General features: G+C 51.8%; 54 protein-coding genes, 1 tRNA gene and 5 pseudogenes (2 of these 60 running past the window's edge). 30 read left to right on the top strand and 30 right to left on the bottom strand.

Annotated features, from left to right (window positions below; genetic code table 11):
* The 3 genes in view from dhaM to dhaK are tightly spaced (at most 10 nt apart) and all read right to left on the bottom strand, a layout consistent with a single transcriptional unit that may run on beyond the window.
* On the bottom strand, positions 1-625 hold the 5' portion of the coding sequence (dhaM, locus tag L379_RS03615) for a dihydroxyacetone kinase phosphoryl donor subunit DhaM (RefSeq protein WP_023336797.1). The gene continues 794 nt to the left of window position 1, outside the view; 625 of the gene's 1,419 nt are visible here — the first part of the coding sequence; it begins with the start codon at positions 623-625; its stop codon lies off the left edge, out of view.
* 10 nt (positions 626-635) lie between these two features.
* Positions 636-1,268: a dihydroxyacetone kinase subunit DhaL gene (gene dhaL, locus L379_RS03620; RefSeq protein ID WP_007372179.1), complete on the bottom strand. Its 633-nt coding sequence runs from the start codon at positions 1,266-1,268 to the stop codon at positions 636-638.
* Between the two features lie 10 nt (positions 1,269-1,278).
* A complete protein-coding gene (gene dhaK, locus L379_RS03625; protein ID WP_007372180.1) occupies positions 1,279-2,349 on the bottom strand; it encodes a dihydroxyacetone kinase subunit DhaK in 1,071 nt (356 codons plus the stop codon).
* Between the two features lie 555 nt (positions 2,350-2,904).
* Between dhaK and L379_RS03630 the strand changes: the two genes are divergently transcribed.
* Both L379_RS03630 and L379_RS26460 read left to right on the top strand, forming a co-directional pair.
* Complete coding sequence (locus L379_RS03630; protein WP_007372182.1) at positions 2,905-4,002, top strand: glycerol dehydrogenase; 1,098 nt, start codon at positions 2,905-2,907, stop codon at positions 4,000-4,002.
* 113 nt (positions 4,003-4,115) lie between these two features.
* Positions 4,116-4,265 (top strand): annotated as a pseudogene (locus L379_RS26460) (hypothetical protein); the annotation flags it as partial.
* Here L379_RS26460 and L379_RS25325 read toward each other — a convergent pair.
* Positions 4,255-4,470: pseudogene (locus L379_RS25325) on the bottom strand (dihydroxyacetone kinase subunit DhaK); the annotation flags it as partial. The pseudogenes L379_RS26460 and L379_RS25325 overlap by 11 nt on opposite strands.
* Positions 4,471-5,030: 560 nt before the next feature.
* Here L379_RS25325 and L379_RS03635 point away from each other — a divergent pair.
* Positions 5,031-6,128: a glycerol dehydrogenase gene (locus L379_RS03635; RefSeq protein WP_007372185.1), complete on the top strand. Its 1,098-nt coding sequence runs from the start codon at positions 5,031-5,033 to the stop codon at positions 6,126-6,128.
* Between the two features lie 89 nt (positions 6,129-6,217).
* Positions 6,218-8,143 carry a dihydroxyacetone kinase operon transcriptional regulator DhaR gene (gene dhaR / locus L379_RS03640; protein WP_009653098.1) on the top strand — a complete coding sequence of 642 codons (1,926 nt, stop codon included), beginning with the start codon at positions 6,218-6,220 and terminating at the stop codon, positions 8,141-8,143.
* On the opposite strand, the gene L379_RS03645 is transcribed toward dhaR, so the two are convergent.
* The 4 genes from L379_RS03645 to L379_RS03660 are packed head-to-tail and all read right to left on the bottom strand — an operon-like array spanning position 8,121 to position 10,636.
* On the bottom strand, positions 8,121-8,651 hold the full coding sequence (locus L379_RS03645; RefSeq protein WP_007372187.1) for a cob(I)yrinic acid a,c-diamide adenosyltransferase: 531 nt from the start codon (positions 8,649-8,651) through the stop codon (positions 8,121-8,123). The genes dhaR and L379_RS03645 overlap by 23 nt on opposite strands.
* On the bottom strand, positions 8,652-9,005 hold the full coding sequence (locus tag L379_RS03650) for a glycerol dehydratase reactivase beta/small subunit family protein (protein ID WP_007372188.1): 354 nt from the start codon (positions 9,003-9,005) through the stop codon (positions 8,652-8,654).
* Positions 9,006-9,021: 16 nt separating this feature from the next.
* Complete coding sequence (dhaT, locus tag L379_RS03655; protein WP_007372189.1) at positions 9,022-10,185, bottom strand: 1,3-propanediol dehydrogenase; 1,164 nt, start codon at positions 10,183-10,185, stop codon at positions 9,022-9,024.
* 22 nt (positions 10,186-10,207) lie between these two features.
* Positions 10,208-10,636, bottom strand: coding sequence for a GlcG/HbpS family heme-binding protein (locus L379_RS03660; RefSeq protein ID WP_007372190.1), 429 nt, complete (start codon positions 10,634-10,636; stop codon positions 10,208-10,210).
* Positions 10,637-11,028: 392 nt separating this feature from the next.
* Here L379_RS03660 and L379_RS03665 point away from each other — a divergent pair, with 392 nt between their 5' ends.
* The 5 genes from L379_RS03665 to L379_RS03685 are packed head-to-tail and all read left to right on the top strand — an operon-like array spanning position 11,029 to position 16,402.
* Entirely contained in the window at positions 11,029-12,696 is a 1,668-nt protein-coding gene (locus L379_RS03665; RefSeq protein WP_016241522.1) for a propanediol/glycerol family dehydratase large subunit, read from the top strand.
* Positions 12,697-12,707: 11 nt separating this feature from the next.
* A complete protein-coding gene (locus L379_RS03670) occupies positions 12,708-13,292 on the top strand; it encodes a propanediol/glycerol family dehydratase medium subunit (protein ID WP_009652918.1) in 585 nt (194 codons plus the stop codon).
* 2 nt (positions 13,293-13,294) lie between these two features.
* Positions 13,295-13,723, top strand: a complete 429-nt coding sequence (locus L379_RS03675; protein ID WP_007372193.1) for a diol dehydratase small subunit — start codon at positions 13,295-13,297, stop codon at positions 13,721-13,723.
* A 10-nt stretch (positions 13,724-13,733) separates the two neighbouring features.
* Entirely contained in the window at positions 13,734-15,545 is a 1,812-nt protein-coding gene (locus L379_RS03680; protein WP_007372194.1) for a diol dehydratase reactivase subunit alpha, read from the top strand.
* Between the two features lie 53 nt (positions 15,546-15,598).
* Positions 15,599-16,402: an MIP/aquaporin family protein gene (locus L379_RS03685; protein WP_032655135.1), complete on the top strand. Its 804-nt coding sequence runs from the start codon at positions 15,599-15,601 to the stop codon at positions 16,400-16,402.
* 51 nt (positions 16,403-16,453) lie between these two features.
* Here L379_RS03685 and hdeB read toward each other — a convergent pair whose 3' ends face one another.
* Complete coding sequence (gene hdeB, locus L379_RS03690) at positions 16,454-16,705, bottom strand: acid-activated periplasmic chaperone HdeB (RefSeq protein WP_007372196.1); 252 nt, start codon at positions 16,703-16,705, stop codon at positions 16,454-16,456.
* Between the two features lie 316 nt (positions 16,706-17,021).
* On the opposite strand from hdeB, the gene L379_RS03695 reads away from it, so the two are divergent.
* Together L379_RS03695 and L379_RS03700 are read left to right on the top strand one after the other, a co-directional pair.
* On the top strand, positions 17,022-18,338 hold the full coding sequence (locus L379_RS03695) for a tyrosine-type recombinase/integrase (protein ID WP_032655133.1): 1,317 nt from the start codon (positions 17,022-17,024) through the stop codon (positions 18,336-18,338).
* A gap of 4 nt (positions 18,339-18,342) precedes the next feature.
* Positions 18,343-18,957 (top strand): Fic/DOC family protein, encoded by a 615-nt coding sequence (locus L379_RS03700; protein WP_000049639.1) that lies wholly within the window; start codon positions 18,343-18,345, stop codon positions 18,955-18,957.
* On the opposite strand, the gene L379_RS25960 is transcribed toward L379_RS03700, so the two are convergent.
* On the bottom strand, positions 18,954-19,109 hold the full coding sequence (locus L379_RS25960; RefSeq protein WP_001225594.1) for a hypothetical protein: 156 nt from the start codon (positions 19,107-19,109) through the stop codon (positions 18,954-18,956). The genes L379_RS03700 and L379_RS25960 overlap by 4 nt on opposite strands.
* A gap of 128 nt (positions 19,110-19,237) precedes the next feature.
* Between L379_RS25960 and L379_RS03705 the strand changes: the two genes are divergently transcribed.
* From L379_RS03705 to L379_RS03715, 4 genes are all read left to right on the top strand, one after another.
* A complete protein-coding gene (locus tag L379_RS03705) occupies positions 19,238-19,678 on the top strand; it encodes a hypothetical protein (RefSeq protein ID WP_000459847.1) in 441 nt (146 codons plus the stop codon).
* A gap of 341 nt (positions 19,679-20,019) precedes the next feature.
* Positions 20,020-20,250, top strand: a complete 231-nt coding sequence (locus L379_RS25320; RefSeq protein WP_000982619.1) for a helix-turn-helix transcriptional regulator — start codon at positions 20,020-20,022, stop codon at positions 20,248-20,250.
* A gap of 115 nt (positions 20,251-20,365) precedes the next feature.
* The gene (locus L379_RS03710) at positions 20,366-21,790 is read left to right on the top strand and encodes a YfjI family protein (RefSeq protein ID WP_000481743.1); all 1,425 of its coding nucleotides are present in this window, start codon (positions 20,366-20,368) and stop codon (positions 21,788-21,790) included.
* 125 nt (positions 21,791-21,915) lie between these two features.
* A complete protein-coding gene (locus L379_RS03715; RefSeq protein ID WP_023294607.1) occupies positions 21,916-22,542 on the top strand; it encodes an inovirus Gp2 family protein in 627 nt (208 codons plus the stop codon).
* Between the two features lie 263 nt (positions 22,543-22,805).
* Here the strand turns inward: L379_RS03715 and L379_RS03720 are convergent, their stop codons facing one another.
* The 6 genes and pseudogenes from L379_RS03720 to L379_RS03740 all read right to left on the bottom strand — a co-directional run bounded on the left by L379_RS03720 (position 22,806) and on the right by L379_RS03740 (position 27,328).
* Complete coding sequence (locus L379_RS03720; RefSeq protein WP_223825755.1) at positions 22,806-23,972, bottom strand: GmrSD restriction endonuclease domain-containing protein; 1,167 nt, start codon at positions 23,970-23,972, stop codon at positions 22,806-22,808.
* A 118-nt stretch (positions 23,973-24,090) separates the two neighbouring features.
* Positions 24,091-24,708: pseudogene (locus tag L379_RS03725) on the bottom strand (IS5 family transposase); the annotation flags it as partial.
* Between the two features lie 31 nt (positions 24,709-24,739).
* The gene (locus L379_RS03730; RefSeq protein ID WP_032655122.1) at positions 24,740-25,804 is read right to left on the bottom strand and encodes an IS3 family transposase; all 1,065 of its coding nucleotides are present in this window, start codon (positions 25,802-25,804) and stop codon (positions 24,740-24,742) included.
* Complete coding sequence (locus L379_RS03735; protein ID WP_032655119.1) at positions 25,801-26,205, bottom strand: transposase; 405 nt, start codon at positions 26,203-26,205, stop codon at positions 25,801-25,803. The genes L379_RS03730 and L379_RS03735 overlap by 4 nt, the downstream gene beginning before the upstream one ends.
* Positions 26,177-26,638 carry an IS5 family transposase gene (locus L379_RS25315; protein ID WP_071992890.1) on the bottom strand — a complete coding sequence of 154 codons (462 nt, stop codon included), beginning with the start codon at positions 26,636-26,638 and terminating at the stop codon, positions 26,177-26,179. Before L379_RS25315 ends, L379_RS03735 begins: the two co-directional genes overlap by 29 nt.
* A gap of 21 nt (positions 26,639-26,659) precedes the next feature.
* Positions 26,660-27,328, bottom strand: a complete 669-nt coding sequence (locus L379_RS03740; RefSeq protein WP_080963220.1) for a DUF262 domain-containing protein — start codon at positions 27,326-27,328, stop codon at positions 26,660-26,662.
* A 195-nt stretch (positions 27,329-27,523) separates the two neighbouring features.
* On the opposite strand from L379_RS03740, the gene L379_RS03745 reads away from it, so the two are divergent.
* Complete coding sequence (locus L379_RS03745) at positions 27,524-28,504, top strand: IS5-like element IS5 family transposase (RefSeq protein WP_001575870.1); 981 nt, start codon at positions 27,524-27,526, stop codon at positions 28,502-28,504.
* Positions 28,505-28,612: 108 nt separating this feature from the next.
* On the opposite strand, the pseudogene L379_RS03750 reads toward L379_RS03745, so the two are convergent.
* The 6 genes and pseudogenes from L379_RS03750 to L379_RS03770 all read right to left on the bottom strand — a co-directional run.
* Positions 28,613-29,755 (bottom strand): annotated as a pseudogene (locus L379_RS03750) (DUF262 domain-containing protein); the annotation flags it as partial.
* Between the two features lie 343 nt (positions 29,756-30,098).
* A complete protein-coding gene (locus L379_RS03755; protein WP_032655116.1) occupies positions 30,099-31,946 on the bottom strand; it encodes a YaaW family protein in 1,848 nt (615 codons plus the stop codon).
* 35 nt (positions 31,947-31,981) lie between these two features.
* Positions 31,982-34,897 (bottom strand): type I restriction endonuclease subunit R, encoded by a 2,916-nt coding sequence (locus L379_RS03760; protein ID WP_032655113.1) that lies wholly within the window; start codon positions 34,895-34,897, stop codon positions 31,982-31,984.
* Between the two features lie 58 nt (positions 34,898-34,955).
* On the bottom strand, positions 34,956-36,185 hold the full coding sequence (locus tag L379_RS24605) for a restriction endonuclease subunit S (protein WP_050597048.1): 1,230 nt from the start codon (positions 36,183-36,185) through the stop codon (positions 34,956-34,958).
* Positions 36,185-37,792, bottom strand: a complete 1,608-nt coding sequence (locus tag L379_RS03765) for a type I restriction-modification system subunit M (RefSeq protein ID WP_032655110.1) — start codon at positions 37,790-37,792, stop codon at positions 36,185-36,187. The genes L379_RS24605 and L379_RS03765 overlap by 1 nt, the downstream gene beginning before the upstream one ends.
* 48 nt (positions 37,793-37,840) lie before the next feature.
* Positions 37,841-38,413 carry a restriction endonuclease subunit S domain-containing protein gene (locus L379_RS03770; protein WP_032655105.1) on the bottom strand — a complete coding sequence of 191 codons (573 nt, stop codon included), beginning with the start codon at positions 38,411-38,413 and terminating at the stop codon, positions 37,841-37,843.
* Between the two features lie 292 nt (positions 38,414-38,705).
* Between L379_RS03770 and L379_RS03775 the strand changes: the two genes are divergently transcribed.
* Both L379_RS03775 and L379_RS25305 read left to right on the top strand, forming a co-directional pair.
* Positions 38,706-41,021 (top strand): ATP-dependent nuclease, encoded by a 2,316-nt coding sequence (locus tag L379_RS03775; RefSeq protein ID WP_032655102.1) that lies wholly within the window; start codon positions 38,706-38,708, stop codon positions 41,019-41,021.
* Entirely contained in the window at positions 41,018-41,467 is a 450-nt protein-coding gene (locus tag L379_RS25305) for a UvrD-helicase domain-containing protein (protein ID WP_255360358.1), read from the top strand. The genes L379_RS03775 and L379_RS25305 overlap by 4 nt, the downstream gene beginning before the upstream one ends.
* 15 nt (positions 41,468-41,482) lie before the next feature.
* On the opposite strand, the gene L379_RS0124315 is transcribed toward L379_RS25305, so the two are convergent.
* A protein-coding gene (locus L379_RS0124315; RefSeq protein ID WP_085949497.1) for an IS3 family transposase occupies positions 41,483-42,630 on the bottom strand; the annotation gives its coding sequence in 2 pieces (ribosomal slippage) (positions 41,483-42,393 and positions 42,393-42,630; 1,149 coding nt in all).
* A gap of 37 nt (positions 42,631-42,667) precedes the next feature.
* Between L379_RS0124315 and L379_RS25295 the strand changes: the two genes are divergently transcribed.
* From L379_RS25295 to L379_RS03825, 10 genes and pseudogenes are all read left to right on the top strand, one after another.
* On the top strand, positions 42,668-43,084 hold the full coding sequence (locus tag L379_RS25295; protein WP_255360357.1) for a hypothetical protein: 417 nt from the start codon (positions 42,668-42,670) through the stop codon (positions 43,082-43,084).
* Positions 43,085-43,272: 188 nt separating this feature from the next.
* Positions 43,273-44,136 (top strand): GTPase family protein, encoded by an 864-nt coding sequence (locus L379_RS03785; protein WP_032655099.1) that lies wholly within the window; start codon positions 43,273-43,275, stop codon positions 44,134-44,136.
* A gap of 91 nt (positions 44,137-44,227) precedes the next feature.
* Positions 44,228-45,055 (top strand): DUF932 domain-containing protein, encoded by an 828-nt coding sequence (locus L379_RS03790; protein WP_000197390.1) that lies wholly within the window; start codon positions 44,228-44,230, stop codon positions 45,053-45,055.
* Between the two features lie 298 nt (positions 45,056-45,353).
* Positions 45,354-47,129, top strand: a pseudogene (locus L379_RS03795) (autotransporter domain-containing protein); the annotation flags it as partial.
* A gap of 90 nt (positions 47,130-47,219) precedes the next feature.
* On the top strand, positions 47,220-47,459 hold the full coding sequence (locus tag L379_RS03800) for a DUF905 domain-containing protein (RefSeq protein ID WP_001115184.1): 240 nt from the start codon (positions 47,220-47,222) through the stop codon (positions 47,457-47,459).
* Between the two features lie 101 nt (positions 47,460-47,560).
* Positions 47,561-48,019, top strand: coding sequence for an antirestriction protein (locus L379_RS03805; protein WP_032655093.1), 459 nt, complete (start codon positions 47,561-47,563; stop codon positions 48,017-48,019).
* Between the two features lie 15 nt (positions 48,020-48,034).
* Positions 48,035-48,511, top strand: coding sequence for a RadC family protein (gene radC / locus L379_RS03810; protein WP_032655090.1), 477 nt, complete (start codon positions 48,035-48,037; stop codon positions 48,509-48,511).
* Between the two features lie 8 nt (positions 48,512-48,519).
* Entirely contained in the window at positions 48,520-48,741 is a 222-nt protein-coding gene (locus tag L379_RS03815) for a DUF987 domain-containing protein (RefSeq protein WP_032655087.1), read from the top strand.
* Between the two features lie 19 nt (positions 48,742-48,760).
* Positions 48,761-49,078, top strand: a complete 318-nt coding sequence (locus tag L379_RS03820) for a type IV toxin-antitoxin system YeeU family antitoxin (protein WP_001548170.1) — start codon at positions 48,761-48,763, stop codon at positions 49,076-49,078.
* A gap of 20 nt (positions 49,079-49,098) precedes the next feature.
* Positions 49,099-49,440, top strand: coding sequence for a TA system toxin CbtA family protein (locus L379_RS03825; protein ID WP_032655083.1), 342 nt, complete (start codon positions 49,099-49,101; stop codon positions 49,438-49,440).
* Between the two features lie 161 nt (positions 49,441-49,601).
* Here L379_RS03825 and L379_RS03830 read toward each other — a convergent pair.
* A tRNA-Ile gene (locus tag L379_RS03830) sits at positions 49,602-49,677 on the bottom strand.
* 124 nt (positions 49,678-49,801) lie between these two features.
* Here L379_RS03830 and mug point away from each other — a divergent pair.
* Positions 49,802-50,308 carry a G/U mismatch-specific DNA glycosylase gene (gene mug, locus L379_RS03835; protein ID WP_017384024.1) on the top strand — a complete coding sequence of 169 codons (507 nt, stop codon included), beginning with the start codon at positions 49,802-49,804 and terminating at the stop codon, positions 50,306-50,308.
* A 102-nt stretch (positions 50,309-50,410) separates the two neighbouring features.
* Here the strand turns inward: mug and rpoD are convergent, their stop codons facing one another.
* From rpoD to rpsU, 3 genes are all read right to left on the bottom strand, one after another.
* The gene (gene rpoD, locus L379_RS03840; protein WP_015571912.1) at positions 50,411-52,255 is read right to left on the bottom strand and encodes an RNA polymerase sigma factor RpoD; all 1,845 of its coding nucleotides are present in this window, start codon (positions 52,253-52,255) and stop codon (positions 50,411-50,413) included.
* A gap of 152 nt (positions 52,256-52,407) precedes the next feature.
* The gene (gene dnaG / locus L379_RS03845; protein ID WP_003862574.1) at positions 52,408-54,153 is read right to left on the bottom strand and encodes a DNA primase; all 1,746 of its coding nucleotides are present in this window, start codon (positions 54,151-54,153) and stop codon (positions 52,408-52,410) included.
* A 115-nt stretch (positions 54,154-54,268) separates the two neighbouring features.
* Complete coding sequence (rpsU, locus tag L379_RS03850; protein ID WP_001144069.1) at positions 54,269-54,484, bottom strand: 30S ribosomal protein S21; 216 nt, start codon at positions 54,482-54,484, stop codon at positions 54,269-54,271.
* A 236-nt stretch (positions 54,485-54,720) separates the two neighbouring features.
* Between rpsU and tsaD the strand changes: the two genes are divergently transcribed.
* Entirely contained in the window at positions 54,721-55,734 is a 1,014-nt protein-coding gene (gene tsaD / locus L379_RS03855; protein ID WP_015571911.1) for a tRNA (adenosine(37)-N6)-threonylcarbamoyltransferase complex transferase subunit TsaD, read from the top strand.
* Positions 55,735-55,777: 43 nt separating this feature from the next.
* Here the strand turns inward: tsaD and ureG are convergent, their stop codons facing one another.
* The 3 genes in view from ureG to L379_RS03870 are tightly spaced (at most 9 nt apart) and all read right to left on the bottom strand, a layout consistent with a single transcriptional unit that may run on beyond the window.
* On the bottom strand, positions 55,778-56,395 hold the full coding sequence (ureG, locus tag L379_RS03860) for an urease accessory protein UreG (protein ID WP_014071813.1): 618 nt from the start codon (positions 56,393-56,395) through the stop codon (positions 55,778-55,780).
* A gap of 9 nt (positions 56,396-56,404) precedes the next feature.
* Positions 56,405-57,079, bottom strand: coding sequence for an urease accessory protein UreF (locus tag L379_RS03865; protein WP_032655081.1), 675 nt, complete (start codon positions 57,077-57,079; stop codon positions 56,405-56,407).
* Positions 57,079-57,150, bottom strand: the 3' portion of a protein-coding gene (locus tag L379_RS03870; RefSeq protein WP_015571909.1) for a HupE/UreJ family protein. Its footprint extends 468 nt past the window's final position; only the last 72 of its 540 coding nucleotides appear in the window; its start codon lies off the right edge, out of view; the stop codon is at positions 57,079-57,081. The genes L379_RS03865 and L379_RS03870 overlap by 1 nt, the downstream gene beginning before the upstream one ends.

Here is a 57,150-nt window from a genome sequence, read left to right as displayed (position 1 = left end):
CCTGTAGCAGAGCGATTTGATTCAGACTGTCCGGGGTGACGCATTTGCCGTTTTTCTCCAGCACCAGGTCGGCGTTAAAACCCGCCAGCGCGGCGACCAGCTTTGATGCCGGACGCACGTGCAGGCCGTTGTGATTGTTAATAATGACTGAAACCGATTTAGCATCGCCGTCGTCAGCAAGCGTTGGGGCGGCGGCGTCAGGCGTGTGCGAAGGTAAACCCAGCTGAACCCGCTTGGCTTCCAGGGCGTTCATGGCATCGGCGATAACTTTGTCGATCCCGGCGCCGGAGGCGGCGCTGACGGTGGCCGCCAGCGTCCCTTCGACCAGCGGCGCGGCGCACAGCCGCACCTTTGCCGCCATCGCCGGATCGAGCAGATCGAGGGCGGTTTCGGCGCTGAGCAGGGCGCTGCCGATATCCATCATCACCAGAACATGGTCGGTATCGGCGACGGATTCGATCGCCTCCATGACTTTAATCGGATCGGTGCCGATCGGGCTGTCGGGATCGTCGATCCCGGCGGCGATCGCCAGCTTACAGCCATCGTTCATTAACATCTGCCGGGCCAGTTCTCCGACACCTTCGCCCAGCCGGGCGCTATGAGAAACAATAACCAGGTTTACCATCGCGATTTCCTTACTCTTTGGCGGCGGCAGCCAGCATCTGAACCATAAACAGCACCGAGGTCGCGCCGGGATCCTGATGCCCGATGCTGCGCTCGCCGAGATAGCTGGCGCGGCCTTTACGCGCCTGCATGGTGATGGTGGCGTGGGCGGCGCGCTCGGCCACTTCGCAGGCGGCATCCAGCGCGGCAGGGATAGACAGATGTTGCTCGCTGGAATGACGCAGGGATTCCACCACCGGCAGCCAGACGTCGCACATCGTCTTATCGCCCGGCTCCGCTTTACCACGGTTGACGACGCCGTCCGCGCCTTCGCGGATCATCTGATAAAGCTCGTCGAGGGTCAGGCTCTGATGCGCCTGGGTGACCTGGGCGGCGCGGATAAAGAAGGTGCCGAACAGCGGGCCGCTGGCGCCGCCGACGTTGGAAAGCAGCGTCATCCCGGTATTCTTGAGAATAAAACCGATGTCTTTATCGGCGATCGACGGCAGCTTTTCGACCACTTTGCTGAAGCCGCGATGCATATTGAGGCCGTGGTCGGCGTCGCCGATCTCTTTATCAAGGCCGGTGAGAAAATCGCTCTGTTTGGTGAAAATGTCGCCACAGCGGTACAGCCAGTCGACGATTTGCGTTCTGTTCAGTGACATGTCGTGCTCCTTATTTTCCCCAGTTCAGCGCTGGGGTATGGACCGGGGCGTCCCATAACGCCAGTGTGTCATCATCCGCTTTCAGCAGGGTGATGGAGAAACCCGCCATATCCAGCGAGGTGCAGTAGCTGCCGATGAGGTTGCGTTCAATCACAATGCCGGACGCTTCGCAGCGCTGGGCAAGGCGGTTGTAAACGCCGTACAGTTCGGAAAGCGGGGTGGCGCCGAGGTTATTGACCAGCGCGATAACCCGATCGCCGTTTTGCAGCGCGGTTTTGCTCTGTTTCACTTCCTGCCACGCTCCCTTGACGTTATCCCACTGGCGCAGCGTGCGGCTGTATGCGCCGTTTTCCAGCAGGGTATCGACCATCTCATCGACGGTTTGGTCGAGCGAGCTGAAGCGGCGGCGGTCGATACCCGGCTCGCCATGGATGCCGACGCCGAACTCCATCTCATCATCTTTCAGGGTAAAGGAGGGCTGTCCGGCGGCCGGTACGGTGCAGGCGCCCAGCGCGATGCCAATCGAGTGACCAAGGTTATTTAAACGGCGGCCCAGTTCAGCGCAGGCTTCCAGCGAGTCGCCGCGTTCGGCGGCGGCGCCGACCAGTTTTTCAATCAGCACGGTATTGGCGACGCCGCGGCGTCCGGCGGTATAGAGGCTGTCTTTTACCGCCACGTCGTCATCCACCACGACGGTGGTAACCTTAACGCCACTTTCGTGCAGCAGCTCGGTGGCGGTCTCAAAATTCAGGATGTCGCCGGTATAGTTTTTGATAATCAGCAGGACGCCTTCGCCGCCGTCAATCTGCATCGCGCATTCGAACATTTTGTCCGGCGTCGGCGAGGTGAAAATTTCCCCCGGACAGGCGCCGGAGAGCATGCCCTGGCCGATGTAGCCGCAGTGCATCGGTTCGTGTCCGCTGCCGCCGCCGGAGAGCAGCGCCACTTTGCCGGCGACCGGTGCATCAGCGCGGGTGACATAGACCGGGTCCTGGTGCAGCGTCAGTTCAGGATGCGCCTTCGCCAGGCCGATAAGCTGTTCACTCAGTACATCTTCCACACGGTTAATCAGTTTTTTCATTGTTTATGCTCCGTAGGGTAGGGGGAGGTCGCCTGTCTATAAGGGTAGCCCGGCGATGTAGTGATTCTGGCTGAGCGGGCGCAAAATAAAATGCCGTCAAAATTGGTTCCATAACGGAACGTAGAAAAGAATTTTTGTTCCTTTATGGAACATTAATTGCCGATAAACAGGAGAAATGCGAGCCAGCGCTAATAATTTGTCCGTTTTTTTCTGCTATCAGAAATGGGGCAAGGATGATTTTTTTCGCCATTGTGCCGCATTGAGGCGATTTTCTGCGTTAAAGAGGGGAGACGATAGCGGCTTTTTTGCCAAAATGATCCGATCGCGATCGCAATCCCATCGCTTTCTCAGTCACATTGTTTCAATGTGAAACGCATTATTTTTTATCTGTTTCAGAACAGAACAAAAAAGGGAAAAATTTTTTTCGCCGCGGCTCGCCCTACAGTGGATGCATCGCTCCGGCAGCGTGGCTGTAAGCGCCATTGATATCAGGCGCCGCGGCATGACGGCCTGGGCTCACGTGTCAACATACGCACTTATTTGAGGGTGAAAGGAATGCTAAAAGTTATTCAATCTCCAGCCAAATATCTCCAGGGACCTGATGCCGCCATGCTGTTTGGCGAATACGCTAAAAACCTGGCCGACAGCTTTTTTGTTATCGCCGATGACTTCGTGATGAAGTTGGCGGGCGACAAAGTATTGAACGGCCTGCATAGCCACAATATTAGCTGCCATGCGGAACGGTTTAACGGCGAGTGCAGCCATGCGGAAATCAACCGCCTGATCGCCATTCTTAAGCAGCACGGCTGCCGCGGCGTGGTGGGTATCGGCGGCGGGAAAACCCTCGATACAGCGAAGGCGATCGGCTATTACCAGAAGCTGCCGGTGGTGGTGATCCCGACAATTGCCTCAACCGATGCGCCGACCAGCGCGCTGTCGGTTATCTACACCGAGGCGGGCGAGTTTGAAGAGTATCTGATCTACCCGAAAAACCCGGATATGGTGGTGATGGACACGGCGATTATCGCCAAAGCGCCGGTACGCTTGCTGGTGGCCGGGATGGGCGATGCGCTCTCCACCTGGTTTGAAGCCAAGGCCTGCTTCGATGCGCGAGCCACCAGCATGGCGGGCGGGCAGTCCACGGCGGCGGCCTTGAGCCTGGCGCGCCTGTGCTATGATACGCTGCTGGCGGAAGGCGAAAAAGCACGCCTGGCGGCTCAGGCTGGAGTGGTGACCGATGCGCTGGAGCGTATTGTCGAAGCCAACACCTATCTGAGCGGTATCGGTTTTGAGAGCAGCGGCCTGGCCGGCGCGCACGCGATTCACAACGGTTTCACCATCCTTGAAGAGTGCCACCATCTGTATCACGGCGAAAAAGTCGCTTTCGGCACCCTGGCGCAGCTGGTACTGCAAAATAGCCCGCTGGAAGAGATCGAAACCGTGATGGGCTTCTGTGAAAAAGTCGGCCTGCCGATCACCCTTGCCCAGATGGGCGTGAAAGAGGGTATCGAAAGCAAAATCCACGCGGTGGCGAAAGCCACCTGCGCGGAAGGCGAAACCATCCACAATATGCCGTTCCCGGTCACCGCGGATAGCGTCTACGCCGCCATCCTTACCGCGGACCTGCTTGGGCAGCAGTGGCTGGCGCGTTAAGTCTTTCACAAGGTTCTATGCCGCGGCGCATTGCGGCATCAACTCCTCCCTCCGGCAGCCGCTGCCGGAGGGTTTTGTCGTTTTAACTGTGTTAACTCCAGCGGAAAAGGGATATGACAGCTCAGACTCAGGGTGCGGAAAATGAAGTTTCAGCCGTTATCAGCCAGTCGTGGCATCGCTGCAGCAAATTTATGCAGCGTGAAACCTGGCAGGCGCCGCATCAGGCGCAGGGGCTGACCTTTGAATCGATCTGCCGTCGCAAATAAACCCAACGTGCGCGGGTTCGTGTCCTGAACCGCCGCCGGAGATCACCGCCACGTTATTTTTGTTAAGGTCGCGGCGAACCACGATGCGAATGGCCGGATCGCTCTCCAGACGCGCCAGGTTATTCCACGGGCTGGTGATAATTGTACCGTCGATCACGTCGCTAACGAGATGGGGGCGTTGATTAAAAAAGAATTGAGACATAACGGCTCCTCGAGGTTGAGTGTAAGACAAACCCCCGAATGCATGTTCATGGTGCGGAGGCGATAGAGAGATTCTGGCGAAGTCAGCATGGAAAAAAACAACACGAAAATGAGTTTCATTACGAAACGTGATTGCTGTTTTTTGTTCCGAAATGAAACTTAATTAGGCGAGAAATCATCACAATGCGAACTCGCTCGACTTTTTCCTCCTGCGATCAGAGCAGGCCACACGGCGCAGTCAGTCTTTTTTGCGGGGCTTTACCCAGGATGGCGCGTAATTGGGGAAATTTATCATCGTGTTTGTCGGTAATTTCGCGGTAACGGAACGGATCGAGATCGCAAATCTCATTATTTTTGTGGTTAAGCGTTCCAATATGAAACGCATGTCATTTTTATCTGTTCCATATCAGAACAAAATGACGAAAGATTTTTTTGTACACGCCTCGCCATACAGTTATTACATCGCTCCGGTACGTCCGCTTTCGCCGTCAACATCAGGCTAAACGGGTTAACGCCAGGGCTCACCATGTAAAAACATGTACTTATTTGAGGATGAAAGGAATGCTAAAAGTTATTCAATCTCCAGCCAAATATCTCCAGGGTCCTGACGCTTCTACCTTATTTGGTCAATACGCTAAAAATCTGGCGGACAGCTTTTTCGTGATTGCGGACGACTTCGTCATGAAGCTGGCGGGAGAAAAGGTACTCAATGGCCTGCACAGCCATGACATTAGCTGCCACGCGGAACGCTTCAACGGTGAATGCAGCCATGTTGAAATTAATCGCCTGATTGCCATTCTGAAAAAACACGGTTGCCGCGGCGTGGTTGGGATTGGCGGTGGGAAAACGTTAGATACCGCCAAAGCAATTGGTTATTACCAGAAGCTGCCGGTAGTGGTGATCCCGACCATCGCCTCAACCGATGCGCCAACCAGCGCGCTGTCCGTTATCTATACCGAAGCGGGTGAGTTTGAAGAGTATCTGATCTACCCGAAAAACCCGGATATGGTGGTGATGGATACCGCAATTATTGCCAAAGCGCCGGTACGTCTGCTGGTGGCCGGGATGGGCGATGCGCTCTCGACCTGGTTTGAAGCGAAAGCCTGTTATGACGCTCGGGCGACCAGCATGGCGGGCGGGCAGTCCACCGTGGCGGCGCTGAGCCTGGCGCGCCTGTGCTATGATACCCTGCTGGCGGAAGGCGAAAAGGCACGCTTAGCCGCCCAGGCTGGCGTGGTGACCGATGCGCTGGAACGTATTGTCGAAGCCAACACCTACCTCAGCGGTATCGGCTTTGAAAGCAGCGGCCTTGCGGGGGCACATGCCATCCATAACGGCTTTACGATTCTGGAAGAGTGCCACCATCTGTACCACGGTGAAAAAGTCGCCTTTGGTACGCTGGCGCAGCTGGTGCTGCAGAACAGCCCGATGGAAGAGATCGAAACCGTGCTGAATTTCTGTCAGAAAGTGGGCCTGCCGGTAACGTTAGCGGAAATGGGTGTGAAAGACGACATTGACGGCAAGATTATGGCCGTGGCTAAAGCCACCTGCGCAGAAGGTGAAACTATTCACAATATGCCGTTCCCGGTGACGCCTGAAAGCGTACATGCCGCTATTTTGACGGCAGACCTGCTGGGACAGCAGTGGCTGGCGCGTTAATCGGGCACAGGTAAATTTACCCAGCATCTTCTCCCCCTCTGACAGTCTCTGCCGGAGGGGTTGTCTATGGCAAAACAGCGGAAATGGATATGACGGCGCACACGCATAGCATCGGGCAGGAAGTCTCTTCGGTTCTCGCCCAGTCCTGGCATCGTTGCAGCAAGTTTATGCAGCGGGAAACCTGGCAGGCGCCGCATCAGGCGCAAGGGCTGACCTTTGAGTCGATTTGTCGTCGCAAGACGGCGCTGCTGACGATTGCGCAGGCCGCGCTGGAAGATGCCTGGGAGTTTATGGACGGTCGTCCGTGCGCACTGCTGATTCTGGATGAATCAGCCTGTATTCTCAGCCGTTGCGGCGATCCGCAGACGATAGAACAGCTGGCGGAGCTTGGATTTCGCGACGGCAGCTATTGCGCGGAAAGCATTATCGGCAGTTGTGCGCTGTCGCTGGCGACGATGCCGGGGCAGCCGACAAAAACCTCTGGCGCTCAGCACTTTAAACAGGCGTTGCATCCGTGGTCGTTCTGCTCGACGCCGGTGTTCGATAACCATGGGCATCTGTTTGGCTCCATCTCATTGTGCTGTCTGGTAGAACATGAGTCCGTTTCTGATTTATCCCTGACGCTGGCGATTGCCAGAGAAGTCGGCAATTCATTGCTGACCGACAGCCTGCTGGCAGAATCCAACCGCCATCTGAACCAGATGTACGGGCTGCTGGAGAGCATGGATGATGGCGTGATGGCCTGGAATGAGCAGGGGGTGTTGCAGTTCCTCAATGCGCGCGCGGCGCTGCTTTTGCATCTCGACGCGCAGGCCAGCCAGGGCAAAAACATTCACGACCTGCTCAATATGCCCATGCTGCTGCGTCGGGCAATTAAACATGCCCGCGGTCTGAATCACGTCGAAGTCACTTTTGAAAGCCAGCACCAGTTTGTTGATGCTGTTATCACCCTGAAGCCGATTGTTGAGGAGCAGGGCAACAGCTTTATCCTGCTGCTGCACCCGGTGGAGCAAATGCGTCAGCTGATGACCAGCCAGCTTGGTAAGGTGAGCCACACCTTTGAGCAGATGTCGACGGACGATCCGGAAACCCGACGCTTGATCCATTTTGGTCGCCAGGCGGCAAGGGGGAGTTTCCCGATCCTGCTGTGTGGGGAAGAGGGCGTAGGGAAAGAGCTGCTGAGCCAGGCCATTCACAATGAAAGCGAACGCGCCAGCGGACCGTATATTGCCGTGAACTGTCAGCTGTATGCCAACAGCGTGCTGGGGCAGGATTTTATGGGCAGTGCGCCTACCGATGATGAAAATGGTCGGTTGAGCCGCCTTGAGCTGGCGAACGGCGGCACGCTGTTTCTGGAGAAAATTGAATATCTGGCACCGGAGCTGCAATCCGCGCTGTTACAGGTGATTAAGCAGGGAGTATTAACCCGTCTTGATGCCCGTCGGCTGATTCCGGTGGATGTGAAAGTGATCGCCACCACTACGGTTGATCTCGCTAATCTGGTGGAGCAAAACCGCTTTAGCCGCCAACTGTATTACGCGCTGCACTCTTTTGAGATTGTTATCCCGCCGCTACGGGCGCGGCGTAACAGTATTCCCTCGCTGATTTATACGCGACTGAATAGCCTGAAAAAACGCTTCTCATCCAGCCTGAAGATCGACGACGACGCGCTGGCACAACTGGTGGCTTATTCGTGGCCGGGCAATGATTTCGAGCTGAACAGCATTATCGAAAACATCGCTATCAGTAGCGATAACGGGCATATCCGGCTGAGTAATTTACCTGATTATCTGTTTGCCGAGCGTCCCGGTCTGGAGACCGCGTCTTCCCTGCTGCCAGCCAGCCTGACGTTTACCGCTATCGAAAAAGAGGCGATTATCCATGCCGCCCGTGTCACCAGTGGGCGAGTACAGGAGATGTCGCAACTGCTGAATATTGGTCGCACCACCTTGTGGCGTAAGATGAAGCAGTACGACATCGACGCCAGCCAGTTTAAGCGCAAACATCTGGAGTAGTTTCTTCGATTCTGGCCATGGAGAACAGCGCATCCGACAGCCGGTTGATATAACGCCTGGGTTCATCGCGTAACGTCAGCTTTTTGTCCATCGCGATGAGGATCCGCTCCAGCCGCCGTGCCAGGGTGCGCGCCACGTGTAGTTGTGCCGATGCCAGATTTTTCCCCGGAATGACAAATTCTTTCAGGGGGCCGCTCTGCGCCATATTGCGATCAATAAGTTGCTCCAGCGCCTGAATATCCTCGGCGTTAATCGTCTGCGTTAAGCGGGCGAGACCTTTCTCATCGCTGGCGAGTTCCGCCCCCAGCACAAACAGCATCTTCTGGATGGCATGCAGATCCTGGCGTAATTCTGCCTGGCGCGAGCTGGCATAGCAGACGCCAAGCTGGGAAATCAGTTCATCCACCGTACCATAGGCGTTAACGCGGATGTCGTCTTTGTCGATACGGCTGCCGCCAAATAGCGCGGTCGTGCCTTTATCACCGGTTCGGGTATAGATGCGATACATTTATTTTATCTCGCTGAAGGGAAGCACTTTGACCAGTTGGCCCGCATTGGCGCCGAGCGTGCGGATGCTGGCTATCCCAGCGGCGATATGCCCGCAGACCAGCGCCCGATCCTCGGGTAGCTGGGCGTGGGTTAGGGCAATATCACCACTGGCGCTGAGGCCGAGACCCACGCGTAGCGTTGAGCTTTTAGCCGCCAGCTTGCTGAGGGCCAGCGCGCAGTCATGCTCGTCGCAACAGATTGTCCGGCAAGGGACGCCTTGCTCTTCCAGCCCCCAGCATAGTTCATCAAGCACGCGCGTATCCTGCCAGCGTGAGTGATAAAACAGATGTACGCCCGGTGATGAAAGTGACATTGCGCCCCCTTATTGATCAGAATGCCTGACGGAAGATCCCGGCAATTTCTTTCTCGTTCCCTTTACGCGGGTTGGAGAAGGCATTGCCGTCTTTCAGCGCCATTTCCGCCATATACGGGAAATCGGCTTCTTTGACGCCCAGCTCGCGCAGATGCTGCGGAATACCGATATCGGCTGACAGGCGAGCGATGGCGCGAATCGCCAGCTCGGCAGCATCCATGGTGGACAGACCGTCAGTGTTCTCACCCATAAACTCCGCGATGTCGGCAAATTTCTCCGGATTAGCGATCAGGTTATAGCGCGCCACGTGCGGCAGCAGGACGGCATTTGCTACGCCGTGCGGCATGTCGTACAGACCGCCAAGCTGATGCGCCATCGCGTGAACGTAGCCAAGGTTGGCGTTGTTGAAGGCCATACCCGCCAGCAAAGAGGCATAGGCCATATTCTCGCGAGCTTTCAGGTTGCTGCCCAGTGCTACGGCCTGGCGTAAGTTGCGGGCGATCAGACGAATTGCCTGGATAGCGGCGGCGTCGGTAACCGGGTTGGCATCTTTTGAAATATAGGCCTCAACGGCGTGGGTCAGGGCGTCCATTCCTGTTGCCGCAGTCAGTGGCGCAGGTTTGCCGAGCATCAGCAGTGGGTCATTAATGGAAACCGACGGCAGGTTGCGCCAACTGACAATCACAAACTTCACTTTGGTTTTGGTATTGGTCAGCACGCAGTGACGGGTGACTTCGCTGGCGGTACCGGCGGTGGTATTCACCGCGACGATCGGCGGCAGCGGATTGGTCAGGGTTTCAATCCCGGCATAGCTATAGAGATCGCCTTCGTGCGTCGCCGCGATACCGATGCCTTTACCGCAGTCATGCGGGCTACCACCGCCGACGGTAACGATGATATCGCATTGCTCTTTACGAAAAACGTCCAGGCCGTCGCGCACGTTGGTGTCTTTAGGGTTTGGCTCGACGCCGTCAAACACCACCACGTCAATACCGGCTTCACGCAGATGTTCGAGGGTTTTATCAACCGCGCCGTCCTTAATGGCTCGCAGACCTTTATCAGTCACCAGCAGCGCTTTTTTACCGCCCAACAGTTTGCAGCGTTCGCCCACGACGGAAATAGCATTCGGGCCAAAAAAGTTCACATTTGGCACCAGGTAATCAAACATACGATAGCTCATAATTTACCTTCTTAGATTTAAATTATAATTCAGAGAAACAATTCAGTGCGGTTTGCGCTAATAACATGTCTTGTTCGACAGTACCGCCACTTACGCCGACAGCACCGATTAATTTATCGTTTAACATGACAGGTAAGCCGCCACCAAAAATAACGATCCGCTGTTGATTCGTTAGCTGTAAACCATATAGTGACGCACCCGGTTGTACCGCGTCGGTAATTTCATGGGTCCCCTGCCGCAGACAGCAGGCGGTATACGCTTTATTAAGAGAAATATCACAGCTGGTGACGAACGCGTCGTCCATGCGTTGCATCAGCAGCGTGTTGCCGCCGCGATCCACCACGGAAAAGACCACCGGCACGTTGATCTCAAGCGCTTTAGCCTCGACGGCCTGCGCCATTTTTTTCGCCGCCGCCAGCGTAATGGTGGCGATTGGTTGGCTCTTATTCACAGTCTCTCCTGAAAATGTTGTAGGGCTGATGTCACGAAAATATCGCGATACAGCTATTTTTTATCATTGGGTTTGGCTTTATTTTCTCGCCGCGCGTTATTAAGTCAATAGGGTGAAAATTTAAAAAGTATTAATTTAATTTTGTGTATTAGTGTTTATTGATAATGATCATTTAACTTCGTCACAATTCGCTACGAATATTCCTGAGAACCGTTTCAATATGGAACGATGAATTTTTATTACGTGCCAAATTGGAACGAAATTAATTTTATTTTTTTATTGCTGTGCTCATTTAGAGTTCGGCCATTGCTGATGAAAGGCGAATGCCGGGAGGTGTGTCCCCGGCAATACGGCCCGGCGTCCCTATTTTTTATCTTTTGAGTCCATAAACTATGAGAAGATCAAAACGATTCGAAGTGCTTGCGAAGCGCCCTGTAAATCAGGATGGGCTGATTGGCGAATGGCCTGAAGAGGGACTGATCGCCATGGAAAGCCCCTACGATCCGGCTTCGTCGGTGAAGGTAGAGAATGGTCGTATTGTTGAGCTGGACGGCAAGAGCCGCGCCGAGTTCGACATGATTGACCGTTTTATTGCCGACTACGCGATTAACGTGGCTGAAACTGAACGGGCAATGCGGCTCGACGCGCTGGAGATCGCCAGAATGCTGGTGGATATCCACGTCAGCCGGGAAGAGATTGTTGCTATTACCACCGCTATCACCCCGGCGAAAGCGGTGGAGGTGATGGCGCAAATGAACGTGGTGGAAATGATGATGGCGCTGCAAAAAATGCGCGCCAGACGCACGCCGTCCAACCAGTGCCATGTCACCAACCTGAAAGACAACCCGGTACAGATTGCCGCCGATGCGGCTGAAGCGGGGATCCGTGGTTTTTCAGAACAGGAAACGACGGTCGGGATCGCCCGCTATGCGCCGTTTAACGCCCTGGCGCTGCTGGTCGGTTCCCAGTGCGGTCGCCCCGGCGTGCTGACGCAATGTTCCGTTGAGGAGGCGACTGAGCTGGAGCTGGGGATGCGCGGGTTAACCAGCTACGCCGAAACCGTGTCGGTATACGGTACAGAGTCTGTGTTTACCGACGGCGATGATACGCCGTGGTCCAAAGCGTTTCTCGCCTCGGCCTATGCGTCTCGCGGACTGAAAATGCGTTACACCTCTGGCACCGGTTCGGAAGCGCTGATGGGCTATTCCGAGAGTAAATCGATGCTCTATCTGGAGTCGCGCTGCATCTTTATCACCAAAGGCGCGGGCGTACAGGGGCTGCAAAACGGTGCGGTCAGCTGTATTGGCATGACCGGCGCGGTGCCGTCGGGGATCCGCGCGGTGCTGGCGGAAAACCTGATTGCCTCAATGCTCGACCTTGAAGTGGCCTCCGCCAATGACCAGACCTTTTCCCACTCTGATATTCGCCGTACCGCCCGTACCCTGATGCAAATGCTTCCCGGCACCGACTTTATCTTCTCCGGCTATAGCGCCGTACCGAACTACGACAACATGTTTGCCGGGTCGAACTTCGACGCGGAAGACTTCGATGATTACAACATTCTGCAACGCGATCTGATGGTTGATGGTGGTCTGCGTCCTGTAACCGAAGAAGAAACCATCGCCATCCGCAACAAGGCGGCACGCGCCATTCAGGCAGTGTTCCGCGAACTGGGCCTGCCGCTGATTAGCGATGAAGAAGTCGAAGCTGCTACTTATGCTCACGGCAGCAAAGATATGCCCGCGCGCAATGTGGTGGAAGATCTGGCCGCCGTGGAAGAGATGATGAAGCGCAATATCACCGGGCTGGATATCGTCGGCGCACTAAGCCGTAGCGGTTTCGAAGATATCGCCAGTAACATCCTCAATATGCTGAGACAGCGTGTTACCGGTGATTACCTGCAAACGTCGGCTATTCTGGATCGCCAGTTCGACGTCGTCAGCGCCGTCAACGACATCAATGATTATCAGGGACCTGGTACCGGCTATCGCATCAGTGCCGAACGCTGGGCGGAAATTAAAAATATTGCGGGCGTGGTTCAGCCCGGCTCGATCGAATAAGGCGGTACACAGTGGAATGCACAACTGAACGTAAGCCGGTTTTCATCTTACAGGTGAGCGAAGGCGAGGCGGCTAAAGCGGACGAACGCGTGGATGAAGTCGTGATAGGCGTCGGCCCGGCCTTTGATAAGTATCAGCATAAAACCTTGATTGATATGCCGCACAACGCGATTTTGAAAGAGCTGGTTGCTGGCATCGAAGAAGAGGGGCTGCATGCGCGAGTAGTGAGGATCCTGCGCACCTCAGATGTTTCTTTTATGGCATGGGATGCGGCAAATCTCAGCGGCTCAGGCATTGGGATTGGTATCCAGTCGAAAGGAACCACGGTGATTCATCAGCGCGATCTGCTGCCGCTAAGTAACCTGGAACTGTTTTCTCAGGCTCCGCTGCTGACGCTGGAAACCTATCGTCAGATTGGTAAAAACGCCGCACGCTATGCACGCAAAGAGTCGCCTTCGCCGGTGCCAGTGGTCAATGACCAGATGGTGCGCCCTAAATTTATGGCCAAGGCCGCGCTGTTTCACATCAAAGAAACCAAACACGTGGTGCAGGATGCTGCGCCTGTCACGTTGCATATTGCACTGGTAAGGGAATGACCATGAACGACAACATCATGACCGCGCAGGATTACCCATTAGCCACCCGCTGCCCGGAGAAAATCCGGACGCCTGGCGGCAAGCCGCTAACCGACATTACCCTTGAGAATGTGCTGGCGGGCCGCGTAGGGCCGCAGGATGTGCGTATTTCTCAGCAAACGCTGGAGTACCAGGCGCAGATTGCCGAGCAGATGCAGCGTCATGCCGTGGCGCGCAATTTTCGTCGTGCGGCAGAACTGATTGCGATCCCGGATGCCCGCATTCTGGAGATCTACAACGCACTGAGGCCGTTTCGTTCTTCGTTCGCCGAGTTGCAGGCCATTGCCGATGAACTGGAACACACCTGGCACGCCACGGTGAACGCCGGGTTTGTCCGCGAGTCGGCAGAGGTATACCAGCAGAGAAATAAGCTGCGTAAAGGCAGTCAGTGACGGAGGCAGCATGCCGTTAATTGCAGGGATCGATATCGGCAACGCCACCACTGAAGTGGCGTTGGCGCAGGATGGCCGGTTTATCGGCAGCGGGATTGTCGCCACGACCGGGATGAAAGGCACGCGGGAGAATATCGCCGGGGTGGTCGCGTCCCTGCAGCAGGCGCTGGATAAAACGCCGTGGTCGCTGCAGGACGTGGCAAAAATCTGCATCAACGAGGCCGCACCGGTGATTGGCGATGTGGCGATGGAAACCATCACTGAAACCATCATTACCGAATCAACGATGATTGGTCATAACCCGCAAACGCCCGGCGGCGTTGGCGTGGGCATGGGAACCACCATCGCCGTGGAGAAGTTGGCGGCGTTGAGCGAGGATCGATTTGCCCAGGGCTGGATACCGTTGGTGGGTGAGGAGATGGATTTCCTTGAGGCGGTTTGGTTTATCAATGAAGCGCTGGATCGCGGCGTCAACGTGGTGGCGGCCATCCTGAAAAAAGATGATGGCGTGCTGGTGAATAATCGCCTGCATCGGCCAATACCGGTGGTTGATGAAGTCACTCTACTGGAGAAGGTGCCGGAAGGCGTGCTGGCGGCGGTGGAAGTGGCGGCCCCGGGACAGGTGGTGCGGGTGCTGTCGAATCCTTACGGTATCGCAACCTTCTTTGCCCTGACCCCTGAGGAAACACAAACTATTGTCCCCATCGCCAGAGCGCTGATTGGCAACCGTTCCGCTGTGGTGCTGAAAACCCCGCAGGGAGATGTGCGATCAAGAGTGATCCCGGCGGGTAAGATCTTTATCCGTGGTGAAAAGCGTGGCGGTGAAGCCGACGTAGCGCAAGGCGCGCAGGCCATTATGCAGGCGATGAGCGCCTGCGCGCCCGTGTGTGATATTCGTGGTGAAGCAGGCACGCACGCAGGCGGCATGCTGGAGCGGGTGCGAAAGGTAATGGCGTCCCTGACCGGCCATGAGATGAGCGCGATATACATCCAGGATCTGCTGGCGGTGGATACGTTTATTCCGCGCAAGGTGCAGGGCGGGATGGCCGGCGAGTGCGCCATGGAAAATGCCGTCGGGATGGCGGCGATGGTGAAAGCGGACCGTCTGCAAATGCAGGTTATCGCCCGCGAACTGAGCGCCCGACTGCAGACCGAGGTGGTGGTGGGCGGCGTGGAGGCCAACATGGCCATCGCCGGGGCGTTAACCACTCCCGGCTGTGCGGCGCCGCTGGCGATCCTCGATCTCGGCGCCGGCTCGACGGATGCGGCGATCGTCAACGCGGAGGGGCAGATAACGGCGGTCCATCTCGCCGGGGCGGGGAATATGGTCAGCCTGTTGATTAAAACCGAGCTGGGCCTCGAGGATCTTTCGCTGGCGGAAGCGATAAAAAAATACCCGCTGGCCAAAGTGGAAAGCCTGTTCAGTATTCGTCACGAGAATGGCGCGGTGGAGTTCTTTCGGGAAGCCCTCAGCCCGGCGGTGTTCGCCAAAGTGGTGTACATCAAGGAGGGCGAACTGGTGCCGATCGATAACGCCAGCCCGCTGGAAAAAATTCGTCTCGTGCGCCGGCAGGCGAAAGAGAAAGTGTTTGTCACCAACTGCCTGCGCGCGCTGCGCCAGGTCTCACCCGGCGGTTCCATTCGCGATATCGCCTTTGTGGTGCTGGTGGGCGGCTCATCGCTGGACTTTGAGATCCCGCAGCTTATCACGGAAGCCTTGTCGCACTATGGCGTAGTCGCCGGGCAGGGCAATATTCGGGGAACAGAAGGGCCGCGCAATGCGGTCGCCACCGGGCTGCTACTGGCCGGTCAGGCGAATTAAACGGGCGCTCGCGCCAGCCTCTCTCTTTAACGTGCTATTTCAGGATGCCGATAATGAACCAGACTTCTACCTTAACCGGGCAGTGCGTGGCCGAGTTTCTTGGCACCGGATTGCTCATTTTCTTCGGCGCGGGCTGCGTCGCTGCGCTGCGGGTCGCCGGGGCCAGCTTTGGTCAGTGGGAGATCAGTATTATCTGGGGCCTTGGCGTCGCCATGGCCATCTACCTGACGGCCGGTGTCTCCGGCGCGCACCTTAATCCGGCGGTGACCATTGCCCTGTGGCTGTTCGCCTGTTTTGAACGCCGCAAGGTGCTGCCGTTTATTGTTGCCCAGACGGCCGGGGCCTTCTGCGCCGCCGCGCTGGTGTATGGGCTCTATCGCCAGCTGTTTCTCGATCTTGAACAGAGTCAGCATATCGTGCGCGGCACTGCCGCCAGCCTTAACCTGGCCGGGGTCTTTTCCACGTACCCGCATCCACATATCACTTTTATACAAGCGTTTGCCGTTGAGACCACCATCACGGCAATCCTGATGGCGATGATCATGGCCCTGACCGACGACGGCAACGGAATTCCGCGCGGGCCGCTGGCGCCGTTGCTGATTGGCTTGCTGATCGCCGTGATCGGCGCGTCGATGGGGCCGCTAACCGGCTTTGCGCTGAATCCGGCGCGCGACTTCGGCCCAAAACTGTTTACCAGTCTGGCCGGGTGGGGCTCGATCGCCTTTACCGGTGGGCTGGCGATCCCTTACTTTCTGGTGCCGCTGCTGGCGCCGGTGGTGGGGGCGATTATCGGGGCGTTTTTGTATCGCAAGCTTATCGGCCGCTTTCTGCCGTGCGAATGCGGTATCGATGAGTAAAGCGGGACCCGCCGCAGCGCGGCGGGTTTCCCCGGCCTGATGCCGGGGGGGTTATTTTTTGATGACCGCGCTGAGATCGCCAAGTTTAGCGGCGGGGTTCTTGTGGCACTCCTGCAGCATTTTCGGTACCGAAACGGTCTCGACTTCATGCCAGTCAACATAGTCGCCGCCGCTAAAGTCGGTGTTGCGATTCACTACCCAGAAGGCCACCGGGGTCATGCTTTTTGGGTTCATATCCATAAATTCCTGACAGGTCATATTCTGCGGCGTGGTTTCCTCAACCGCGAACGCCGGGCTGGTCATCAGACAGAATGTGGTAGCCGCCACGGTCAATACGAGTGCTTTAGGGAAGGTGCGAACAAGTCCCTGATATGAGATCATGTTTGTCATCTGGAGCCATGGAACAGGGTTCATTATGAGTCATAAAATTGGCATGTTTTTAATTGTTCGGGATTGTCTCTGTTTGTATTTTTAATTGCCTATAATCAATTGGTTATGAAATTATTTTTGTTTCTGATTGGTTCTCTCATTTCCCCATTGTACTATCCTTACCTGACCCGTTACCTGACCCGAAATGGGCATCGGGTCAGGTAACGCTTATCCTTAGAAAGGTAAACTCATGGCCGCTAATCTTACCGAGACTGCTATACGTGGATTGAAGACAAAAAGCACGTCGTACTACGTGTGGAGCAACAGTGCTCAGCGTGGTACCGGCAGGCTTGGCGTTAAGGTTCAGCCTTCAGGCAGCAAAGTTTTTTATTTCCGTTACTACGTTGAGAAAGGGAAGAAAGAGAAGTTCATCCAGTTGGGCATCTGGCCTGAGATGAAACTGGTGACGGCCAACGAGCTTGCGAAAAAGTATGGTGCCTGGCTTGTTGAAGGGAAAGAACCCCAGCAAGAACTTGAGCAACAACGCCTGGCCGAGCAGCACATTATGCAGATCCATCGCTCTCAAGGATCGTTTGAGGAGCTGGTGCATGGCTACGTTAACAAGATGAAGCTCGACAATAAGCGGACCTGGGCTGATGTTCTGAAGCGCCTTGAAAAAGAGTGCTACACGGTTATCCCTCGCGAAACTAAAGCGAAAGATGTAACACCTCTTCAGGTCAAAACCATCCTCTCAGGCATTATCCAGCGTGATGCGGTAGTCCATGCAAACCGCATTCGTTCCTACCTGATGGCGGCATTTAACTACGGCCTGAAAGCCGATAACGATCCGATGAATACCAGCGTGGGTATTACGTTTGGTCTTGAAGTAAATCCGGTATCGGCCATACCGAAGCAGTCCTCGGCGGAGAAAGTGGGTGATACATGGTTAACGCTGGAAGAACTGCGTTTTGTCATGGAGCAGTTCGCACAGGCCACTAATGTTGGGCCGCTGATGCAGCATCTTATCCGCTTCTGTGTCTATGCTGGTGGACAGCGCCCGTTTGAAATGATTGCCAGCCAGTGGAGTGCTATTGATTGGCAACAGAAGACGTTGCTGGTCATAGCCGATGTATCGAAAAACAAGCGTGAGCACCTGATCCCGCTGACTGAATCGGCACTACAGGAATTAGCCTCAGTTAAAGAGCTGACTAAGGAAAGTAACAGTCCCTATATTTTTCCGTTATCAACGAACGGTGAGCGCCCAGTGCGCACGGATAGTCTGGCGCGTTCCATCATGTATTTTCGGGCCTTTAATCCTGAGTTTAAAGTTTTCACGGCGCGAGATTTACGCCGTACCTGTAAAACGCTGATGGGGGAGGCGGGGATCAGCAAAGAGATCCGTGACCGTATTCAAAATCACGCTTTGAACGACGTTAGCTCGAAACACTATGATCGTTATGATTACCTGCCTGAAAAGCGTAGGGCGCTTGAGATCTGGGAAGACCGGGTTAATAACTATCAGCGGCAGCATGAAAACAACGTTGTGAACCTGTTTGGGCGGAGGTAAGGGCTTGTCAAAATATGAGCTTAATTCAGCAGAAGAGCGATATCAGCCAGGCTCAAACGACCTAGTGCTTGCCAATAAGCTGGGGATCATTGATGAGCAGGAAATGGAGGCGCTGGAGTCTGGCTTGCTGCTGATGTTGTATGAGCAGCTATTTATTGAGGGCCAGCCGCCTGAGGCGCTGGCTTTTGAGCACGTCAGCAGGTGGCATCGCCAGTGGCTAGGGAATGTGTACGATTGGGCAGGGAGGCTACGTAACGCTAACCTGACTAAGGACGGCTTTCAGTTTGCGGCTGCCGACAGGATTCCGCTGCTGCTTGATGGTTTCGAGAAGCAGTTTCTTTCTCGGTCTGGTGAACTGAAATCCCTGGCTCGTCCGGAGCTGGTTCGTTATCTGGCTGAATGTCATGTGGAATTTATTTTGATCCACCCATTCAGAGAAGGTAACGGGCGTCTGTCGAGATTGCTTTGCGATGTGTTGTCGGTACTGGCGGGGAAGGGCTTATTGGACTACAGCCTGTGGGATGAGCACAAGGTGTTTTACTTCAAGGCAATACAGGCAGGTGTCTCAGGGAACTACAGCCCTATGATGCAGCTGATGAGCGATATCTTGCCAGACTAGCGGGCGAGGCCAACGGCTTTCGCCTGTGCCTGATTTTGTTTCAGTTGCTGCTCAATTTTTGGGATAGAAACACCCGTTTCGATTGCAGTTGAACTGGCAACGGCACGGAGGATTTTTGCTTTAGTTACTTGAGATGATGTATGTTTTCTCATGAAAAATTTCCTGATGGCTGCTGCTAGTATTGTAGGTGTTTGACGATAGTTTGGTCCAGTTAAATTCACATTGCTTATCGTAATTTTTTTTGGTTGCAAGATGTTTGTTGATTTTAAAAGGATAAAAAATGTTTGATAAGTCTGATTTGACACGAGAAAATTTTGAGGAACTACTGAGGATAAATAATGCTTTAAAAAGCGAAAACAGTAATCTTTTAGATGACATAAAAAAGTATCATAAAGATATGGAAAACTTCCTTGTTGATAGAGGAAATTTCATCAAAGATATTGAAATGCTTAGAAGTGAAAATAATGAGTTGAAAAAAGGGTTGTCAAATAATGGCGCGACATCAAAAGTTAAAAGCTCTGTCCCAAGAGCAGGAAAGGCAACAGTAAATGCAATTTATCTTCTCATTAAAGCTCACTATGGAATGGATAAGTTTGTTGCAAAGGATTTAATTAAAAAATTCGATTCCATAGCAAGGTCACATGATATTGTTTACTCCTTCCAATTAAAGACTGTTGAGTCTTGGTGTACAGAATTCAAAAAAATGGATGCTAAACAGTAATCTCTTTAAATCTGAGAGTTACTTATCAGTACGCTTGTAATTCTCAGGTAATACAAGGTTCTTGAATTTATTGAAAGTCGTTTCAGCAATCATCCTTCAGCTCTTCTCCAGCATGAATCTTTCACATATTATTTCTGTGATATATGGTTTGCTGTGTGCAATTTATCTCAGTCATATCATAGCACCCCTTAATAAGGGAAAATGCATGCATGGCATAACCTGTTGATAGTAAAGTTTTTTATTTTGTTTTAAGTTCTCTTTTCCTTAATGAGAATCGTGAATGTTGCGCACGTATCTTGGCTCGACCATTATAATTTCACGCTATCAACAAGGAAACTCAAATGATGCCTTTCAAGTTAACAAATGAACAACGTATAAAAGTATTAAGAGATTATGGTGAGACTTGCGATCGATTAGTACGAGAAAAAGAACGGCAATATATTACTTCAATTTCCCGCTCTACCGCGTGGAAACTGGAACAGGTTGGTAAGTTTCCGCTACGTAAGCCTATTGGCCTGAAATCCTGCGGATGGCTATTAAGTGATCTGCTCTATTGGATCAATGAACGTTAGTTTCAAGGGAGATCATTTTCTGAGTGACCCGCGTTAACCCTGCTACTTCCGCTATTAATAGCGGAATAGCAAATTGTGCGGGAATTTTTAACGTGAATTGTATTAGAGGTGTTATATGTTTAACGGTCGTCCTTTCCCTGTGCATGTGTTCCCGCAGATCATCAGAAATGCTGTATATGAAGCGGAGCAGCAGACCCAGGCTCCCCAAGCTTTGATTGCTGCATCGGTATTGGGAGTAATTTCGCTTGCCTGCCAGAACCGGATTGATGTGTGCAGATTGAATAATCTGCGCAGCCCTGTATCGCTTTTTTTACTGACACTGGCTGATTCTGGTGAGCGCAAAAGCACTGTGGACAAACTACTGATGAAGCCAATGTATCAACTGGAAGAAGAATGGTCTAAAAAATATACCCAGGACCTTATTGTCTGGAGGAATGAAGAAACGGTTTTTAATATTGAAAAGAAAGCACTGATGTCAAAATTGAAATCCGATATTCGCCGTAATAAAGATCACTCCACAACGAATGAACGGCTGAAAGTGTTACTGGCTGCGTCTCCAAAAGCACCGGTCCGGTTAAGGCAGATATACAACGATGCCACACCTGCGGCGATAAAAGACTCTCTCTGTGGACGCTGGCGGTCCATAGGACTTATGTCTGATGAAGCTGGCACTATTTTTGACGGCTATGCGCTGAATGAACTGCCGTTCATCAATAAAATGTGGGATGGCGCAATGTTTCCCGTGGAAAGAAAAAGCGAGCCAGATAAATTAATCAAAGATGCCAGAATGACGCTGGGGTTGATGATTCAGCCTGATGTGTTTAAAAAAGGGTATCTGGAACGAAAAGGCGATGCCGCGAAAGGGATCGGATTCTTCGCCCGATGTTTGATATGTCAACCGGGTTCAACACAGGGCAACAGGCAAATTACCAGTCCGGTTGTCTCAAATGAGCATCTGCCGGTATTTCATCAACGACTGATAGACATTGTTAATGAGAGCATTGCGAGAAATGAGGAAAATGAGCGTCAGTGTCTGCGTTTCTCTCCCGAAGCAGAAAAACACTGGCTCGAATTTTATAACAAAGTCGAGTCAGAAATGGGGTTGCTTGGCTTCCTGTCTGATTTTAAGGATTATGCATCTAAAATGGCGGAGAATATGGCGAGGCTTGCTGCCTTACTACATTACTTCAGTGGTGATGAGGGCGATATATCTATTGCCGCTGTAAAAGCAGCAGTGGATATAATGGCCTGGTATATTGAAGAATACATCCGTTTGTTCTCCAAAAAAGAAAAGTTTTCTTTAGATGTTGCGGAAACAGATGAGCTTTACTGCTGGATAAAAAACTATTGCATTCGTTATTGTAAACCTTTTATTACGAAAAACACCATACTCCAATATGGTCCTAATAAATTCAGGAATCGTAGTAAAGCAAATGAATTACTCAGTACATTATTCTCTCAAAATAAAATCCTTGTAGGAAAAAAGGGGAAAACCACATTAATAGCTATCGCTGGCTTGAACTCCTCAACTTCATTCTGATTAATTGTTTTTAATTCAAGAGCAAAAATGAATAATTAGCCCAGTTCAGTTAATGGTTTGTTGTCATGATAGGTAATATATATTAAATCCATCACTTACTCCAATATCATCAAACAGGATGCTATATGACATACGATAGTGAATTCGGATCACACATATCCCTATATCGGGATAGAATCAAACAGGTTATTGAAGACTCCCTCAATGAACATCCTAACTCAATGATTCTTCGTGTTGATCTGCATGACCCAATTGATACAGAAGAAATAGATAACCCATTCTTTCAACCTAGGGTTGACTCTGCTGCTATATCTCGCTTTACCAGTGCGTTAAAAGCAAAGCTTGAACACGATAAGCATATTAAAACTCAACGGAAAGACTGGCCTGATACCCGACATTCAACCTTACGTTACGCATGGGTCCGAGAATATACCAAAAATGGAAAGCGGCATTACCATTTGATACTGTGCTTCAATCAGGATGCTTATTATCATGTAGGTGATTACGATTTAAACCGTAATACGATAAGAACAATGATAACAACAGCTTGGTACAGTGCACTTGGCATCCCGATAGATAGCTCGGGGAAGTTAGTTAATTACCCGCCAAATGGCAAATACCTTCTCAATCGTAAAAGGGACAACTTTGAGCAGACTTATAGCGATTTGATGAATAGAGTGGATTACATGACCAAAGTAAGAACTAAAATAGTCGGTGATGGGGACCGTAATTTCGGTTGTAGTCGAGGGTGATTTCTTTTTTACGGCAATGGCCTTTCTATGGATGGAAAGGCCTGATTTGTTTGTATCCAGATATCGGTAATCTTTTAATGGTTGGAAGGCCGTCCTAGTAGGCTCTCTAGCCTACCGAAGATGCGAGTTATTCAAAATTGCCGCGATGGACATCTTCCTACGTTCCGTAGACAAACGTACCTAAATCAATGTTGTTCAATTCCGAGTGCTCACCTGATGAACGACTCCAAACCTCCTGAGTATCCCAAAGATAGGGTCATATCTCAATGCCCTTTGAGCAATGTCAACATCGAGTGTTCATGGCTTGCTATGTTTTTGATGCCTTGTCCTTCTGGCCCCCATTCATCATAGCTCATCATGATTGCTTGTTTTAAGCTCTCTGCTCGTTCTGTTTCGATGTAGAATTTTTTCTTGTCCGCTGGTGAATAATTACTGAGTCTTGAGTTGCTGCTTGGCGAGATCAGGCAGAGGTTGCCGAAACGATGGACATCACCCTCCATTCTGTTTGCGCCAGAAGGATCGGTTTGAGGGAAGTAGTGCTCAACCGACGTTCGACTCTGCGAAAACTGAAATTCATCAAAATGCTTTTTAATCTCGGGATTATTAATCCCTTTACCATCGAATGATTGACCAGCATTAAGATCACGCCACAAACGATAATCGAGCAAATTGAACACAAAGTTCTGTACTCCGGTACCACGATGCAAAGTATCAGCGTTGAATTGCTCTTTTTCACCACAAATATCAGAGAGAAACTCATGGCTGAGTTGCTCAAGTGCACTGAGATAAGCTTTTCCGTCAACGTTTAGTTCGCTTAATGCCAGAGTATTTAAAATGGCTAGCGAGCGATTGAGCCATCGCTTGTAAACATAAGCTGGGTGCGAGACATGAAACATCGACAAGATCATCGTCAGTTGCGTGTTTAAACCAGACCGTTCGTCGTTGCCGAAAGAGTTGTTATAGCTAAAGCTCGAATTGCTATAGTACTCAAGTGTCAGCAGGCTCCATTTCTCATCATGATCGCGCTTAATGATATAACGGTCAAACAAGGCTCTGAACTTCAGCAGATGGAAGGCAAACAGCGTAATTTTTTCCCTGTCATTTTTTATTATATCAAACGATTGAAGTAGTTTTTTATCATCCAGAGATACAACTTCATCTACTGTTATTTTCAGTACATGCAGTAAGAAGTTGGAAAAATCGATGATCGAATCAAATCGCTGCTCTTTTGCTTTTTCATCGTTGTCATCGTTGTGATGAAAACGTCGCTTTTCGATAATTTCCCGTAGCGTCGGGTTTTTGTCTGTATCAGGTTTAGTTTCTATAGCACATTTGATCGCATCAAAATCTTCTGGAAATCCTAGCCACTTTTCACCAAATAGCTTTTTACGAGTCTCTGAGCTAAAGCCCAGTTGTATATAGCGACTCATATCAGCACAAGCATCCCATATTGCAGAAAAGCAGTTTCTTGCTGTAGTTTCACCGTTGAAAAGGCTTTGTTGAATAAATCAGATTTCGGGTAAGTCTCCCCCGTAGCGGGTTGTGTTTTCAGGCAATACGCACGCTTTCAGGCATACCTGCTTTCGTCATTTTGTTCAGCGCTCGTACCAGGGCCATAGCCTCTGCAACCTGACCATCGTAGTCACGCAGTGTCAGTGAACCTCCGAACAGCTGTTTTACCCGGTACATCGCCGTTTCCGCTATCGAGCGACGGTTATAATCTGTTGTCCATTTCCACCGCGCATTACTCCCGGTCAGCCGCTGATTCGCAACAGCACGGTTACGGTCTGCATATTCACCGGGCCAGTAACCCGCGCCTTTTCGGGGCGGGATAAGCGCGCTGATTTTCTTACGCCGCAGTTCATCGTGACAGAGCCGGGTGTCGTAAGCACCGTCTGCCGATGCTGCCCTGATTTTTCTGTGAGTCTGCCGGATAAGACCCGGGAAGGCTTCTGAGTCCGTCACATTGTTCAGCGACAGGTCTGCACAGATGATTTCATGTGTGTTGCTGTCAACTGCCAGATGCAACTTTCGCCATATACGACGGCGTTCTTTGCCGTGTTTTTTGACTTTCCATTCGCCTTCACCAAAGACCTTCATCCCGGTGGAATCAATCACCAGATGCGCGATTTCACCCCGGGTGGACGTTTTGAAACTGACATTAACCGGAACGTGTCAACCTGTTTTGGACACATGTCTAGGAAGATAACTTATTTTTGCAACGATTTAGCGTCGGGAAGTTCACTGCTGCGTGGGGGTCCGGAACGTTGTCCTCATTGATCAATGGGTTGATGAACACCTCAGCGGGTGGCAGTCTGACGAGAGGACGCCCCTTGACGAACCGCTCCGGGTGAGACTGGTACTGTGTATCAAGCGCATCCTGGCGTAACTTGGCAATGCTCAGGTGCTGCTCTGTAAAAACCTGGGATGGCGTGAATCCGGCCAGGGCGCTGTGGTAATGCTGGAAGTTGTACCAACCGACATATTCTTCGCACCAGCGACGGGCATGGTCAAGGCTGTCGAATCGCCGTGGGTAGTCCGGCTGGTACTTCATGGTCTTGAATTGACTTTCGCTCATGGCGTTATCGTTACTGACACGAGGCCTGGAGTGACTGGCTGTGATGGTCAGCTCGCCCAGCAAATCCAGATAGGTTTGTGCAATCATGGGGGCTCCACGATCCTGGTGTAGCGTCAACGGATGGCTGATGCGATAGCGATCATGCGCCTCGGCAATGAGTTGTCTGGACAATCCGCTGTTTTCCTTGCGTGACACCATCCACGCCAGAATGAACCGGCTGTAAAGATCCATGACCACATACAGCGACAGGTAGATGCCACGGAACTTCAGTGGCAGTTTGGTAATGTCCCAGGTCCAGACTTCATTGGGTCTGCAAGCCTTGAGGCGCGGAATGGGCTGGGACCCGTGGGAGACCTGCTGCCGGCGATCACCGTTGCATTGCGACGACCTCAACAGTCGATGCATGGTGCTTACCGAGCACACATAATGCCCCTCGTCGAGTAACGTGTGGTAAATCTCGGTGGGCGGTTGGTCCCGGAAGCGTTCACTGTTCATGAGTTCCACCACAGTCTGTCGCTCTGTAACACTCAGGGCCCGTGGTTGGGGGCGCTGCAGTGGCGGTGTGACAGGCTTGGTTTCCGCTGGCTGATGACGAAGGTACCAAGTGCTTCGATTGAGGCCAAGCGCCTGGCAGGCGGCCTTTACAGGGACCGACGGTGCGCGGCTTTTGACGATCTCTATCATGGCATCGACTCCTGCTCCAGCCCGTTCAGCAATGCCAAGGCTTTTTTTTGGAGATCGAGGCATTGGTCTTTGATAAATACCTGTTTTTTGAGCCTTTCGATCTCTTTTTCGAGTTGGGCAATGCGTTTCTGCTCAGCCGTCATGAGCGGCTTTGGTCCTGGGGCTGTCTTGGCCAATCCGGCGACACCGGATTCAGCAAACTCGCGCCGCCACTGTGCAAGTTGCGCGTGATAGAGTTTTTCCCGGCGGAGTAGTTCCCCCAGTTCTCCATGTTTGCACTCATCGGCCTGCTGAATAATGCGAAGTTTGTACTCGGTAGGAAACGCTCGACGTGACCGCTTCTCGAGCTTCGGGTCAGGTATCACTTCCGGTCTAGGCAGTTTTGATGTGGGCTTCGGCATACGGCATCCTCTGGTGTGCCACCCTGAAAACTATGTTATTTACTGGACGGGTTGTCCAGTGGAAGGTTGACACACAGGGAACCGACTTTGCGCGCTTGCTGACACTGGTGTAATCCGGGCAGCGCAACGGAACATTCATCAGTGTAAAAATGGAATCAATAAAACCCTGTGCAGCCCGCAGGGTCAACCTGAACACGCGTTTAATGACCAGAACGGTGGTGATGGCGAGATCAGAATAGCGCTGAGGTCTTCCCCGTGATGAAGGCGTTGCCGACTCATACCAGGCCTGAATAGCTTCATCATCCAGCCAGAAAGTTATGGAGCCACGGTTGATGAGAGCTTTATTGTAGGTGGGCCAGTTGGTTATTTTGAACTTTTGCTTTGCCACGGAACGGTCTGCGTTGTCGGGAAGATGCGTGATCTGATCCTTCAACTCAGCAAAAGTTCGATTTATTCAACAAAGCCCGTTGAAAACTGACATCAAATTCGCTTTCAGCACTTCATGCTTTTCTAGCTGCTCCCCTCGATTATTCATGATCTCAAAGTAGTGGTTGAGGTCGGTATCTTTTGGCACCGCAACCCGCAAGATGGTGACATGTTTGAGCAAATACTGAAAAAACTCGGGGATATCTATGGGCGGGGTCGGGTTCTCAAAGTAGCGTTCTATAACGGTAAACGCAGCTCTGATCGAAGGTTCTTCTGGATCAAAATCCTCTGCTGGCTTAAACAGGTTTTGAAGCGTTTTCGTTGATTTAGGACGGCTGTCAAAACCAAGATTAAGGTGAAGCCGGCTTAACTCTTGTTCGCTGCAGTGAACAACATTTGTTAAGTACGCCAGCAAAATCGACAGAGTAGTATGCCGTTGCTGACCATCGATAGTTTCATAGATCACTTTACCTGGATGCGCGCTATCAGTGTTATCTCGAACATACACGACCAAGCTTCCAAGGAAGTACTTCTGCTCAGCCCTATGCTCAGAAGCATCGGCAATATCCCTAATAAGCTGCTCGATCTCCGGGGCCCCCCAAGCATAGTTACGCTGATAAATGGGAATAATATAATGGCTATTTTCGCTGAATAACTGTTCGATGGTCAGCAAGTTCAAATCGTTACTCGGTGGCATGCACATCTCCCAGCAATTGAGCGATAGAATCTTCTACGGGCCCGGCATTTTTAAAACGGACCTCTGTCCCTACGCAACGCTTTGGCTGAAAACTCAGTACTTGTTGTGGGTGGATAACTTTACCTAGGGAAGGTGCGAACAAGTTCCTGATATGAGATCATCATATTCATCCGGAGCGCATCCCAGAGGGACATCATGAGCCATCAACTCACCTTCGCCGATAGTGAATTCAGCACTAAGCGCCGTCAGACCCGAAAAGAGATTTTCCTCTCCCGCATGGAGCAGATTCTGCCATGGCAGAATATGACCGCTGTCATCAAGCCGTTTTATCCCAAGGCGGGCAATGGCCGACGGCCCTATCCGCTGGAGACCATGCTGCGTATTCACTGCATGCAGCATTGGTACAACCTGAGCGACGGTGCCATGGAAGATGCCCTGTACGAAATCGCCTCCATGCGTCTGTTTGCCCGGTTATCCCTGGATAGCGCCTTGCCGGACCGCACCACCATCATGAATTTCCGCCACCTGCTGGAGCAGCATCAACTGGCCCGCCAATTGTTCAAGACCATCAATCGCTGGCTGGCCGAAGCAGGCGTCATGATGACTCAAGGCACCTTGGTCGATGCCACCATCATTGAGGCACCCAGCTCGACCAAGAACAAAGAGCAGCAACGCGATCCGGAGATGCATCAGACCAAGAAAGGAAATCAGTGGCACTTTGGCATGAAGGCCCACATTGGTGTCGATGCCAAGAGTGGCCTGACCCACAGCCTAGTCACCACCGCGGCCAACGAGCATGACCTCAATCAGCTGGGTAATCTGCTGCATGGAGAGGAGCAATTTGTCTCAGCCGATGCCGGCTACCAAGGGGCGCCACAGCGCGAGGAGCTGGCCGAGGTGGATGTGGACTGGCTGATCGCCGAGCGCCCCGGCAAGGTAAGAACCTTGAAACAGCATCCACGCAAGAACAAAACGGCCATCAACATCGAATACATGAAAGCCAGCATCCGGGCCAAGGTGGAGCACCCATTTCGCATCATCAAGCGACAGTTCGGCTTCGTGAAAGCCAGATACAAGGGGTTGCTGAAAAACGATAACCAACTGGCGATGTTATTCACGCTGGCCAACCTGTTTCGGGCGGACCAAATGATACGTCAGTGGGAGAGATCTCACTAAAAACTGGGGATAACGCCTTAAATGGCGAAGAAACGGTCTAAATAGGCTGATTCAAGGCATTTACGGGAGAAAAAATCGGCTCAAACATGAAGAAATGAAATGACTGAGTCAGCCGAGAAGAATTTCCCCGCTTATTCGCACCTTCCCTAGCACTCTCAATAACCCTCTTGGCTCACGTGCATAGCCATCAACGCTATCCATGCCAATTTTTTGATAGTGCAACCGTAAGTAGTAACTCCAACAAAAAAAGACCGTTGCAGCTTGAACTAATTCTTTATCACCAAACTTATCGTAATAGGCCATCACCGAACACATAAAGAGATTTTTGATATATATATCCCCTTTACGTGAGCTACCAGCATAATGGGTGTATTTTTTTAAGAAATCACCAAGCTTCGCATTTTCACCCTCAAACAAGGTGTGATGCAGGGATTTATAGTGCTGGATATACTCAAAAAAACGTTTCCCGTTAATCATTACCTGATTAACTTGAAACGGATAATTTTTGCTTTGCTTATCCCAGTTCCTGGCAAGGTCATTATTGTAATGCTCAATAGCGAAATCCAGGGCAAGCATAGGCTGTACGAATTGGTAATCAGTTGTGGACAGGTTAACGCCTTTGAATACGTCAAGATTATGGCGACTAAACTGAACGCCATAATCGCCATCCAGCCATCTGCGCAGTCGGAATAAAAACTCGCCCATAATGATGTGCAGGTTAGCAGATTCATCATCCGGACTGACACTTTGCTCCCAGAGGCTAACGTGGTGTAGTCGTTCCGCTGGTTCTGTGGTGTCCATCATTTCCCGCAAATGATATGCCTTTAATAGATCATGAGGGGCAAGAGCCTTCCCCCTGGCATTTTGCGAGTCGAAAAACTGAAAGGCTTCACTCAAATCATCGAGCGTGACTTCGATTAGCTCACACTTGTAACATACAAAGTGCAGCAGTGATTTCCGTTCATCATCCTTTACCCCCGCAAGCCGGTTCTCAATGACTTTGGCACTGTGTTCAAGGTTATTGATGCTTACCCTTGAAGCAAATTTTTGTTCCAACAGAGGGGCTGAAAAATCACCACTTTTATCAAGCAGAGAGCAAAGTAACGCTAAGGTTAGCAGGCGTTGCTGGCCATCAACGATATCAAGCGCATCTGTGTAAGCAGGCTTTAGTTTATCCCTGTGCAACACCACAGTCCCAAGGCGATAGCTCTGCTTATTTCGGTGGGTTAACACATCATCAATGAGCTGGTTGACGTGTTTTTGTTACCATTTGTAGGGACGCTGGTATGACGGAATAGCGAGGTGCTGTTCCAGTAGTTTCCCGACTTTTTTAACCTGATAGGACACAGTTCCCATAGTTACAACGCCTGCCCTGCAATCATATTTTCCAATTGGCGCTGGATATGCTGTCGGGTTCCCTGACTATCTTTTCGCGTATCCCTGAGGATCATTAGCTCATTTCCTTTTTGTTGTAGGCGGATTCAAGTAAGAAGAGGAACGTTAAGCCGCCCTTTATTGCCATGCGAATATTGCCGATGGCTATATGCTCCTCAGACACCGGCCGGTATGCAGTACCCAGAAAGGTTGGTGGCTGCTATACAGCAGGCAATTCAAAACACTTCACCGGTTTCCCATCCTGCATTTCTACCAGTAACCGTGCAGATTGCGGTTGCTCTGCCAACAATCCCTGTTGGAATTGCCCGAACGATAAATGGGCCTCTTCAATAGCCATCTTTTGCTGCATTAACGTCGTTGTCGTCCATTTCCGCAGTAATACTTTATTGGCATTGGTGGTATTGCTCTGTTCCGTCAATGAGCTGATACCTTGTATCCGCAGGTGAACCTGACGCTCAACTTTGTCAACAACGCTTTCGAACTCCTGATAGTTATGAACAATGGTTTGTTGGCGGTGCCTGACGAGTGTTGTGTTACCTTCGGCATGAGTCAGAAGATGCAACGCTTGCGCACGAACCTTCATCGCCAGGTCCCATTCATGGATTCGCTCATCAAGGATCTTTTGTTGGGTCTGGATCTTATTCGTAATCTCCGTACTGCCAAAGAGCCCACGGTCTTTAAGTGCAGCCACTTTGTCACCAGCAGCAGTAATATCAGTCAGTAAGTGTGCCTGCAGGGCGGAGAACTGGACTTCAATATCCTCCAGTTTTTGGCGTATTGCTGGCGAACATTGATCCTCAATAACCACGGGAGTAATTTGCTGCAAATACTGTATGGCCCCAATGATCTCTGACTTGCGCGCGTTATTCTGGAATGCAGAAACTTCACGTACCGCCTCAACAATTTCCGTCAATTTCTTGCTGATATCAGCCAGGTGCTTTTGCGCTAGCACGGCAGAAGCAACATTCAACAACATACCGGCGTTAACAAGCTGACTGAGTTTGTCAGGATTCAGCAGAACGGCATGTTCTTTAATCCCTTCTTCTCCCAGGCTGAAGCCTCGGAAACCTGGGCCATCTTTTACACTCGCCAGAGGACCATTAATAATGACCTCCATATATTGATGGCTGGCAATATGTGTAGAGGCCGCCAGAGAGGGTAATGTTTGCAACAGCGGGCTCAGCCGTGAAATACCGGTAATATCCTGCTCCTGCATCGCACCGGTGTTGATACTTTCCGAAGGTGGAATTGTAGCAACCGTAAGCGCAGGTTGGTGAATATCATGCCCAAAACCCCAGCGTTGATCGTATATGAGAGCAGGCATCGTGGCGGGTGATGGCCGGGTGGCAAGCCGGAACTGGCGGGAGTTTTTTAAGCGAATCCAGGCAATTTGCACCACGCAAGGCAGTGTCACTCGAAACGCGGGGTTTGAGATATCATAGGCCGTATACAAGCCGGTAATAGCCAGGCCAACTGGCCCTGTTAATACACCCAACACACGCCCGATGCCAAGCCCTGCAATTAAAGGTAGCACTTTGCCTGCTGTCGTTTGAGCAAGGCCATTGGCAACTAATGCCGCTTTCTGCCAGACGGGGATGTCCAGACTGACAGAGGCGCTAATGCCCATACCACGCAGAATCTGGCGGCGCTCATCATCCGACATTTTTTTCCATGATGAGGTAAAGGCACAGTCAATAATCAGCGCTTCTTTTTCTTCTACCGATGCAGCGGCCTGGACCTTCATCTTCAGATGGCTGGCAACGTCATCTACAATTTCGCTGTAGCTGACGCCATTGCGACGAAACAGATTCACGAACGTATTACCACCGAAATGCTGTAACTCCCGTACAAGCAGGCGCAGAGTTTCTTCATCAGGTATATCCTGGTGTTTGGCGTCCTGTAATACGGCCTTTACGCTGTCTGACATGGAAAAACCAAACTTACCGGTGTTAGTGACGTAATCGATCAGCAGATCTATATCGCCTTTATCTGCTTTCAACAGCAGTTGAACCAGCGCTTCATCACCCTGGATATCTATCTCACTCATGAAAATACCTCTGCCATATTCATCACCAAAATCTATTAAAACCCGCGCATCCCATTGATAAATGTTTCAATCACATCACGCACACGGTCGTAGACACGTGCCCGCACGTTCTTGCGTTCCAGAATCTTTGGCGTCCAGGTAAGCGTTTCCGCCACTTCATCCTCTCGCGGCATCACGTCGGTAAAGAGGTAGTTGTCCAGTAAGCCGGTTAGTTTGATGGAATCAAGTCGCTCTTCGCTGCACAAGGCTGCCAGCGCCTTACCTTTTTCCTGTTCGACATAGGCTTCAAACACCTGAGTGATATCTTCGTCATGCGAGGCATGCAGCAGGCTTTTTTCAATAAAGTTATCGATAAGCTCACGTTTACTGCGCAGCGTAACGTCGCTGTCGACAATATCCATGATCTTTTTCTTCTGCTCCTGCTGTTCTTTTGGCGGCATCGCCTGAATGCCAGCCAATAGACGCAAAATGTAGCCGACGTTAATTTCGTCGCGATGAATCAGCGAGACTTCAAAATCCACGTCTTCAAGAATCGAGACTTTCTCCTTGCTGGAGTGTTTTTTCACCTTGTCGTGGATATCGAGGTACTTACTGGTGAAATCAGCCAGCGTCTGGTCCGACAGCGGTTTAGCCGCATCATCAAAATCGGCAAAGCTTTCGAGAATGTTTTTCAAACGCATCACATCGCGGAATGCCGTTACAAACGCCAGCTGTGCTTCCTCATCTGGCAAATCGTCCACGCTTTCCACCGTTGGCGTCAGCGTTAACAAGCGATCGACAGCGTTCTGATAATCCCCGAAGTACTCCTCAAAGGGTTTGACCAGCACCGTAGAAGAGGCATCTTTATTCGAGAACAAGGCAATAGCATCGTCGGTGGCTTTCTTCAGATTGCGGAAGCAGACGATATTCCCGTGGCTTTTCTTCTCGTTGAGAATGCGGTTGGTGCGGGAAAACGCCTGTACCAGACCGTGAAAACGCAGGTTTTTATCGACGTACAGTGTGTTCAGCGCCGGGCTGTCGAAGCCGGTGAGGAACATATTCACCACCAGAAGAATATCGATGCCTTTCTCTTTGGTACGCTGAGCAATATTTTTGTAGTAGTCGTAAAAGCTCTTTGAATCATTGGCAGAGTAACTGGTGCCATACAGCTCGTTATAATCCTTGATAAAACTATCCAGATGATCGCGACTTGAGATATCAACTTTCGCGCCCTGCGGCAGGCTAATATCCTCTTCATCCAGCAGGCCGTTTACCGCCTCTTTGTCACTTTTGTCCGCTTCATTGGCGGCATAGGTGAAGATGGTGGCAACCTTTAAAGGCTTGTAATTGGCATCCGCCGCCTGCAGTGCGGCCTGCTTTGCTTTAAAGAGTTTGTAGTAGGTGATCAGCATATCGACAGACCCGACGCAGAACATTGCGGTGAACTCACGGTTGCGGGTCTTGGCGTTATGGTGGGCAAGGATGTAGTCGGTCACTTTGCCCAACCGGATGTCACTTTCCATCACCTCTTTGGTGTCGATATCCTCCACATCGATATCGATCTCATTGCTGCTCTCTTTGCGCTTGTAAGTACCGACATATTCCACGGCAAAGCGCAGAACGTTTTCATCCCGGATGGCGTCGACAATCACGTATTTATGCAAGCATTTATCGAACAACAGTTCGGTGGTCTGTTTGACACCATTGGTGATATTGACGTTATCGGCAAAGATTGGCGTCCCGGTAAAACCAAACAGCTGCGCGTTCTCGAAGAAGTTCACGATTGCTTTATGCGTGTCACCGAACTGGCTGCGGTGGCATTCATCGAAGATAAAGACGATGCGCTCTTTGCGCAGGTGTGCGAGCTGCGCTTTATACCCTTCATGGGTGATGGCGTTATTCAGCTTCTGAATGGTGGTCAACGTCAGTTTGGTGCTGCTTTGCTTGAGATGTTTTATCAGCGTGCTGGTGTTGTTGGTGGTATCCACGCTGTCTTTCGCAAAGCCGTTGAACTCTTTCGCCGTCTGATAATCCAGATCCCGGCGATCGACCACAAAAATGACCCGGTCCACTTCCGGCATCTCCATGATCACCTGGCTGGCTTTAAACGAAGTCAGCGTTTTACCGGAGCCGGTGGTATGCCAGATATAGCCGTTCTCCGGCCGTCCCTGCTTGTGGAGATTTTCCTGCACATGGCGGATCATCGCCTCACAGGCGTAAAACTGATAGGGGCGCATCACCATCAGGCACTTACGAGTTTCGTTCAACACCGTATAGTGGGTGATCATTTTGGCGATGTGGCACACTTTCAAAAATGCGTCGGTGAATTTTTCCAACGCTTTTAGCGGGTTATTCTTTTCATCGGTCCAGAAGAAGGTCTGTTCGAAGTGGTTGGCGCGGTTGTTGGCGTAGTATTTGGTGTCCACGCCGTTGCTGATAATAAAGATCTGCACATACTGGAACAGGCCGCTGCCGACCCAGAACGCATCCCGGTGGTAACGATCGATCTGGTTAAAGGCTTCTTTCAGCCCCAGGCCGCGACGCTTAAGTTCGATCTGCACCAGCGGCAGGCCATTGATCAGCAGCGTGACGTCGAAGCGGGTTTTACGCGTATTTTGCTCGGCATTGAACTGCTTCACCTGGCTCGTCACCTGAAACTCGTTCTGGCACCACTCCTCTTTATTGATAAAGCTGAGCCATTTCTCGGTGCCGTCATCACGCAATAACTGGTAGCGATCGCGCAGGATCTTAGCACGATCGATAACCTCATTGCCTTTGGTTAGATGCAAGAAAATACGGTTAAATTCGCTGTCCGTTAGTGGGGCAGATTCCAGTCGGTTATGGATTTCAATCTGCTTGCGCAGGTTGGCTTTCATACTGGTTTCGTCGGTGACATTCACCCGTTCGTAGTGCATGCCTACCAGTTGTTCCACCAGCTGCGCTTCTAACTCGTATTCGCTTTGCGTTGCCATCAGTGTGTCGTGCCTTTTATTATTTTGCTGGCCCGGAGTTGGTCGAGCCGGGAGATTTTTATACAAACATTTGCTGGAGCAGGCCTTGCTTCCAGGTTTTTAACTTGTCCAGTTCTGCTTTTTTGACGGCGATTTTATTGTCAAGGGCAGAGAGGAAGTTGGCGATTTTGGTTTGCTCTTTTTTGGTCGGTATAAAAGACAAATACAGTTCAATATCTTTATTTGATATGTTCGGTTGAGCACTTGCAGTTGGTATAGATTTTATATAATTAATAAATTCCATTGTTGACATATAGTAATAATAGAAGCTTAATATATCGGTAGTGTTATCCAATAGCCTAAATGTCGCGACGCGTTGATTTAAAAAAGCACTCTCGCATTTAATTAAACCCATTTTCCCAAATGTTGCCCCAGACAAGGCCATCACAAAATCACCTTTATTAACCTGGTAGCGAATCGCTGGAGTCTCAGTAGAAAATACCCCTGAGAATGCTGATAGATCAATTTCTTCCGAAATATCACCAATACGGAGCACCTTTGTACTAGCCATCTCACTAAAAAGTTGGCTTTTAAATGCAAACCCTCCCTGCACTTTTATCCTTTCAGATAATAAAGACTCTTCCCATTCTGGAAACTCCTCACCGTATTCATCCTTAAACCGCACTTCCTGACTAAAAATCTTATGCATCATGCCTTTTTTGTACTGGCACAGCAGGTCGTACTGCTTGTTCAGTAATGAGATTTTTTCGTCAACAGAGGACAAAAAATCGGCGATTTTGGCTTGTTCTATTTTATTAGGTGCGTAAAATCCAAAGTTTTTAATTGTACTTAAATTGAGTCCAGACTTAGCACCAGCATCATTCTGCTGATTTAAGATATTGTTGTATTTTTTCGTGGATAAAAGATTTGCGATGAACTTGGATGAGGCTATAGATAAATTAGGTCTAACTAAAGCAGTATGTTGATTAATATACGCAGTTCCCAAATCATCTGGAACCCATCCCAGTTTACCCAGTTCCGCGGTAATAGAAATCAAAATATCATGATGCTGTAAGGCTGTTCGTTTACCTTCATTCGAATTTTCAGGCAAGCGGACAAATTTTAAATCTGACAAGTTCAATGTAATTCCATCTCTTACGAGATTTGTCATGCGAATAAATTTATCACCGCAGTCAGAATAGTACTGTGCCCAATCACGAGAACCACTGGTAATAAATGAAGATATTTTACCTAGCGAAGTCTCACTCCATGGTTCGTTGAACCCCGTAAATCTTAATTTCGGCACCATCACTTAACGTCCTCCACCACTGTAAACGGTGCTTCAATCCCCAGCTCCTTACAGAACCCGGCAATGGTCTTATCAATCTCTGCCACTTTCCCCTCAAGATCGCGGATTTCCTGCGCTACGGCGTTGAGATCAATCTCTTCTTCCGCTTCAAAAGTATCGACATAGCGCGGGATATTGAGGTTGTAATCGTTGTTACGGATCTCTTCCAGGGTTGCAATATGACTGTATTTCTCGAGTGCTTGCCAGTCGTTGTAGGTATCGGCGATTTTGTCGATATGCTCCGGCAGCAGGCGGTTCTGAGTTTTCACCTTTTCAAAGTCATTGCTGGCATCGATAAACAGAATACTGTCGTTGTGCTTGCGGCACTTGCGCAACACCAGCACGCAGGTCGGAATGCTGGTGCCATAGAAGATATTGGCAGGCAGGCCGATCACCGCATCGATACAGTTCAGCTTCTCAATCATAAACTGACGGATATGGCCTTCGGCGGCTCCTCGGAACAGCACGCCGTGAGGCAATACCACCGCCATGGTGCCGTCATCTTCCAGGTGATGGAACATATGCTGTACAAACGCCATGTCTGCTTTGCTCGACGGTGCCAGTTTGCCGTACTGTGCAAAGCGGTCATCGTTCATAAACAGCGCGCTGGCGCTCCACTTGGCGGAGAACGGTGGGTTGGCGACGATGGCGTCAAACTTCAGATGCGTATGCTGCGGGTGCTCCAGCGTATCTTCCTGAATGATTTCAAAATCTGCATAGTGAACCCCGTGCAGGATCATGTTCATACGCGCCAGGTTGTAGGTGGTACGGTTCATTTCCTGGCCGTAGATTTTACCCACCGACGAGGCTTCGCGTTTCACGCGCAATAATAATGAGCCAGAGCCACAGGTTGGGTCATATACGTTTTTCAGCTTCAGCTTGTGAGTGGTGACGATTTTAGCCAGCAGAGTGGAAACCGGCTGCGGGGTATAGAACTCCCCGGCTTTCTTACCTGCGCCTGAAGCGAATTGGCCGATCAGATACTCATAAGCATCCCCCAGAATGTCGGAACTCGCTTCGCTCAGGTTAAAGCTCAGTTTGTCGAGTTCAGTGACGACTTTGCCGATCAGCTCATTTTTAGCTTTCGCAGTGTTGCCAAGCTTGCTTGAACCTAAATCGAGATCTTCAAAGAGGTTGCTGAAGTCATCCGCGGAGTCGGTGCCCAGAGTGCTCTGTTCAATGCTGCGTAGGGTAGTGGCGAGGTCTTCCAGAATAAAGCCAGTACCAGTGCCTTTGGGGTCTTTAGCCACGCGTTCTGCCATAGTGTGGAACAAATCCGTTGGTGGCAAGAAATAGCCTAAGGTCTGGATACTGTCCTCTTTTACCGCATCAACGATGTCCTGATACGCTGGATGTTCCACAGTCAGTTCATTGTACTGAATACCATCTTCTACGAGGATTTTGTTTGCATACGCGACAAATTTTTCCGACAGGTATTTATAGAAGATAAAGCCTAAGCAGTAGTCGCGGAATTCATCGGCATTCATCTTACCGCGCAGGGTATCGGCAATATTCCACAGGCGGCCTTGCAGTTCACTTAAATTTTGCGCTTCAATCTGGGGAGACATAGTTGTTCCTGTTGTTTTTCTTCGTCACGAAAGGGGGGACGTAATAAGTCAAATCATACCACTGAGCAGGCTCAGGATCTGTTTTTCACTCAGGGTGGCAATCCGCTGCTGATAAAAGCGTTTTTCTCGCGTCGCCAGATAGAGCCCCCCCATCGCTTTTTGCTGTGCGAGTGACGGGAGGGTAACGGTAAAATTTTTCAGTTCATTAACCGCGATACGCTGCACGACGGTAGAACCCTGGGTGCCCTGAATCCGTTGGCGTCTTCCCTCCAGGCTTTCATTGAAATGCCAGAGAAACCACGTTGCATCAATCTGGCTGGCATCCACATCCACTTTGACGTAGTTATTACCTAAGATACGCCCGGCATTTTTGGTACTCACACGAACAGCCTTGCCATGGTTCAGGCTGATGACAACATCTCCTTTCTGCGTAATCACAACATCCTGATGTGTTTTAACCCACTGCTCTTTCTCCGCGGACACAAGACCTGACTGCCAGTCATCTACCAGAAACTGCTCGGTTGCATAGAAACGAAATGCGAGCCCATCTGCACTTTGCTGGATACGGCTGATGTGCGAGCCTGCCGTAAACGTAGCTATTTCCTTGTAGTTGAGCAGCATTCAAACTCCGAATAAAGATAAATTACATATGCTTTGTGCGGTGTAGCATACTCATGTCGAATAGATTAAATCAAGTAATTTAAATTTATTACACGTGCTCGTGATCAAATTTTTTCTGGTAAGAATAGCGTTATATAGTGCTCAGATATCAGGTTGAACACTAAAAAAATCATTCATAACTTCAAGTTTTAAAGCATGAGAACCCTAAATGGCTTGCTGATGTCAAATGTAAATGTTATTGAAATTAATGATTTTTATTGGCAAGGCAGTCTTTCATTAAAGGATAATGAGAATGCATTTGAGAAAGCTGGCAGTCCGTAATTTCAGAAGGCTGCACGATGTTGTTATCGATCTTGCGTCAGACATTTCAATTTTCGTAGGGGCGAATAACAGTGGTAAGACTTCTGTCGGTCATGCACTTCAACTATTCACCGGTAAAAGCCGATTCAATATTCATGACTTCAATGCTGAATGTTGGACTGACATTGTCACATTTGGAGAAGGGGCGGATGCTGCGTCGCTACCTTCACTGGAACTTGATATTTGGTTTGAAGTAACACCGAATGATGTTCATCGTGTAGTCGATCTTCTCCCCAGCCTATCGTGGTCAGGTTCTCTGGTTGGAATGCGCGTTGCTTTTTCCCCCATCAATCCTGAAGAAATCCGTTCGCGTTTCCTCGCAGTACGTCAGCTTGCTATCGATGCCACACCTAAAGATGAAAATGGAACTCCCAAATACGATCCTTCACCTCGTAATCTTTGGGAATATCTTCGCGATAGACTCAATGACGAATATGAACTCCGCTATTTTGTTCTTGATCCCGCACGTTTCAATGCGGAAATGATATCCGAGGAAGGCTATGAGCCTACTCCGCTCACAGGGCGTGATCGAAGTGGTCGCGAAATACTGAACAGCCTTATCCAAATCAACTTTTTGAATGCTCAGCGTCATCTTTCAGATGGTTCCGGAGGTTCCCGTTCGGAAGATCTTTCTCGTGTTCTCAGCCGTTTTTACGGACGAAATCTTGAACAAAAAGGTGAAGATTACGAAGCATTAATTGCTTTAGCTGCGTCTGAATCAGCTTTCAATCAGCATCTTGAACGTGTTTTTGCACCTACGCTGAAAAGTCTGGCGAAACTCGGATACCCTGGACTTTCAAACCCACGCATGATGATTCGTTCGGCCTTAGACCCGGCGCAGATCATGAACAACCAAAATGGGGCCGTAATACATTACGCGCTGGGGGAGGATGACGGTAATCCTACCCCACCAACACTACCCGATAGTTATAACGGGCTTGGATTTAAGAATCTGATCTTTATGGTTGTTGAATTACTCGACATCCACAACCAATGGTTAGCAATAGAAGAGAATCGACCACCGGTTCACCTGATTTTTATTGAAGAGCCGGAAGCTCATCTCCACGCACAGTTACAGCAAGCTTTTATACGCAAGATAATGGACCTTCTTGCCATGGAGAGTCAGGAGCTTATGCACTACACCACTCAAGTGGTGGTGACTTCTCATTCAACTCATATTCTTTACGAACGTGGTTTTCGGCCGATCCGTTACTTTCGGCGGAAGCGTTCATCAAATATGTCAGCAACAGATGTGCTCAATCTCTCTGTTTTTTATGATAATACTGATCCTGAAATTCGAGACTTTCTTGAGCGTTACTTGAAGCTGACCCATTGTGACTTGTTTTTTGCCGACGGGGCTGTACTTGTAGAAGGCAATGTTGAGCGGCTACTGCTCCCGCAAATGATTGCTACCGCCGCACCTAGATTAAAATCCTCTTACCTAACAGTCCTTGAGATTGGCGGTGCTTTTGGCTATCGATTCCAAAAACTAATTGAATATCTTGGGCTTACTACACTCATTATTACTGATCTGGATAGTGTGTACTGTACCCCTCCGGTACAAGATGCAACAGAAGCTCGAGCAGATGAGTTAGATGCTCTTGCAGAAAATCCGGCTGCAAATGATGATGGCGAGGAACCTGATGATGAGGAGGAAGAACAGGCCAACACAGAAACACCAGGAAAGGCTTGTATTGCCAGTCATCCTGGAGCTATGACCTCTAATCAAACACTTCGGCAGTGGTTACCGAAATGTGACACCGTTGCCGCTTTATGGGAAGCAACTGAGGAAATGAAAATACAAAGCCGCACAGCTGAGTGTGACGCTTTGGTTCGTGTTGCTTACCAGTGCCAGACAGATGTTACATGGAAAGAGGAAACACTGGCGCTTGCTGGTCGTACTTTAGAGGAGGCTTTTGCACTTGAAAATCTGTCCTGGTGTCAGGATGTGAGCTGTAAGCCACTCAAGCTACGCATTGCCAGAGCTGTAAGTATGGACCTACTACAACTGGCCCAGCGCATTCACAAACGCGTGCAATCAAAAAGCTTCAGTAAAACTGATTTTGCTCTGAATTTACTTCTTAAAAAACCGGATGAATGGTCTGTCCCAACATACATTGCTGAAGGATTAAAATGGCTCGAAGCTGAAATAGCCCCGCCGGAACTAGAAGTTGCAGAAGGTCAGGAAGAGGATGTTGAGGATATGTCCGTCGCTCTGGCTGAAACAGATGGTGGGAGGGTTGCATGACCAGTCGCATTGGTAGCCCTGATACACAGGCAGATATTGATGTTCGTACTTGTCTGGATAGCTCGCCACCACGTTCATTTGTCATGGTGGCTGGTGCTGGTTCAGGTAAAACAACATCTCTCATTAAAGCCCTAGCACATTTGGCTGATACCCGTGGTTCTGCTTTACGTCGTGCCGGGCAAAAAATATCCTGTATAACGTATACAGAAGTAGCTGTTGGTGAGATTGCCGCTGACGTTGGTAACTCACAGTTATTTCATATTTCAACCATTCATAGCTTTCTTTGGTCGGTCATCCGCCCTTTTCATTTAGATATCGCAAAGTGGGTCGTAGCGCGAATACATGAAAAAATAGCTGAAAAGCAAGCCCATTATGATAAGCCCAGAACACAAGCTAAAACAAAATCTCGTCTTGAAGATGAAATTGCCTATCTCTCTGCTCAATGAATCGCCACGGATAATCTAGACACTTCCGAGCCGTTGATAATACTGGTTTTCATATTCTGTCGGTGACATCTGTTCGCTAGAACCATGCCGACGCTTACTGTTATAAAACATTTCGATGTAATCAAAAATATCACTGCGGGCTTCTTCCCGCGTTCCGTAGATCTTTTTCTTTATCCGTTCACGTTTCAACAACTGGAAAAAACTTTCTGCAACCGCATTATCATGGCAGTTACCGCGACGGCTCATGCTACCCTCCAGGCCGTGTGATTTCAGGAACGACTGCCACTCATGGCTTGTGTACTGACTGCCCTGATCCGAATGAACCAGCACCTGTTTTTCGGGATTACGCCGCCATACAGCCATCAGCAGTGCGTTCAGGACAATGTCCTTTGTCATCCGGGATTGCATGGACCAGCCGATAATTTTGCGTGAGAACAGATCAACAACAACGGCAAGATACAGCCAGCCTTCGTGGGTCCTGATGTAGGTTATGTCCGTTACCCAACGCTCATCAGGAGCATCCGGATTGAACTGTCGCTGGAGCCTGTTGGGTGACACGATACTGGCCTCGCCTTTACGTGCCCGCGGGCTTCGGTATCCGACCTGAGCCTTTATTCCGACACGTTTCATCAGTCTCCAGACTCTGTTTACTCCGCACTGTTGCCCGCTGTCACGCAGATCCAGATGGATTTTGCGATAACCATAGACGCATCCCGATTCCAGCCAGAACTGTTTAATCTGTCCTGTCAGTCTCAGGTCTGCCTGATGGCGTTGTGAATGCGGCTGCTGAAGCCAGGCGTAAAAACCACTGGGATGAACATCCAGCACCCGACAGAGCAGGCGAACAGGCCAGCAACAGGAGTTGTCACGGATAAAGGCGTACCTCAGTCGGACAGCTTTGCGAAGTACGCCGCGGCTTTTTTTAATATGTCCCGTTCGTCGGTAACCCGTTTCAGCTCTTTCTGGAGACGGCGGATCTCGGCCTGAGCATCTGACTGTTCTTTATTAGTGGAAGAATCCGGACCGTACTTCTTTATCCAGGCATAAAGGCTGTGGGTGGTGATATCGAGACGTGTTGCAACGCTGGCAACAGAATAACCGCGATCAACAACCTGTTTGACTGCTTCAGTTTTAAACTCTTCAGGATAACGCTTACCGCTCATGGGCACCTCTCTTTAAGTCATCTTAAATGACTCTGAGGTGTCTGTTAAACGCGTGGCGATTCACTATCTAAGATGTGATGCCCATGAACTTTGGGCGTACCGACGCTACCTTTCAGAGGAATCACCTTTTGCCACTCACCATGGTGTAAAAGGTGCACAGTTCGAGCGTGTATTGGTTGTTATTGATGATGAAGAGGCTCGCTTCAGCCAATATTCGTATGGGAAATATTTTCAGTACATTCCCCTGTCCGACAATGATCTAGCCAATCTTGAAGAGGGTAAAGAGTCAGTACTCGACCGCACTCGTCGCCTTTTTTATGTATGTTGCTCTCGTGCACTGAAAGACTTGGCTGTTGTCATCTTTGTTCCCGATGTTGCCGTAGCTCAATCGGCAATCGTTGGGCAAAATTTATTCCCAGCGTCGGTAATTTTAGGAGCGCACGATCTGGATTAGCATAAATTTTATACGGACAGTAATTGACGAAAAGTACTACGCTCATGGTCGGTTTCAGCACTAACTTTGTTAATAAGACACCTGCATTCTAAGATTTTTCAGACATATATCATTTTCCTGAACGCAACATCATTACGGCGAATCCATAAAGGTTCGCCGTTTTTGTTTTCATTATCCCAGGAGATGTCATGAGAAATCAGGAAGGTATGTATTCGTTGCAGAGCTCACTCACAGGCTTACCAGAATGGGTATCAGAACGAGTCATGCAAAAAATTCATCAACTAACAAACTACGAACCAGTGATCGGCATTATGGGCAAAACCGGTGCCGGAAAATCGTCGCTGTGCAATGCCTTATTCGCCGGAGAAGTCTCACCGGTCAGCGACGTAGCGGCCTGCACCCGTAATCCGCTGCGTTTTCGGCTGCAACTGGGCGAGCGTTTTATGACGTTGGTTGATTTGCCGGGTGTCGGTGAAAGTGAACGCAGGGATGCGGAATACGCCGCACTGTACCGCGAACAACTCCCCCGGCTCGACCTGGTACTGTGGCTGATTAAGGCTGATGACCGAGCGCTGGCGGTGGATGAGCACTTTTATCATCAGGTGATTGGGGAGGCATACCGGCATAAGGTGCTGTTTGTTATCAGCCAGTCGGATAAGGTCGAGCCCACCAGCGGTGGGGGGCCATTGTCCAAAGAGCAGAAGCAGAATATCAGCCGTAAAATCTGTCTGCTGCATGAGCTGTTCCAGCCCGTACATCCAGTGTGTGCCGTGTCGGTCCGTCTTCAGTGGGGACTGCGGGTGATGGCCGAGCGAATGATTAAGTGCCTGCCACGTGAGGCCACCAGCCCGGTGGTGTCGCAACTCCAGCCTTCCTTTCGCACGACGGTAGTCCGGGAACAGGCGCGTAGCGATTTTGGTGAAACCGTCGGTGCTGTACTCGATAGCATCAGTGCCTTTCCCCTGATACCCGCCCCGGTGCGGGCCGTCATTCAGGCCGTGCGCACCACCGTGGTGTCAGTGGCCCGTGCCGTCTGGGATTTCTTCTTCTGAGTATTTAAACCATCCCTGTTATTTCCCTAACCCTGTCGCCGATGCGACGGGGATTTCTTTTATTTGTTTTCCCATTATGAGGAGTCTGCTTATGACCCGTCTGGCTTCGCGCTTTGGCGCAGCAAACCTTATCCGTCGCGACCGCCCGTTAACCCGTGAGGAGCTGTTTCGCGTGGTGCCCAGTGTGTTCAGCGAGGACAAACATGAATCCCGCAGTGAGCGTTATACCTATATACCCACCATCTCCCTGCTCGACAGCCTACAGCGAGAAGGCTTCCAGCCATTCTTTGCCTGTCAGACCCGCGTGCGTGACCCGGGTCGTCGTGAACATACAAAGCATATGCTGCGCCTTCGTCGGGAGGGGCAGATTACCGGTAAGCAGGTGCCGGAAATCATTTTGCTGAATTCACATGATGGCACCAGTTCGTACCAGATGTTGCCGGGACTATTTCGCGCAGTTTGTCAGAACGGGCTCGTCTGTGGTGAGTCGTTTGGCGAGGTGCGGGTGCCGCACAAGGGGGACGTGGTGAGTCAGGTAATTGAAGGCGCGTATGAGGTACTGGGCATTTTTGACCGTGTGGAGGAGAAGCGGGATGCGATGCAGTCGTTGCTGTTGCAGCCTCCTGCGCAACAGGCACTGGCACAGGCTGCACTGACGTACCGGTTCGGGGAGGACCACCAGCCGGTTGCGCCGTCACAGGTGCTCTCCCCGCGCCGCTGGCAGGATGAGAGTAACGACCTGTGGACCACGTACCAGCGTATTCAGGAGAACCTGATTAAGGGCGGGCTCAGTGGTCGTAGCGCAAAAGGCGGGCGCACGCATACCCGTGCCGTGCGGGGCATAGACGGTGATGTGAAGCTTAACCGGGCACTGTGGGTGATGGCGGAAGCGATGCTCAGTGGTTTTCGGCCTGCGTGAGTTCACACTTTGCATCAGATAACGTTACGGCGGTGTTAATAAATGACACTCCCTGTCATTTTTGGTGGGAATTTTTGCCGAGTATTTCACCGAAAAATGGCGCAGGCCTGACAGATTCAGGCTTCAGGCCTCCCTCAAAATAGCGGCTCCAACAGACATATCCTGACAACCCCCTCCTTTAGAATCTCATGTCTTTCAACCGGTTAACCTGCACGGAGGAACCATCATGCCACCGACAGAGCGTCGCTACGACAGACTGGCGGTCAGGCTGTCGTTGATTATCAGCCGCCTCGTAGCGGGTGAAACGCTGGATACCACCACATTTGGCGACGGTGCATCGCTGACAGGGAGTGCCACCAATAGCGGACAACTGCACTTCAGCAACGGTAACGCAGCCATCAGCGGTTCGGTAAGTGGTGACGGGCAATTACTCAAAGAGGGTAACGGTACCCTGACGGTCAGCAATGGCACGTTGTCTCAGTCACAGGTAACCCTGAATCAGGGAACGCTGGCGCTGAACAATGCGATCATCAACAGCGATATCATCGCACAGTCTGGTACCCAAGTGCGCCTGACTGGCAACTCGGTGATGAACGGCGCGATTGACCCGACTGACGTCACCCTCGACAGCGCTGCCAGCTGGAATATTCAGCGTGGGGCGGCAGTGAAATCGGTGCTCGATAACCTCGATAACGCCGGAACCATCAGTTTTACTCCAGCCACCGGTAGTCAATTTGTCCCGGAAACACTGACGGTCACCAATCTGACGGGCCGTAACGGCACCATCAACATGTCGATTCGTCTTGATGACCCGGCCTTCCCGACCGATATGCTGGTCATTGACGGCGGACAGGCAACCGGCAAAACTTGGCTGAACTTCACCCATACCGGTGATGCAGGGCTGGGCCTAGCAACAACCGGCAACGGCATCAAAGTGGTGGATGCGATTAACGGAGCCACCACTGAAGCCGGAGCCTTTGCGCTGGGCCGCAAATTGCAGGCCGGGGCGTACAACTACACCCTGAGCCACGGCAGTGCCGATGAAAACTGGTACCTCACCAGTGAAGCGGGTTACCGTGCCGAAGTGGCGCTGTACGCCTCTTTGTTTGCGCAGAGTATGGATTACGACCGTGCATTGGCGGGAACATACAGTCAGCGCAGCAGCGCCGTGAACGACCAAGGGATCTGGGGACGTATTCAGGGCGGGCATACCGGGCGTGATGGTAACGGCGGCATTGCACAGGGCGACACCCCGGAAAGCAGCGGCAGCTACGGTTTTATGCAGCTTGGTGGTGACTTGTTCAAGCATGATACCGGTACACTTTCCCTAACCACTGGTCTGTATGGCGCAGTAGGCCAATCGTCGGTGGATGTGAAAAACGACGATCGCTCTGCGGCAGGCAGCGTGCGTGACACGGTGTACAGCATCGGCGGCTATCTGACAGCAGTTCATGATGCCAGTGGATTGTGGGCAGATATCGTGGCACAAGGCTCCCGTCACAGCCTGAAAGCCAACTCTTCGGATAACCGTTTTGATACTGACGGCACTGGCTGGCTGGCCTCTGTGGAAACCGGTCTACCGTTTAACATCAGTCAGGGATTGGTGCTGGAGCCACAACTGCAGTACGTCTGGCAAGGACTGTCTCTGGATGATGGGCATGACAACGGCGGTTACGTGAACTTTGGTGACGGCAGTGCGCAGCATGTCCGCGCCGGTATCCGTTTTGGCAGTTCGTCTGAAATGGACTTCGGTCAGGGTACCTCTGCGGTCACAGGGTTTGCTGACAGCATGAAGCGCAGCGCAAGTGAGCTTCCGGTGAACTGGTGGGTACGTCCGTCGGTCATCCGCACGTTCAGTTCCGATGGCGATATGAGCATGGGCACGGCGACTGCAGGCAGCAATGTCAGCTTCACCCCGTCTCAGAAAGGCACGTCGCTTGACCTGCAGGCGGGTATTGACGCACGAGTACGGCAGAATGTCACACTGGGCGTGCAGGGCGGTTATACCCGCAGCGTCAGCGGTAACAGCGTTGACGGTTACAACGGTCAGGCCACACTGAAAGTCACCTTCTGATAATCCTGCCACTCTAACCAGAGTGGCATCAGTAGTCCTCACAGCCCCTGTTGCTCTGGCAACAGGGGCTTTTTGCATTTAAGGAGGCATATGCCTGAATCTCACTTACTGCCACCGGGACCCTTCACCCGAAGACATGCGCAAGCGGTCACTACCACGTACAGCAATATCACCCTCGAAGACGACCAAGGCAGTCACTTCCGCCTTGTGGTTCGTGACACTGAAGGCCGGATGGTCTGGCGGGCATGGAACTTTGAACCCGATGCCGCTGAAAGTCTTAACCGCTACATCCGCACCTCCGGCATCCGTACAGGCACCTCCACCCGCTGACCGCGAAGCATTTACCCGCACATTTCACCTCCCCGAACACGCTTTATTCCCCCATTTGCCAGCCATCGCCGCTGGCGTTTTTTATTAACGGAGACATGCCCATGACAACACAGACGCAGTACGACCTCGCACCCGCTAACCAATCAGAATTTGAACTGACCGTCACGCAGGTACCCGACGAACAGCGTATCGATTTCTGGCCGCAACACTTTGGCACTATCCCGCAGTGGACAACCCTGGAACCGCATATTTTTGCCTGGATGGACCGCTTCTGTTCGACCTACAGCGGTGGTATCTGGTCCTTTTACACCCTCAGCAATGGCGGGGCGTTTATGGCTCCCGAGTCTGACAATGATGAGACATGGCGTCTGTTTAATTGCCTGAACGGCAACGATGCCCAAATGAGTGCAGAAGCCGCAGGTGTCGCTGTCTGCCTGATTGAATACAGCCATCACGCCTGTCGCACCCAATGCGATGCCATGACTGAACACTATTACCGCCTGCGGGACTACGCCCTGCAGCATCCAGAGGCCCACGCCATTCTGCGTATTATCGACTGACCGAAGGAGCAACAGATGAAACAGCTTTCCTTTTTACCCGGCGAGATGACGCCACAGGACCGGCGTCTCATTCAGCGGGCGCTCAGGGCTCTGGACCGGCACTTGCATGAGCCCGGGGTGGCCTTCACCTCCTCACATGCTGTCCGTGAATGGCTGCGACTGCATATGGCCGCACTTGAGCGGGAAGAGTTCCGGGTGTTGTACTTGGACAACCAGAACCAGCTTATCGCCCATGAAACGCTCTTTACCGGCACGATTAACCGCACTGAAGTCCATCCCCGGGAAGTGGTCAAACGTGCTCTGCACTTCAACGCGGCTGCGGTGATATTGGCGCATAACCATCCTTCCGGCGAGACAGCTCCCAGCCAGGCCGACAAAGCCCTCACGCAGCGACTGGTGCAGGCACTTCAGCTGGTGGATATCCGCGTTCCTGACCACCTGATTGTCGGCGGCAGGCAAATCTATTCGTTCGCAGAACACGGTCTGCTTTGAGGTATTACATGAAAATTATCAGTAAACGCAGGGCAATGACGATATACCGCCAGCATCCTGAGTCCCGAATCTTTCGCTACTGCACCGGCAAATACCAGTGGCACGGTAGCGTCTGTCATTACACCGGCAGGTACGTTCCGGATATCGCCGGAGTCCTCGCGGTATACGCCGAACGCCGCCAGGACCGCAATGGGCCCTATACCTGCCTGATGTGCATCACCCTGAACTGACAATAAAAGGAGAGCCGCCATGACCCACATCAACTGGGGCCTGCAGCGGGCTATCACGCCGCGCCTGGGAGCCCGTCTGGTGCAGGAGGGTAACCGACTGCACTATCTGGCTGACAGGGCCAGCATCACCGGCAGGTTCAGTGACACCGAATGCCGGAAGCTGGATGAAACATGCCCGCACTTTATCCGCCATATGGAGTCGATGCTAACCACCGGTGAACTCAGTCCCCAACACGCCCACTGCGTCACCCTGTACCACAACGGTTTCACCTGCGAAGCCGATACTCTTGGCAGTTGCGGCTACGTATACATCGCCATTTACCCCACTCAGAGTTAATTACCTTCACGAGAGTAAACATGAAAACTTTACCTGCAACAACTCAGCGGGCGGCGAAGCCCTGCCTGTCACCCGTGGCTGTCTGGCAAATGCTACTGACCCGCCTGCTGAAACAGCACTATGGTCTCACCCTCAACGACACACCGTTCAGTGAGGAACGTGTTATACAGGAACATATCGATGCCGGAATCACGCTGGCTGATGCCGTGAATTTTCTGGTGGAAAAATACGAACTGGTGCGTATCGACAGGAAGGGATTTAACTGGCAGGAACAATCCCCTTATCTCCGGGCTGTAGACATTCTGCGAGCACGGCAGGCAACTGGCTTGTTGCGGCAAAGCCGTAAAAATTTGGTACGGTGAATATTACAGGCAGTGCTACTGGCTTTCATCACTATCCGGGGATGCTGGCAGCGAGATGAAGAGGGCAGGGTAGCAATTCCTTACCTGACCCATTACCTGACCCAAATTGCATCCAAAGAAAAAGGAGTTAGACGATTTCTCATCTAACTCCTTGTTTTATCTGGTGGCCCCTGTTGGGTTTGAACCAACGACCAAGCGATTATGAGTCGCCTGCTCTAACCACTGAGCTAAGGGGCCGTGGCGGTGAATTATAAAGTAACTCCCCTCAGCAATCCAGCCATTCACACCTGCCTGCTGTTTTTATAAACAACGCATAATCAATCCTTTATACTTATCCTAAGATGCATAGACAGGAGTAGAGATGATCAACGATATTCTGGCCCCTGGCCTGCGGGTGGTGTTCTGCGGTATCAATCCGGGTAAGTCATCGGCGCACACCGGTTTTCACTTTGCTCATCCGGGAAATCGCTTCTGGAAGGTGATCCACCAGGCCGGTTTTACCGACAAACAGCTTAAGCCGGAAGAAGAGCAGCAGCTGCTGGATACGCGCTGTGGCATCACCATGCTGGTCGAGCGACCCACGGTACAGGCGAGCGAAGTGAATCTGCATGAGCTGCGCGCTGGCGGGCGTGAGCTGATCGCGAAAATTGAAGACTATCAGCCCGCGGCGCTGGCGATCCTCGGCAAGCAGGCCTACGAGCAGGCGTTCAGCCAGCGCGGCGCCAGCTGGGGTAAGCAGAACATTACCATTGGCGTAACGCAGGTGTGGGTGCTGCCAAACCCGAGCGGGCTGAACAGGGCGACGCTGGACAAGCTGGTGGAGGCGTATCGGGAACTGGATGAGGCGCTGGTGGTGAGGGGGCTTTAGCTCCTCTGCGGCTTGATGCCCTCATCCTGACCCTCTCCCACAGGGAGAGGGAATAAACAAAAAAAAAGCTCCCGATTGGGAGCTTTTTCATTTCAGGACCGATTAATCGTCCAGGAAGCTACGCAGCACTTCAGAGCGGCTCGGATGGCGCAGCTTACGTAGCGCCTTCGCTTCGATCTGACGGATACGTTCGCGGGTAACGTCAAACTGTTTACCCACTTCTTCCAGCGTGTGGTCGGTGTTCATGTCGATACCGAAACGCATACGCAGCACTTTGGCTTCACGGGCGGTCAGGCCAGCCAGCACGTCGTGCGTGGCAGCACGCAGGCTCTCGGTGGTGGCAGAGTCCAGCGGCAGCTCGAGGGTGGTATCCTCGATGAAATCACCCAGATGCGAATCTTCATCATCACCGATTGGCGTTTCCATGGAGATTGGCTCTTTAGCGATTTTCAGCACTTTACGGATCTTGTCTTCCGGCATCAGCATGCGTTCAGCCAGCTCTTCCGGCGTCGGCTCGCGGCCCATCTCCTGCAACATCTGGCGAGAGATACGGTTGAGTTTGTTGATGGTCTCAATCATATGCACCGGAATACGGATGGTGCGCGCCTGGTCTGCGATAGAGCGGGTGATCGCCTGACGGATCCACCAGGTAGCATAGGTGGAGAACTTGTAACCACGACGGTATTCAAACTTATCTACCGCTTTCATCAGACCGATGTTGCCTTCCTGAATCAGATCCAGGAATTGCAGGCCACGGTTGGTGTATTTCTTGGCGATAGAGATAACCAGACGTAAGTTCGCTTCAACCATCTCTTTCTTCGCACGGCGGGCTTTCGCTTCACCGATGGACATACGACGGTTGATGTCTTTCACCTGCTCGATGGTCAGGCCGGTCTCTTCTTCAATCTGATGCAGTTTTTGCAGGCCGCGCTGTACGTCTTCTTTCACGTCGTGCAGCTTTTCAGACCACGGCTTGTTCATCGCGATAGCGGCGTTGAACCAGGTTTCGCTGGTTTCATTGCCGGTGAAGAGGGTAATGAAGTTCTTCTTCGGCATTTTGCACTGTTCAACGCACAGCTTCATGATGATACGTTCCTGGGTACGTACGCGATCCATCATCACGCGCATGCTGTTCACCAGGTAGTCGAACTGTTTTGGCACCAGGCGGAACTGTTTGAACACTTCAGACAGCTTCAGGATCTCTTCCTGAGCGGCGGCATGGCTGCGGCCTTTCGCTTTGATGGTGTCACGCGTCACTTCGTACTGGGTACGCAGCTCGGCAAACTTCTCACGCGCCAGTTCAGGGTCGATGCTGTTGTCATCGTCGCTGCTGTCGTCCTCTTCTTCTTCATCTTCGTCTTCATCGTCATCCATCTCTTCCTGAGACAGCTCAGAACCGACGTGAGTGGCGGTTGGCGCCATATCTTCTTCAGCGTTCGGGTCGACAAAGCCAGTGATCAGATCGGACAGACGCGCTTCTTCCGCTTCGACGCGATCGTACTGCTCCAGCAGATAGGTAATCGCTTCCGGGTATTCGGCAACAGAGCACTGAACCTGGTTGATCCCGTCTTCGATGCGTTTTGCGATGTCAATTTCGCCTTCGCGGGTCAACAGTTCAACGGTACCCATTTCGCGCATGTACATGCGGACCGGGTCAGTGGTACGCCCGATTTCAGATTCCACGCTGGACAGGACCTGTGCAGCAGCTTCTTCCGCATCTTCGTCAGTGTTGTTGGAGGTTTCAGCCAGCAACAGATCATCGGCATCCGGTGCTTCTTCCATCACCTGAATGCCCATGTCATTGATCATTTGGATGATATCTTCGATCTGATCTGAATCGACGATATCTTCCGGCAGATGGTCATTGACCTCGGCATAGGTCAGATAGCCTTGCTCCTTACCGCGTTGGACAAGAAGTTTCAGCTGTGACTGCGGGTTTTGCTCCATAAGACGGTATCCACACTTAATTCGTTTGATTGGTGTCGGCGATGGGCTGCCAACCTTTAAAGCGAGGGCGTACTTATATTTTTGCCGCTGCCTCTCAGTGCGGCTGCCGGGGGCTTCCCGATCGATATTCGGCACTTAAGCCGTTAAATTTTTTATTTCTTCGCCAGTTCCTGGTTAATCATCCAGAGCTCCCGGCGTTCTTCGCTGCTCAGGCCATGGGTGCGCTCGCGAGCTATCAACTCTTCCTGGCGCAACTCAAGCATCGAATCAAACATATGGTTGAGCGAGTCGGTGAACGTTTTTTCTGCGATATCCTTATCTGCTATATCGTCCCACATCGACAGTTTTTCAAGGGTAGCGGCCTCTTTTGTGCCGCGATAATGCTCTAAAAGTTGTCCGGTGGTCAGACCTGGCTGAGACAAACAAGTGTTGACCAATTCTGAAAATAAGCCAAGCCCGGGCAATTTTTCGTGGTTCAAACCCGCCAGCGACGGCACTTGCGGAGCAAGTTCGGGGTTTTGCACCAGCAACCCTATCAGTATACGCATGGTTGTGCGTTTTAGCTGAGGCGCGGGGCGAACCGTACCGTTTTCAGCCTGTTTCGGCATTAAACGTTCAAGCTGGCTGTCATCCAGAATGCCGAGCTTATTGCCTAACTCCTGACGCAGATAGATGCGCAGCGTTTCGCCGGGCACCTGGCTGATTAACGGCAGCGCCAGCGTGCTGAGCTGCGCGCGCCCGTCAGGGGTACTCAAATCAACCTGCGGCATCAGGCTGTTAAACAGAAACGTGGAGAGCGGCTGAGCCTGCTCCATCCGCGCTTCAAACGCCGCTTTGCCCTCTTTACGCACCAGCGTATCCGGGTCTTCACCGTCGGGCAGGAACATAAAGCGTAGCTGACGCCCGTCGGTCATATACGGCAACGCGGTTTCCAGCGCTCGCCAGGCGGCGTCGCGTCCTGCGCGGTCACCGTCGTAACAGCAAATCACGTTGTTGGTGACGCGGAACAGCAGCTGGATATGGTCCGCCGTGGTGGACGTTCCCAGCGACGCAACGGCATAATTAATGTCGTACTGCGCCAGCGCAACAACATCCATATAGCCTTCGACGACCAGAAGACGCGGAGGTTCCGCATTATCCTGCTGTGCCTCATAAAGACCGTAAAGCTGGCGGCCCTTATGGAAAATATCGGTTTCCGGGGAGTTAAGGTATTTCGGCAGGGCATCACCCAGCACGCGACCACCAAAACCTATCACCCGGCCACGCTTGTCGCGGATCGGGAACATCACCCGTTCACGGAAGCGGTCGTAGCTTCGTCCCTGGTCGTTGGTGACCAGCATGCCTGCGTCGATGAGGGATTTACGATCTTCGCTATTGCCGCCAAAACGCTTTAACACGTTGTCCCAGCCGGGCGGGGCGTAACCAATAGCGAAACGCGCAATCACATCGTCACTCAGTCCGCGCTTGTTCAGATACTGACGCGCAGGCTCAGCCGCAGAGTGCTTAAGAGACTGTTGGTAAAACGAATTCAGGCCATCCATCAGTTGGTACAGCGTTTGCCGCTGATGGCGCTCGATCTGACTTGGCCCACTGCCTGCTTCATACGGCACTTCAAGGTTATGCATCGCCGCCAGCTCTTCGACGGTTTCAACGAACTCGAGCTTGTCGTAGTTCATCAAAAAATCGACGGCATTACCGTGTGCGCCACAGCCGAAGCAATGGTAGAACTGTTTTTCACCGTTTACGGTGAAAGAGGGGGTTTTTTCGTTATGGAACGGACAGCACGCATGGTAGTTCTTGCCCTGCTTTTTTAGCTTCACCCGCGCGTCGATGAGATCGACGATGTCGGTTCTGGCAAGCAGGTCATTGATGAAAACGCGTGGGATTCTTCCGGCCATATGCCCCAAAAATTTAAGCGACTTATAAACGAAAACAAGCCGCGCATTCCTTCCGGAAGCACGGCCTTACGACTACAACTCTGTCTGTCAATTGAGGGCTGTGGCCCTCAACAGATTAGTACAGACGAGTACGGCGTGCGTTTTCGCGAGCCAGTTTCTTCGCGTGACGTTTCACAGCGGAAGCTTTAGCGCGCTTACGTTCGGTCGTTGGTTTTTCATAAAACTCACGACGACGAACTTCAGCCAGAACACCTGCTTTCTCGCATGAACGTTTGAAGCGACGCAGTGCTACGTCGAACGGCTCGTTTTCACGTACTTTAATTACCGGCATGTAACTCTCACCTTTAATAAATTCGGTTTGCCGCTGGCATCAACGCCAGCTTATTTCAAAATGGTGCGGAATTTTACTGCAAATGCTGCTGCTTTGTAAAGCACCGATGCGATTTTGAAAGGGACTTTAATAAGGGTGAGGAGTATACACGAGGCTTCTTCCTGGGGCGAACAAAGTTTTACAACAATCCGCCCAGGCTCTACACTGCGCGGTATTGAAACGAGGTAAAACAAGTCATGCGTGTACTGGGTATTGAAACATCCTGCGATGAAACCGGCATCGCGATTTACGACGACGAAAAAGGGCTTCTGGCCAACCAGCTGTATAGTCAGGTGAAATTGCACGCTGACTACGGCGGCGTCGTGCCTGAACTGGCCTCTCGTGACCACGTGCGTAAAACGGTTCCCCTGATTCAGGCGGCGCTTAAAGAGGCCGGGTTGAGTGCAAAAGATATTGATGCCGTGGCCTATACCGCAGGGCCGGGCCTGGTCGGCGCGCTGCTGGTCGGCGCAACGGTAGGGCGTTCGCTGGCCTTCGCGTGGGATGTTCCGGCCATTCCGGTTCACCATATGGAAGGGCACCTTCTGGCGCCGATGCTGGAAGACAATCCGCCAGAGTTCCCGTTTGTGGCGCTGCTGGTTTCGGGTGGGCATACCCAGCTGATTAGCGTAACGGGCATTGGCAAGTACGCGCTGCTGGGCGAGTCGATCGACGATGCTGCCGGTGAAGCCTTCGATAAAACCGCCAAGCTGCTGGGGCTGGATTACCCGGGTGGCCCGATGCTGTCGAAAATGGCGTCGCAGGGAACGGAAGGGCGCTTTGTCTTCCCGCGGCCGATGACCGACCGTCCGGGGCTGGATTTCAGCTTCTCTGGCCTGAAAACTTTCGCGGCCAATACTATCCGCAATAATGACGACAGTGAGCAGACCCGTGCCGATATCGCCCGTGCGTTCGAAGACGCGGTGGTGGATACGCTGATGATCAAGTGCAAGCGCGCGCTGGATCAGACCGGCTTTAAGCGTCTGGTGATGGCCGGTGGCGTCAGCGCTAACCGCACGCTGCGCGCGAAGCTTGCCGAAATGATGCAAAAGCGTCGCGGGGAAGTGTTCTACGCGCGTCCTGAATTTTGCACCGATAACGGGGCGATGATCGCCTACGCCGGGATGGTGCGTCTGAACGCCGGCGCAACGGCTGACCTGAGCGTGTCTGTGCGTCCGCGCTGGCCGCTGGCGGAACTGCCTGAGGCGTAACCCTCACCCTAACCCTCTCCCACAGGGAGAGGGGATCATGGCTCTACACCCGCAACATTCCTTTCTCTTCCAGAAACGCAATAATCGTCGCCAGCCCGTCACCCGCTTTCAGGTTGGTAAACGTCCACGGACGCTCGCCGCGCATGCGATTAGTGTCGCGCTCCATTACCTCCAGCGACGCACCGACGTACGGCGCGAGGTCGGTTTTGTTGATCACCAGAAAATCGGATTTGGTGATCCCCGGCCCGCCCTTGCGCGGGATTTTTTCCCCTTCGGCCACGTCGATGACGTAGATGGTGAGGTCCGCCAGCTCCGGGCTGAAGGTCGCGCTCAGGTTATCCCCGCCGCTTTCCACGAAGATCAGATCCAGATTGCCGAACTTCTCGCTCAACGCTTCCACCGCCGCCAGGTTCATTGAGGCATCTTCGCGGATGGCGGTATGCGGGCAGCCGCCCGTTTCCACGCCCACGATGCGCTCTGGCTCCAGCGCACCCGCCTCGGTCAGGATGCGCTGATCCTCTTTGGTATAGATATCGTTGGTCACCACCGCAAGATGATAGGTGTCGCGCATCGCCTTGCAGAGCGCTTCCAGCAGAGCGGTTTTGCCCGACCCTACCGGGCCGCCCACGCCCACGCGCAGGGGATGTTTGTAATCAGCCATGTTGACTCCTCAGGAACGGAATAGTCGTGAATATTGGGTTTCATGGCGCGCGGAGGCGATGGCCGACAGCGGCGTAGCGGCCCCCAGCGCGTCGTCGCCACGTAAAAATGCCTGTTCAAACCCGGCGGCAAAATGGTCGCTCAGGTCGATAATCAGCTGTTGTGCTGCCTGCTGCCCAAACGGCACCAGCTTGACGCCCGCCATCACCGCGCTCTCAATCCAGCTGTAGCCGAGGCTCAGCGCCAGCTCGCGCGCGCTAATGCCCCAGCGCACGCCGAGCCACGCCATGCCGCCGAGCTGGCTTTGTATAAACAGCGGTAGCCATTCTGGCGGGCAGTCAGGTTCCCAGCTTTTAATCAGGCGCGTAAAGGCCGCCCCACGGTTGCGTTCTTCATCGCGCAGCTCGCGCGTTTCCCGACAGGCGAGCAGGTATGCCGTCCAGCGTTTTGCTGTCGCGACGTCCTGCTTCTCGCAGGCACGATACAGGCGGATAAACAGCGGCAGGTCGACACAGAAAAAGCTCTGCTCCATCTGCTGGATCTGCCAGCGCCTGAAGGCCTCAGCGTCCGTGACCCACCCGGCCTCAACGGCCCACTCCAGCCCCTGCGACCAGGTAAACGATCCGACCGGCAGGCTACTGCTGGAGAGCTGCATCAGGCGCAGCCGCTGGCGGGCGTGCTCCATCAGCTCATCAGCGCCAGCAGGGCGGAGACGATCAGCCCGCCGCCGAAGGTTTTACGCAGGCCGTCGTGACG

This window comes from Enterobacter sp. MGH 33 (assembly GCF_000534535.1).
Lineage (GTDB): Bacteria > Pseudomonadota > Gammaproteobacteria > Enterobacterales > Enterobacteriaceae > Enterobacter > Enterobacter hormaechei_C.
This window is presented reverse-complemented; position numbering and strand designations above follow the sequence as displayed.

Excerpts from the sequence above, each read along its gene's own strand:
- L379_RS03630 (WP_007372182.1), top strand. The coding sequence starts at position 2,905 with ATGCTAAAAGTTATTCAATCTCCAGCCAAATATCTCCAGGGACCTGAT.
- L379_RS03800 (WP_001115184.1), top strand. The coding sequence starts at position 47,220 with ATGCCTGAATCTCACTTACTGCCACCGGGACCCTTCACCCGAAGACAT.
- L379_RS03685 (WP_032655135.1), top strand. The coding sequence starts at position 15,599 with ATGAACCAGACTTCTACCTTAACCGGGCAGTGCGTGGCCGAGTTTCTT.
- L379_RS03705 (WP_000459847.1), top strand. The coding sequence starts at position 19,238 with ATGTTTGATAAGTCTGATTTGACACGAGAAAATTTTGAGGAACTACTG.
- dnaG (WP_003862574.1), bottom strand. The coding sequence starts at position 54,153 with ATGGCCGGAAGAATCCCACGCGTTTTCATCAATGACCTGCTTGCCAGA.
- L379_RS03665 (WP_016241522.1), top strand. The coding sequence starts at position 11,029 with ATGAGAAGATCAAAACGATTCGAAGTGCTTGCGAAGCGCCCTGTAAAT.
- L379_RS25960 (WP_001225594.1), bottom strand. The coding sequence starts at position 19,109 with ATGAGAAAACATACATCATCTCAAGTAACTAAAGCAAAAATCCTCCGT.
- rpsU (WP_001144069.1), bottom strand. The coding sequence starts at position 54,484 with ATGCCGGTAATTAAAGTACGTGAAAACGAGCCGTTCGACGTAGCACTG.
- dhaK (WP_007372180.1), bottom strand. The coding sequence starts at position 2,349 with ATGAAAAAACTGATTAACCGTGTGGAAGATGTACTGAGTGAACAGCTT.
- L379_RS03755 (WP_032655116.1), bottom strand. The coding sequence starts at position 31,946 with ATGAGTGAGATAGATATCCAGGGTGATGAAGCGCTGGTTCAACTGCTG.
- L379_RS03680 (WP_007372194.1), top strand. The coding sequence starts at position 13,734 with ATGCCGTTAATTGCAGGGATCGATATCGGCAACGCCACCACTGAAGTG.
- radC (WP_032655090.1), top strand. The coding sequence starts at position 48,035 with ATGAAACAGCTTTCCTTTTTACCCGGCGAGATGACGCCACAGGACCGG.
- L379_RS03650 (WP_007372188.1), bottom strand. The coding sequence starts at position 9,005 with ATGTCACTTTCATCACCGGGCGTACATCTGTTTTATCACTCACGCTGG.
- L379_RS03730 (WP_032655122.1), bottom strand. The coding sequence starts at position 25,804 with ATGATAGAGATCGTCAAAAGCCGCGCACCGTCGGTCCCTGTAAAGGCC.
- L379_RS03820 (WP_001548170.1), top strand. The coding sequence starts at position 48,761 with ATGACCCACATCAACTGGGGCCTGCAGCGGGCTATCACGCCGCGCCTG.
- L379_RS03695 (WP_032655133.1), top strand. The coding sequence starts at position 17,022 with ATGGCCGCTAATCTTACCGAGACTGCTATACGTGGATTGAAGACAAAA.
- L379_RS03745 (WP_001575870.1), top strand. The coding sequence starts at position 27,524 with ATGAGCCATCAACTCACCTTCGCCGATAGTGAATTCAGCACTAAGCGC.
- L379_RS03805 (WP_032655093.1), top strand. The coding sequence starts at position 47,561 with ATGACAACACAGACGCAGTACGACCTCGCACCCGCTAACCAATCAGAA.
- L379_RS03720 (WP_223825755.1), bottom strand. The coding sequence starts at position 23,972 with ATGAGTCGCTATATACAACTGGGCTTTAGCTCAGAGACTCGTAAAAAG.
- L379_RS03635 (WP_007372185.1), top strand. The coding sequence starts at position 5,031 with ATGCTAAAAGTTATTCAATCTCCAGCCAAATATCTCCAGGGTCCTGAC.
- ureG (WP_014071813.1), bottom strand. The coding sequence starts at position 56,395 with ATGGCTGATTACAAACATCCCCTGCGCGTGGGCGTGGGCGGCCCGGTA.
- L379_RS25305 (WP_255360358.1), top strand. The coding sequence starts at position 41,018 with ATGACCAGTCGCATTGGTAGCCCTGATACACAGGCAGATATTGATGTT.
- L379_RS03675 (WP_007372193.1), top strand. The coding sequence starts at position 13,295 with ATGAACGACAACATCATGACCGCGCAGGATTACCCATTAGCCACCCGC.
- hdeB (WP_007372196.1), bottom strand. The coding sequence starts at position 16,705 with ATGACCAGCCCGGCGTTCGCGGTTGAGGAAACCACGCCGCAGAATATG.
- dhaL (WP_007372179.1), bottom strand. The coding sequence starts at position 1,268 with ATGTCACTGAACAGAACGCAAATCGTCGACTGGCTGTACCGCTGTGGC.
- mug (WP_017384024.1), top strand. The coding sequence starts at position 49,802 with ATGATCAACGATATTCTGGCCCCTGGCCTGCGGGTGGTGTTCTGCGGT.
- L379_RS03715 (WP_023294607.1), top strand. The coding sequence starts at position 21,916 with ATGACATACGATAGTGAATTCGGATCACACATATCCCTATATCGGGAT.
- L379_RS03760 (WP_032655113.1), bottom strand. The coding sequence starts at position 34,897 with ATGGCAACGCAAAGCGAATACGAGTTAGAAGCGCAGCTGGTGGAACAA.
- rpoD (WP_015571912.1), bottom strand. The coding sequence starts at position 52,255 with ATGGAGCAAAACCCGCAGTCACAGCTGAAACTTCTTGTCCAACGCGGT.
- L379_RS03775 (WP_032655102.1), top strand. The coding sequence starts at position 38,706 with ATGCATTTGAGAAAGCTGGCAGTCCGTAATTTCAGAAGGCTGCACGAT.
- tsaD (WP_015571911.1), top strand. The coding sequence starts at position 54,721 with ATGCGTGTACTGGGTATTGAAACATCCTGCGATGAAACCGGCATCGCG.
- L379_RS03770 (WP_032655105.1), bottom strand. The coding sequence starts at position 38,413 with ATGCTGCTCAACTACAAGGAAATAGCTACGTTTACGGCAGGCTCGCAC.
- L379_RS03710 (WP_000481743.1), top strand. The coding sequence starts at position 20,366 with ATGTTTAACGGTCGTCCTTTCCCTGTGCATGTGTTCCCGCAGATCATC.
- L379_RS24605 (WP_050597048.1), bottom strand. The coding sequence starts at position 36,185 with ATGGTGCCGAAATTAAGATTTACGGGGTTCAACGAACCATGGAGTGAG.
- L379_RS03735 (WP_032655119.1), bottom strand. The coding sequence starts at position 26,205 with ATGCCGAAGCCCACATCAAAACTGCCTAGACCGGAAGTGATACCTGAC.
- L379_RS03790 (WP_000197390.1), top strand. The coding sequence starts at position 44,228 with ATGACCCGTCTGGCTTCGCGCTTTGGCGCAGCAAACCTTATCCGTCGC.
- L379_RS03825 (WP_032655083.1), top strand. The coding sequence starts at position 49,099 with ATGAAAACTTTACCTGCAACAACTCAGCGGGCGGCGAAGCCCTGCCTG.
- L379_RS03765 (WP_032655110.1), bottom strand. The coding sequence starts at position 37,792 with ATGTCTCCCCAGATTGAAGCGCAAAATTTAAGTGAACTGCAAGGCCGC.
- dhaR (WP_009653098.1), top strand. The coding sequence starts at position 6,218 with ATGACGGCGCACACGCATAGCATCGGGCAGGAAGTCTCTTCGGTTCTC.
- L379_RS03740 (WP_080963220.1), bottom strand. The coding sequence starts at position 27,328 with ATGCCACCGAGTAACGATTTGAACTTGCTGACCATCGAACAGTTATTC.
- dhaT (WP_007372189.1), bottom strand. The coding sequence starts at position 10,185 with ATGAGCTATCGTATGTTTGATTACCTGGTGCCAAATGTGAACTTTTTT.
- L379_RS03865 (WP_032655081.1), bottom strand. The coding sequence starts at position 57,079 with ATGGAGCACGCCCGCCAGCGGCTGCGCCTGATGCAGCTCTCCAGCAGT.
- L379_RS25320 (WP_000982619.1), top strand. The coding sequence starts at position 20,020 with ATGATGCCTTTCAAGTTAACAAATGAACAACGTATAAAAGTATTAAGA.
- L379_RS03645 (WP_007372187.1), bottom strand. The coding sequence starts at position 8,651 with ATGTATCGCATCTATACCCGAACCGGTGATAAAGGCACGACCGCGCTA.
- L379_RS03785 (WP_032655099.1), top strand. The coding sequence starts at position 43,273 with ATGAGAAATCAGGAAGGTATGTATTCGTTGCAGAGCTCACTCACAGGC.
- L379_RS03815 (WP_032655087.1), top strand. The coding sequence starts at position 48,520 with ATGAAAATTATCAGTAAACGCAGGGCAATGACGATATACCGCCAGCAT.